Genomic DNA, 41,551 nt, shown 5'->3' on the forward strand with positions numbered 1-41,551 from the left:
GGCCGACCTTGACCGCGAGCGGGTTGTCCAGCAAGGCGCTATCCGCCGGGCCGCCGTCGCCGGTGTCGCCCGAGGTGCCGGCGCCGGAAGCGGGAGCGGCGCCGCAGACGCGGACGATCGTCCCCTTGTCGTACATGGCGACCGGGACCTCTTTGCGCTCGCCGGCGGAGAGCGTGATCCCATGGGTCCAGCCCCGCCCGAGGAGGGTTGCCGCGGTGTTGTCGAACTCGTCCACCTCGACGGCGATCTTCGTTCCCGGCGGGATTCCCGTGATCTCTCCCCTGCCCGCCGACCGGTCGAACCAGGCCTCGATGGGCACCGCGATGTGCGGCGCGAGGACCCGGATCAGGATGCGATTGCCGGGTAACTTCGAGTAGCGGGGCAGCACCGTCCCGGCCGGGGAATCGGCGGCGGGCGCCAACGCGGCGTTGTCCCCGGGAAAGGTCAGCCTGATCGAAAGGGTCCCGTCGCCGACGACCGAGCAGGCGGAAAGGAACAGGGGGAAAAGAAGCGTAAGGAGGAGCCGCGGACCTCGGACGGGCAAGGTCTTACCGCCCGGCGACGATCAGCGGAGCGAGGAAATCCAGCAGCTCGCCCCGGGCCGCCAGCAGCCGATAGCGTGCCTCGTGCAGGTCGTAGGCGGCGTTCTGCCGGTCGACCTTCGCGCGCGTCAGGAGCGTCTGCGCGTCCAGCACCTCGGTGGAGATCGCCAGCCCTTCCTTGTACCGGTCGTTCTGGATGCGCAGGTTCTCCTCGGCGCGGGCGACGGCCACCTCGGCCACCGCCTTTCTCTTTTCGGCTTCAGTAACGAACAGGTGGGATGCCTTGACCTCCAGGGCGATCTCGTCCTGCAGCTTGCCGAGCGTCTCTTTTCGCCGGTCGACGGTCAGCCGCGCCTGGCGGAGCGACGCCTCGTCGGCGAAGCCGGAGAAGAGGTTCACCTTCCCGCCGAGGAGGATCGAAAAGACGCTTTTATGCGGATTCAGCTCGTTCGTCTCGTAGGAATAGCCGCCCTGCCCGAAGAAGGTGGGGGCGAACTCCGTCCGGGCGGCGCTGACGGCGGCCTCCCCCTCCCGGATCACGGCGCCTTGCGCATGCAGCTCGTTGCGCTTCTCGAGGGCCGCGCGAAGGCTCTCGGAAAGCGGCGGCGCCCCTTCCGGCGGGACCGGGAAAGGGCCGGGGGCGGGCGTCAGGGACCGGTCGCCCGGATAGCCCATCCGCAGTGCCAGCCGGGAGCGGGAAAGCTCCACCTGGTTCTCGGCGATGATGAGGGCGGATTCGGCGTTGGCGACCTGGACGTCGGCGGCGAGCACGTCGTTCTTGGCCACGACCCCGAATTCGTACTGGTCCCCCGCCACCCGCCGGTGGTCCTTGGCCGTGGCGAGTGACTCCTCGGCGACCTGCCGGAGCTCATCGGCGCGCTTGGCGGAAAGAAAAGCCGAAATCACGTCGAGCGCCTGCCGCTCCCTTGCGAGCCCTTCCTGCCGCACCGCGTTGTCGGTCCGCGCTTCGGCCTGGTCCACGCGGGACCGGATCCTTCCGAAGTCGTAGATCGTCTGCTCGGCGGTGAGCCTCGCGCGCCAGATATTCTTGTCCGCGGTCTGTATCGCACTCCCCAGGATGAAAGCCGACGGAGGTTCCGACAGGGCGGTGTAATCGCCGCTCGCGTCCAGCCGGGGAAGCCGCCTCGCGGCGGCGACGGTCCTGCCCTCCGTCGTGATGCGGACGTCCTGCGCCGCCAGCCGCACTTCCCGCGCGTTCGAAAGCGCTGTCCGGACCGCCTCCTCGAAGGAAACCATCGGCGACGCGGCGGCGTTGTCCTGCCCCTGCGCGCCGGACAACGCAGGGAAAGAGAACACCAGAAGCATGACAACGCCAAACAGGGAAACAGGTCGGGAATACATGCGGAATAGGATATTCAGAACAGACAGAGAAGGAAAGGGGGAATGCTGGGCGGGGACACTCCTCGCGATATCAGGCGCAAAGATCAGGAATGTCCCCGGTGGGGGGCCCCAAAAGGGGCCCCGGCCGTTTCGTCCGCTGAGGAGGGAGGGGTGGAACTCAGCAGTCGAAGTAGAGGAAGAACTCGTGCGGCGTCGGCCGCATCTTGACGGGGTTGACCTCGGCGTCGATCTTGTACTCGATCCACTTCTCGATGACGTCCGACGTGAAGACGTCGCCCTTGAGCAGGAAGTCGTGATCGTTCTCCAGGGCCTTCAGCGACTCCTCCAGCGAGCCCGGCGTGGTCGGGACGTTGGCCAGCTCCTCGGGGGAGAGGGCGTAGATGTCCTTGTCGAGCGGCTCGCCCGGGTGGATCTTTTTCTGGATGCCGTCCAATCCCGCCATCAGCATCGCCGCGAATGCGATGTAGCCGTTGCAGGACGGGTCGGGGGTCCGGAACTCCGCCCGCTTCGCCTTCGGCGACGGCGAGTACATCGGGATCCGGATCGCCGCGGAGCGGTTCCGGCTCGAGTACGCCAGGTTCACCGGGGCCTCGAAGCCGGGGACCAGCCGCTTGTAGGAGTTCATCGTGGGATTGGAGAAGGCGCAGATCGCCGAGGCGTGCTTGAGGAGCCCGCCGATGTAGAAGAGCGCCATCTTGGAGAGCCCGCCGTACTCCTCGCCCGCGAAGAGCGGCTTGCCGCCCTTCCACAGCGACTGGTGAGTGTGCATCCCGCTTCCGTTGTCCGCGTAGAGCGGCTTCGGCATGAAGGTGACGGTCTTCCCGAACTTCCGGGCGACGTTCTTGCAGATGTACTTGTACCACTGCAGCGCGTCGGCGATCTTGACCAGCGTGTCGAACCGCAGGTCGATCTCCGCCTGCCCCGCCGTGGCGACTTCATGGTGCTGCGCCTCGATCTTCAGGCCTACCGACTCCATCACGCGGACCATCTCGTCGCGCAGGTCGTGCAGGGAGTCGGTGGGGGGAACGGGGAAATACCCTTCCTTGTGGCGCGGCTTGTAGCCGAGGTTCGGGTCCTCTTCCCGGCCCGAGTTCCAGATGCCCTCCTCGGAGTCGATGTAGAAGTAGCCGTAGTTGGACGCGGTGGCGTACCGGATGTCGTCGAAGATGAAGAACTCGGCCTCGGGCCCGAAGAACGCCTGGTCGGCGATGCCGGTGGACTTGAGATACGCCTCGGCCTTCCGGGCGATGTTCCGCGGGTCGCGGGTGTAGTTTTCCTTGGTGATCGGGTCGACGATATTGCAGATGAGGGACAGGGTCGGCCGCGTGATGAAGGGGTCGATCACGGCGGTTCCCGCCTCGGGGATGACCAGCATGTCCGACGCGTGGATCGGCTGCCAGCCGCGGATGCTCGAGCCGTCGAAACCGAACCCCTCCTCGAAGCTGTCGTCCTTCAGCTCGTAGATCGGCACGGCGAAGTGCTGCCAGGTGCCGATGAAGTCCATGAACTTCAGGTCGACCATCTCGATCTTCTTGCTCTTGATGAACTCCAGCACTTCCTTCGGGGTCATGTCTCCCTCCTTGGGGTTGTTCAGGGTGTTGCGAACCGGTTCAAATGGCGTCGTGCCCGCGCTCGCCCGTGCGGATCCGCACCACTTCCTCCACGCTGGTCACGAAGATCTTCCCGTCCCCGATCCGGCCCGTGCGGGCGGATTTCTCCACCGTCTCCACCACCTGGGGGACCAGGTCGTCGGGAACGATGATTTCCAGTTTGATCTTGGGGAGGAAGTCCACCACGTATTCGGCGCCCCGGTAGAGTTCGGTGTGCCCCTTCTGGCGTCCGAAGCCCTTGACCTCGGATACGGTCATGCCGTGGATCCCCATGTCGTTCAGGGACTCCTTGACCTCGTCGAGCTTGAACGGCTTGATGATGGCCTCGATCTTCTTCATGGGTCACCTCCTCGGTCGATGGATAGGAGCAACGGCCGTACCAAATCGGCCGCCACGTCGCATTTCTCCCGCCTGCGGCGGAAAACCCTCGTCGTTTCCGGATGATTCCCCGGAACGTCGCGGAGCAAGCGATGGCGTCCGGCCCGAGCCGGTGGTAGAATGTCTGCTCAATCGGTAATCAGTAGGTGCCTCTTTTTTGGGCAAAGGAGGAGACCGTGGCCGCCGGCCTTCTGGAGGAGTTCCGGGCGGAAGTGGAGAAGATCTTCCGGGAGGAGCTCGTTTCCCTCACCGTCTACGGCAGTCATGCGGCGGACGAGCCGGAAGGCCGGGGCGGCGACGTCTCGGTCCTGATCGTCGTCCGCGCGCTCCGCAGGGAGGCGCTTTCGGCCTACCGGAGCATCGCGCACCGGTACGCCCGCCGGGGGATCCCCGCCCCTCCGATTTTCACCGAAGCGTTCTTGAGGAATTCGTCCGACGTCTTCCCGCTGGAGTTCCTCGGGATGTCGGAGCGGCGCCGCGTGATCGCCGGGAAGGACATCGTGCCCGAACTGGACATCACCAAGGAAAACCTGCGGCACCAGGTGGAGTTCGAGCTGAAGGGGAAACTGCTCTCGATCCGACGGATGTACCTGGGGTCGTTCGGGAACAAGGAGCTGGTCGGCCTCCTGCGGGACACGGTGGGCCCGATCGTGTCCGTGGCGCGGGGGCTGCTCCTTCTTTCGGACCGGGAGGCGCCCCACGGAAAGACGGAAATCCTCGACGCGATCGAGAAGCATTTCGGCCTTGCCCTGCCCTCCGTCCGGGAAGCGCTCGCAGCCAGGCGCGGGGAGAAGATCCCGCTCACGCGGGCCGAGGAGCTCTTCTTCGCGTACCAGGATGAGGTGGAGCGGCTCTGCTCCCTGGCGGACTGCTACCGCGCGGAAGCCGCAAGGTAGATGTCCTCCCTCAAGTCACGCGCGGCATCGATCGCTCTCCTTCTGTTTCTTGCCGCGCCAGCAATCTGCGCCGCCCAGGAACCGGCGATCCCGAAGCCGGCCGGTTACGTCAGCGATACGGCCGGCATCATGGGCGAGTGGGCCGCGAAGACCGATAATCTGTGCCGGGAGATCGAGCGGCAGACGGCCTCCGAGGTGGCGGTGCTGACCGTGAAGAGCACGGCCCCGCTCGACGCGCAGCCGTACGCACAGCAGGTCTTCGACCGCTGGAAGATCGGGAAGAAGGGAAAGGACAACGGCATCCTGATCCTGGTGGCGGCCGACGACCGGAAGATGTGGATCACCACCGGGTACGGCGTGGAAAGCGTTCTGCCCGACGGCAAGGTCGGGGAGATCCGCGACCGGATCCTGCGTCCCCTGTTCCGGCAGGGGCGCTACGGCGAGGGGATCTATCTGGGCGTCAACGCCGTCGGCAGCGTCCTCGCCGGCGGAAAAATGGAAACGCCGAAGGGAGTTGCGCGGAAGAACAGCGGCATCCCGCTTCCGATCCTGCTCCTCCTCCTGCTTGTGGCGGTTCCGTTTCTCATCCTCCGCTCGATCCTGGCGGGCCCGTTCGGGGCCTACCGCCGGGGCGGAGGAGGGGGATGGTACGTCGGAGGCGGAGGATTCGGGGGCGGCGGTTTCGGCGGAGGTGGGTTCGGCGGTTTCGGCGGAGGCTTCTCGGGCGGGGGCGGCGCCGGCGGGGGCTGGTAGACTTCGGAAAATCAAGCGACGCGGAACGAATACGAACGGAGGGAAACGATGAGCAAGAAGATCTGGATCGTGGTGGCGGTCGTGGCCGCCCTCCTGGTGTTCCAGGGGGTCGGCGCCTACAACGGCATCGTCCGGAAGGACGTGGCGGTGAACGAGAAGTGGGGACAGGTCCAGAACGTGCTCCAGCGCCGGGGCGACCTCATTCCCAACCTCGTACAATCGGTGAAGGGGTACGCCGCGCACGAAAAGGAGGTTTTCGAGTACGTGGCGGCCGCCCGCGCGAAGCTGGCGGGGGCCAGGACCCCGGAGGACGTGATGAAGGCCAACGCGGAGGTCTCCTCCGCCCTCTCCCGCCTTCTGGTCGTGGTGGAAAACTACCCGCTGCTCAAGGCGGATCAGACGTTCATCCGCCTGATGGACGAGCTCGCGGGCACGGAGAACCGGATCTCCGTGGAGAGGATGCGGTACAACACGGCGGTCGGGGATTTCAATACCGACATCCGGGTCTTCCCGAACAGCGTGGTCGCCGGGGTGGCCGGGTTCCGGACGAAGCCGTTCTTCGAGGCGGAAGGCAAGGCGAAGGAAGTCCCGAAGGTCGATTTCGGCAAATAACTTACCTCGGGGACGTTCTTAAACTTTTTAATATTCCCGGCGGGGTTACTTCTCGATGGGGCACCTGATCGTGGACGGGTACAATCTCGTACGCTCCGGGGCACTTCCCTTGGAGGGGGAACCCGGAAGCGCCGAAGAGCGGGGCGCGCTCTGCTCGCTCCTCTCGGCGTACGCAAGGAAGAAAGGGCTCCGCCTGACGGTCGTCTTCGACGGGCGCGGATCCGGGAGCCCGAAACGGACCCGCCAGGCGTTCAAGGGAGGAACCGCCGTCTACTCCTCCCGCGACGAGACCGCGGACGAAGTCATCCGCGACCTTGCCCGGGGCGCCCCCGCGGGAACGATCGCAATCACTTCCGACCGCGGGCTTGCGGGGACCCTTCCTTCCCGGAACATCGTCGTCATCTCCTGCGAGGAATTCGCTGCACGCCTCTTCGACAATTGGGTGGCGGAGATCAAGGGAGACCCCGAGGACGAGCCCCCCTCCGAAGGCGCGGACCGAAAGAAGGGCGAGGGGCACCGGCCGAAAAAGCGGGAACGAAAGAGGGACCGCCTCCTGCGGAAGCTTTAAACAGGCGGAAGGCGCACCGCCTTCCAAGGGGGCAGGTTACGAGGCGGGCGGTTTCGGCTCGCCGAGCTTGTTCTCCTGACCGGCCAGCAGGCGGTGGATGTTCTCCCGGTGGTTGTAGATCACCAGAAAAGCGATCAGAAGGGAAAGGGTGACGCAGGAGCGGGAGGGAGGCCCCAGCAGCGCCATCAGGATCGGCAGCGCCACCGCCGCGCAGAGGGACCCCAGGGAGACGTAACGCGTGAAGTAGACGACCAGAGCGAACAGGACGACGAGGATGAACGTGGTGACGGAGGACAGGGACAGGATGACGCCCAGCGCCGTCGCCACTCCCTTCCCTCCCTTGAAGTGGAGGTAGATCGAGAAGACGTGCCCCAGGAATGCGGCCCCGCCGACGAGCGAGAGCCAGAAGTAATCCTCGCCGATGAGCATATACGTCAGCACCATCGGGAAGGCTCCCTTCCCCGCGTCCAGCGCAAGCGTGAGGATCCCGGCCGCCTTCCCCGCGGTGCGCGCCACGTTGGTCGCGCCGATGTTCCCGGAGCCGGTTTCCCGGAGGTCCACGTTCCGGTCGAAAAGCTGCGCCACCAGGACCCCGAAGGGAACGGATCCCAGGAAGTAGCCGAACAGGACGAGCGACCCGCCTCGAATCCAGGAACCGTCCATCCATCCTCCAAGGTGGCTGGAAGGGAAGCTAAGTGCTGCGCTTCATAATTACGGCGACGTATAGGATTTCGATACCGCACCGAGAGCGTCGATGCGCCGGCCCGGCAAGGCGCGCGACTGAGGCGTACTGTTCAGTACGGCGCAAGGAGCGCAACGCAGCCGGGGCGGATGCAGCGGCGCTCGAATGCAGGCGTAATTGTGAAACGCAGCACTAAGTTTCCTCGATCTCCTCGGACCGGGTACGCGCGACGCCCGACTCGAACGCCGCCCGCTCCACCGCCTCGGCCACCTTCGCGTGCATTTCCAGGTTGAGAATGGAGGGGACCAGCTCGCCCGTATCGGCAAACGAGCTGATGGCCTTGGCCGCGGCGATCTTCATCCGGTTGTTGATCTTGCGCGCCCTTGCGTTCAGCGCCCCCCGGAAAACGCCGGGGAACGCGAGGGCGTTGTTGGCGCCCCGGCCGTCGGCGGCGAACGAGGCCCCTGCGGCCCGCGCCTCTTCGGGGAAGATCTCGGGCCTGGGATTGGACAGCGCCAGGATCACCTGCCCCTTGCGGATCATCTCCTTCTTGATCAGCCCGGGGACCCCCGTGGTGGCGATGACGATGTCGGACGACTCCATGATCTCCGGCAGGGTCACCGGCTTCCCGCCGATCTTCGAGAAGATCTCCTTCGCCGTGGGATTGATGTCGGTCCCCAGCATCTTGCGGACGCCGAAGGCCATCAGCAGCTTGGAGATCCCCATCCCGGCGGCGCCCAGGCCGACCATCCCCACGGTGTCGTTCTTCACCTGCATGCCGACGTACTTGCTGGCGTTCAGAAGCGCGGCGAGCACGACCACGGCGGTCCCGTGCTGGTCGTCGTGCAGAACCGGGATGTCGAGCATGGCGTCCAGCCGGTCCTCGATCTCGAAGCACTCGGGCGCCTTGATGTCCTCCAGCTTGATGGCGCCGAACGTCGGTGCGATGGATGCGACCGTTCGGATGATCTCCTCGGTATCCTTCGACTGGATGAGGATCGGAATGCCGTTGATCCCCACGAGCACGTCGAACAGGACCGCCTTCCCCTCCATCACCGGCATGCCGGGCACGGCCCCGATGTCCCCCAGCCCCAGGATCGCCGTGCCGTTGGTCACGATCGCCACGGTGTTGCCGATGACGGTGTAATCGTAGGCGAGATCCGGCTTGCGGTGGATCAATTTGCAGACCTTGGCCACGCCGGGCGTGTAGATCTTCCGCATCACGGAGATGCTGTCGACCGCCATGCGGGCCTTTACGGAGATCTTGCCGCCCTTGTGGAGCTCCAGGACGGGATCGATGATGTCGGAGATGATAACGCCTTCGACCTTCCCCACCTCCTCCAGCACCGCCTGGAGGTGGGCGTCGTCGTCCACGAAGACCGTGAGGTCGCGGGTGTTGTACTCGAGCCCGTAGCCGACCAGCCGGATGTCGCCGATGTTCCCGCCGGCGGTGCCGATGGCGGAGGCGACCTTCCCGAGGAATCCGGGCTGGTCGAGGATCATCATCCGGATCGTCTTGACGCTCTTGTCGACGCCTTTTTCGATCTGCATCGCCCCATCTTATCTTCCGGGATTCTTCTTTGTCAAACCGGCGCGGGAAAAGGTAAAATGGCTCCGATGATTCTCACTTGCACCGCCTGTTCCGCGCAGAATTTCGTCTCCGACGAACGGAAGGCCGTGGCGGAGATACCCGCCTGCTGCTGGAAGTGCGGGGAGCCGCTGCCGCGGGCGGATGAAACCGGATCCGGGACGGTTGAATCCAACAAGGGCGCTCGTAAATCCAACTCATCGGGGAGCATGGAGAATGCCTAAGATACGCATCGCTGTGGCCGGCGTGGGAAACTGCGCCAGCGCCCTGCTGCAGGGGATCGAATATTACCGGAACATCGCCAGGATGGCCGCAGGCGCGTTCATCCCGGGCCTGATGAATCCCGATATCGGGGGATACCTTCCGGGGGACATCGAGGTCGTGGCGGCGTTCGACATCGACCGAAGGAAGGTGGGGCGTCCTGTCGGGGAGGCGATCTTCGCCCCCCCCAACTGCACCAAGAAGTTCGTCCCCGACATGCCCGGCGGCGGGCCGGTCGTCCGGATGGCCCCCGTGCTCGACGGCGTGGCGCCGCACATGCGCGACTACCCGGAGGACCAGACGTTTCTCCCCGCGGACGAGCCGCCGTGCGACGTGGAAAGCCTGCTGCGCGAATCCGGCGCGGAGATCCTCGTCAGCTATCTGCCGGTGGGCTCCGAGGAGGCCACCCGTTTCTACGCCGAGGCCTGCCTCGCCGCCGGCGTCTCCCTCGTGAACTGCATCCCCGTGTTCATCGCCTCCGACCCGGCGTGGTCGGAGCGGTTCCGGCAACGGGGGATCCCCATCATCGGGGACGACATCAAGTCGCAGCTGGGGGCCACGATCGTGCACCGGGCGCTCGCCCGCCTGTTCTCCGAACGGGGGATCCGGGTGCAGCGGACGTATCAGCTGAACACCGGGGGGAACACCGACTTCCTCAACATGCTGTCCCGCCAGCGGCTCCAGTCGAAGAAGATCTCGAAGACGGAGGCCGTGACCTCGGTGCTCACGCACAATATCGCGGACGAGGACATCCACATCGGGCCGTCGGACTACGTCCCCTGGCAAAAGGACAACAAGCTCTGCTTCCTGAGGATCGAGGGGGAGGGGTTCGGGGGGCTGCCGGTCGAGGTCGAGTTGCGCCTGTCGGTGACCGACTCGCCGAACAGCGCCGGGGTGGGGATCGACGCGATCCGGCTCTGCCGGCTCGGAAGGGACATGGGGCTTTCCGGTCCGATGCTCGCCCCCTCGGCCTACTTCATGAAGCACCCGCCCGTCCAGCTGCCGGACGACGAGGCGCGGCGGGAACTCGAGGAGTTCATCGCGGACTACCGGGCCTGGCGGCGCTCGACAGCAGCCTCGCCCACAACGAAGTGCACCTCTCCCACGTAAACCGCGCGGCGATCCGCTTCCCTTCCTCCGCAAGACGCGCCCGCAGGGTTTCCTCGAGACAAACGGCCCGCATCGCCCCGGCCAGCCCTGTTTTCGCCTTGGGTGCATAGGTCACGCCGCCGCCTTCCGAACGGATCGTCTCTCCCCAGAATCCCGCACGGGGGACGATCACCGGTTTCCCCGCGGCCATCGCTTCCAGGGGAACGAGCCCGAACGATTCGTAAGAGGACGGACAAAGAACCGCGTCCGCGGCGGAAAAGAGCGCGGGCATTTCCGCGTGGGGAACCGGCCCGGCGCAGGCGGCTCCTTCGGGCAACAGGGCTGCAGGAAGCTTCTGCCCCGCGACGAGGAGGCGCAGCCGGTTTCCTTCCTCCGCCCGGAGAGCCCGGAACGCCTCGATGGCGGAGACGACGTTTTTCCCCGGATCCTCGCGGGCGGCGAGCAGGAACAGGAAGGCGCCGGCGGGGATGCCGCGCTTTTGCCGCGCTCCCGCCCGCGGGGGAGGGTTCCGGAAGGCGTCGTCGACGCCCGGCGGGATGACCGTCCCCTTCCCCGCCACGGCGGGAAAGATCTCCCTCGTGCCTGCAAGGTCGTCTTCGGAGAAGCAGACCACGCGGGAAACCTCGCGGGCCAACCGTTTCTCGGCTTCCCTCCGGATGGCGGGGAGGGCCTGAGGGGGCGTGCCGGCGGAGCCTGCCTTGCGCGCTTCGATCGTGTGATACGCGAACGCCGCCGGGCGCAGCCCCGATTCGAGGGACGCGATTCCCGACATCCAGTAGTGGGCGGAGACGACGTCATAGGCCGTCCGGCCGGCGGCCAGAAGTTCCCTCGCCTTTCGGACGAATCGCGGGAGGGCATCCCACGCCGACTCGCGGGAAACCGGAACCCGCCAGCCGCATGGAAGGTGGACGATCCTGACGCCGGGAAACGGGCGGGTGATTTCGACCCCCGTCCCCTTCCCCCGCGTGAGCACGTCCGTCCGGAACCCGTGGGCCGCAAGCCCCGGAAGGAGGCTCCTCAGGAAGACGTTCATTCCGCCCGACAGGCCGACGCCGGGCTCCTCCATCGGGCACGTGTGGTAGGAGAAAAGAAGGTGGTTCACGGGAAAGAAAGGGTCGCGCGGTACACGATCCGGTCCTGGCCCCCCAGGTCGTACTTGTATCTCTCCCGTCCTCGGAGAAAATCGTACTCCTTGAGTCCCCTCCCGATCGCGTCCTCTACGCAGCGCGCCAGCAGGACCATGCCCGGGCTCATGCGGCCGCCGGCCTCGGGGTCGAACCCCGAATTGTAGAGGAGAAGGGCCCTGTCGGTCTCGATCTGGAACGCCGATGCGATGTCTCCCCCCGCGCCGCTCAGGAACGCCAGTCGCAGCCAGCCTGCGGAGAAGAACCCTTGCGCCACCTCGCGGAAGAACTCCGCCATCCGGTCGTCCATGAACCGCCGTTTCTCGGGATGGCTCCTGCGGTGCAGTTCCAGGAAGGATGGGAAGTCCCGCGAGAGCTCCTCCGCCGTCCCGGTCACGCGGAACGATAGCCGCGGCTCCGCCTCCCCGGCACGGCGGAGCTTGCGCCGCAGTTCGTGCCGCTCCTTCTTGTCAAGCTGCCCGAGGTAATCGTCGAAGCTCTCCGGGAGACGGAGGAAGGGGGAACGGTCCGCCTCCTCCGCGAAAAAAGCGATCCCCCGCTCGCCGCAGATCCCGGGGAGGAGGGAGAGGGAAGGCGACCCCTCGACCACGCTCGGCAGATGAAGCGGACCCTCCGCCAGCATTTCCGGCGGGGACCGCAGGAGTTCCGCCCAGAACTCCCCTTCCATCCCCGCAGCCACCACCGCGTCCAGGGAATCGGACACCCGATCGCTGCCGAGAAGCTCCCACCCTTCCGACTCCGCGCGCCGGCACAGGAACAGGAAGCCCTCGGCTCTCCCCCCCCGCTCCCACCTCGCGATGCGCAGGGGACGGCCGGCCGCGAACGTTTTTACCCAGGGAACCAGGAAGCGGCGGGAAAGAAAGGGGGAGGGGCGGACGGAGCGCGCAAGGACGTCGTCCCACTCTTCGAAGGAGATGTCCTCGATCCGATCCTTGACGAGAAGACCCATCCGTATTCTTTATTTCGGAGCGGAGACCACCCCCGCCTCCAGCAGGCGGCGCGCCGCTTCATCGGCGGCGGCGTTGGCCGCGCCGATGAGCGCCTGTCGGGCGCCCTCCGGGGTGGTGAAGAGATCCGTGAACCCGTAGGTGGAGGAGACCGTGCTGGCCCATCCCGCCGGTGCGGCCGGACCGGCCCCGTGGATCTTCAGGGTCGTGCCCGCCTCCGCCTCCACCTTGAGCGTGCCGACGCGCTTGAAGTTGACGCGAAATTCCTCCACGCTGCCCCACACCCTTGCGGGAACGCCGGAGGGGATTTCCGCCTCCCCGGCTACGCGGACCGCGGCGATCCCCTTTTCCGCAAGGGCGCCCGCGATCAGGTCGGCCATCGCCTTGCCGGGATTCCCCTTCCACACGATCGACCGGACATGGTCGAAATCACGCCCGATCTCATACGAGGGATCCCCCGACCAGGAAAAATCGGACACGGCGACCGCCGGGGCCCCCGCCGCGCCGGGGGGAGCCTGTGACGCCTTGCGCGAAAGTTCTCCCGGAACGGTTAGCACACTCCCCGTGACGCACCCGGACAGGGTCCCCCACAGGATCAGCGGAAAAATCCACGAGCGATGAATGCGTTTCACGTTTTCTCCCGTTCGAACAAGATTTGCCGGCAGGAACGCGGTGAACCTTCCCTAATTTATGCCATGCGCCGCGAGGTTTCAACGGAAACTCCGGCCCTTTCGCCTTGAAATCCGGTCTTCCGTTGACGTATCGTGAAGGGCACCGAAAGGAGGTTCGATGCCCGTATCCCCGGAAATCCGGGAGGCGATCCGTCAAGGGTCCTGGATCCGGAAGATGTTCGAGGAAGGCGCCTTTCTGAAGGCGAAAAAGGGGCTGGAAAACGTCTTCGATTTCTCCCTCGGGAACCCGTACGGCGATCCTCCGCCCCTGCTGGCGCTGGAACTTGCCCGGCTTGCCGCGAACCCGCCGCCGGACCTTCACAAGTACATGCCGAACGCCGGGTTCCCGGATGTCCGCCAGCGCGTGGCGGAAGACCTTCTGAAAACCACCGGGCTCGCCTACGCCCCGGGGCTGGTCGTGATGACCGTCGGGGCCGCGGGGGCGCTCAACGTGGCGCTGCGGGCGATCCTGTCTCCCGGCGACGAGGTGATCGTCATCGCCCCCTATTTCGTCGAATACCTTTTCTACGTCCGCAACGCGGGCGGGGTCCCGGTCGTTGCGCAATCCGCCGACGATTTCCAGCTCGACCTCGAGGCGATCCGCGCGGCGATCACCGGACGGACGAAAGCCCTCCTCCTCAACACCCCCAACAACCCGACCGGGGCGGTCTACCCGGCCGATTCGCTCCGGGGGCTCTCCCGCGTCCTCTCGGAGGGAGAGGTGCGCACGGGAGGGCCGATCTACGTCCTCTCCGACGAGCCGTACCGGAAAATCGTCTATCCCGAGGCGGTCTTTTCTCCGCCGGCCGCCTCGCTGCGCAATACGCTCGTGGCCTATTCCCACTCCAAGGACCTGAACCTCCCGGGGGAGAGGATCGGATACCTCGCCGTCAGCCCGCGCGCGGCGGACGCCGCCGAGCTGGCCGACGCCTGCGTGTTCTGCAACCGCGTGCTCGGGTTCGTCAACGCCCCTTCCCTCATGCAGCGGGTGGTTGCCGGGTTCCAGGGGATCGAGGCCGACCTGTCGGTCTATCGCCGGAACCGGGAAATGCTCCTCACGACCCTTCTGGGGTCGGGATTCTCCGTCGTTCCGCCCGGCGGCGCGTTCTACCTCTTTCCGCGGTCGCCCGTCGAGGACGAGATGAGGTTCCTCGCGGCGGCGCGGGAGGAAAACGTCCTGGCGGTGCCGGGGAGCGGCTTCGGCCGCAAGGGATATTTCCGGATCGCCTACTGCGTGGACCCGGAGACGGTCGAGCGTTCGCTGCCTGCGTGGAAAAGGCTGGGGAGCCGCTTCTTCGGGAGGAAGGGAGGGCGGGGTTGACCGCTGCGTTCCGGAAAAACATCGATCGCATGAAAGGATACCAGCCCGGCGAGCAGCCGCAGGAGGGCGGGTTCATCAAGCTCAACACGAACGAGAACCCCTATCCGCCCTCCCCGCGGGTCCGGCGGGCCATCCTGTCCGAGGCGAAGGACTCCCTTCGCCTGTATCCCGACCCCGGCGCGACGACGCTCCGCCGGAAGGCCGCGCTCGTTTACGGGTTCGACCTGTCGCAGGTGATCGCGGGAAACGGGTCGGACGACCTCCTGGCCATGATCGCCCGCGCCTTCATCGGGGAAAAGGACGCGCTCTGCTGCCCCGTCCCGACGTACACGCTCTACGACACCCTCGTGCGGATCCAGGGGGGGAAGATTCTCGGCATCCCCTATCCGGACGATTATTCCCTCCCGCGGGGCATCTTCCGCGCCCGGGCGAACGTCGCGATGGTGGCCAGCCCCAACTCCCCCTCGGGGACCACGGTCCCGCTCTCGGTTCTCTCCCGCCTCGCCGACTGCGTCCCCGGCGTGCTCGTCGTCGACGAAGCATACGCCGACTTCGCGGAGGAAAACGCCCTCTCGCTGGCCCGGGAACGGGAGAACGTGATCGTGCTGCGGACCTTTTCCAAGTCGTTTTCCCTGGCCGGGATGCGGATCGGACTGGGGTTTGCGCACCCCCGGATCATCGAGGGGCTTTTCAAGGTGAAGGACTCCTACAACCTGAACCGCCTGAGCATCGCCGCCGGAGAGGCGGCGCTTTCGGACATCGCCTGGATGGAGCGGAATGCGGCGAGGGTCCGGAAGACCAGGGAGCGGCTGGTTGCCGGCCTGCCGGCGGTCGGATTCGCGCCGTTCCCCTCGCAATCCAACTTCGTGCTTGCCCGAAGGGAGGGGGGGAAACCCGCGGGGCCGGTCTACGAGGCGCTAAAGGAGCGGAAGATCCTGGTGCGCCATTTCGACACTCCGCGGCTGGCCGACTGCCTGCGCATCACGGTCGGCACCGATGGCGAGATCGATGCGCTGCTGACGGCGTTGGCGGGCGGCTCTACAGCGTCACAATCCAGTTGCCGCCCTCGCGGTTCCGCCATGCGGCGGTGACGGATCCATCGGGACGACGCAGGATCACCTGGAAGCAGTACTCGACGATACTCCCCTCGGGTCCATAGACGAACGTCTCGAACGTCCGGGGAAGCGGATGCCGGCCGAACGCGTTCAATCGCGCACGAAGGAACGCCTCCCGGTCTCCCGCAAAAAAGTAGTCCGATGCCTTCCCCTCCCCCGAGGCGAACTTCTTGACCTCCATCACGGACAGGTTCTGGGCGTTCCAGGTGGAATCCCCCCAGAAGAGGCGCGCGAAGACCACCTCGCCATCGTTATCCTGGAGGGTGAGCCGGGCACAATTGATCTTGTCGGCGACCAGCTTGCCCTTCTCTCCGGCGACGTGGTACAGGAAAAAGGGCATCGGCCGGCTCTTGAGCACCGACAGCGCTTCCGGAACTTCGACAACGGGGACGCTTTCGCCCATGGCGAATCTCGCGCGGCAAAGGTCCGGGGACGGTTTTTTCCGCATCGCCCCGAAGCCGTATCGAACGGGTCCCGTCCGCGGTTCTCCGCTCCGCAGCGGAAGCCGGAGCCGAAACATGCCGAGCCCTGCGGCGGGAGCCAGGTTTCCCCCTCCTTCTTCCTCGACCGGGGCCAGGTCCCCCGAGACGTCCTCCCCGGGCACCGCCACTTCGTAGACGGGGGAGAACCATTCGGCGCCCCCTCCGACGGTGGAGAAGAAATAGCGCAACCGGAGGCGGCGGCCCGTCGGCGGAGAAGGAAGGAAGAGGCGCGTTTCCCTTCTTCCCGGTTCCGCGGACGGGGGCATGACCAGGGAGGCCCGGGCGATTTCCCGGTCCGGGGCGCTTTCCAGGGCAGCGGTGTAGTGGAGCAGAACCAATTCGGGGCGGTCGGCTCCGTCGATGAACACGCGGCGCAGTGCAAGCATCCCCCATCCCCTTTCTTCAGACACGGACGCAAGTTAGGCGCCGGACAACCGTGGGGCTTGCCGGTTTTGTATACTGTAAACCTAAAAAGGGAACGGGGGATGGAAAATCGTCGGGGAGCGCGTTTTTTTTACTCGTACCCGATCCGGCCGAGATCCTCTTCGTCCATCCCGAAATAGTGTCCGATCTCGTGGAGAAGGGTCACCCGGATCTGGCGGCGGAGTTCCACGGGATCGGGGAAATCCTCCACCAGGGGTCCCCGGTAGATCGAGATCTTGTCCGGGAGGTTGCCGGTAAGGGAGACCGAGCGCTCGGGCAGGGGGACTCCGTGGTAGAACCCGTACAGGGTTTCATCGGGGGGGATCTCGAGCTCGTCCAGCAGCCAGTCGGGGGGCCAATCCTCCACCACGACCGCCACGTTTTCCAGCGCCTGCCGGAAGAGTTCGGGCAGATCGTCCAGCGCCTGCCGCAGGATTTCCTGGAAGTCGGCCCGTGCCACGTCTTACCGGAGCCGGTTCCGGATTTCCCGCACGGCGTCCCTGACGATCTTTTCGGCGACTTTCTTCGATTCCACGCGGTACGTCCCGTTGTCCACAGCGGTCCGGAGATCTGCCACTTTTTTGACAGGGCAGGCTTCCCTCATGCCGTCGGGGGAGGAACCGGGCATTCTTTTCGCCCCTTTGACAGGTGTTTTCCCGACTCCTTTTCCCTTACGGTCCGAGGGTTTCACTCGATGCATGCCTCCAGACAATGGTGTCCCGCCTGTAAGGTGCATATCGACCGATTCCAGGCGAAACTTTATCCAAACAAGGGTAAAATGAGCCCATGGCGAAAACGCTGCTGATCGCAGACGACGAGGAGCTCACGATTTCCCTTCTGAGGGAGGTGTTCACCTCGCCGGACATCCGCCTCCATCTTGCGAGATCGGGCAGCGAGGCGATATCGATCATCGACCGGACCGACATCGACGTGGTGCTGACCGATTTCATGATGCCCGGCGTCGACGGTCTCGCGGTCCTCGCCCACGCGAAGAAAATCCTCCCGAAGTGCGAGGTCATCCTGATGACGGCGTTCGCGACGGTGGAAAACGCGGTACAGGCCATGAAGCTCGGCGCCTTCCACTATCTCACGAAGCCGTTCAAGGTGGTAGAGGTTTCCAACCTGGTCGGCCGGGCGCTGGAGCTTACCGCCATCCGGAAGGAGAACCTCCACCTCAAGACCCAGGCCATCCGGCATTACACGTTCGAGAACGTCATCGGGCTGAGCGAGCCGATCCGCCAGGTGCTGGACCTCGTCCGGAAGGTCGCCGCCACCGACTCCACCATCCTGATCCTCGGCGAGAGCGGGACCGGCAAGGAGCTGATCGCCCGGGCCGTCCACTACAACAGCAAGCGGGCCGACCGGGTCCTGGTGCCCGTCAACTGCTCCGCCATCCCGGCCGGCCTGCTGGAGAGCGAACTCTTCGGGCACGTCAAAGGGGCCTATACCGGCGCGCACGTCGAGCGAAGCGGCTGGTTCGAAACGGCCAACCGGGGGACGATCTTTCTCGACGAGATCGGCGAGATGAGCCCTCCTCTCCAGACCAAACTGCTGCGCGTCCTGCAGGACCAGTCGTTCATCCCGGTGGGCGGAACGAAGACCGTGAACGTGGACGTCCGTGTCATCGCCGCCACCAACAAGGACCTGGAGGTGGAGATCGCCGCGGGGCGATTCCGGCAGGATCTCTTTTTCCGGCTCAACGTGATCCCGATCCACCTCCCCTCCCTGCGCGAGCGCATCGACGACGTGCCGGTTCTCGCCGGGCATTTCCTTCGCAAGTGGGACCGCAAGACGGGGCGCCACCACCCCGGATTCCGGCCGGAAGCGATGGAAGCGCTCATGCGCTACTCCTGGCCGGGCAACGTCAGGGAGCTGGAAAACCTCGTGGAGCGGCTGGTCGTTTTGAAGAGCGAGGGGTGGTTCGAGAAGAGCGACCTCCCGCCGGCGATGCAGGAAGGGGGGGCGATCCGGATCACCGCCGGGGTCGATTTCGGCAGCGACGGAATCGATTTCCGGAAAGCGACGGGGGCGTTCCAGCTTCACCTCATCGCGCACGCGATGGCCCTGACCAAGGGGAACAAGAACAAGGCCGCCGCCCTGTTGGGACTCAAGCGGACGACTCTTCTGGAGATGCTGAAACGAGAGCCCCTGGACCGCCGAGAATTGTCAGAGGCCTGAGGAAGTGTCAATATATTGACACTTCCCGGAAGACCGCCACGGTCCCCCATTAGCATAACCCCATAATATTTCAATTAGATACAACCTGTTTCCCTCTTGGCATGCCTGTTGCTGCCTTTTCTCTCATCATGAACCCCTAAGTTCCTGTTTCAAGAGAGGAAGCGATATGGCCCCGAGAGAAGCCGTGACGGCCCGCGGACATTATGAAGCCCCTCCCCCTCTGGCGATCGACCGGAACGCGCTGGTGGATGAATTCATCCCCACGATCAAATACCACGCGTCCCGCATCAAGATGCGCGTCCCCCCCAACATCGAGATGGACGACCTCGTCAGCTCGGGCATCGTCGGCCTGCTCGATGCCATCGATCGATTCGACCCTTCGCGCGGGATCAAATTCAAGACCTACGCGGAGTTCCGTATCCGCGGAACGATGCTCGACTATCTCCGCGAGATGGACTGGTTCCCCCGATCCATCCGGCAGTCCTCCACGCGTCTGCAGAACGCATATTCGCGGCTCGAAGGACTGCTGGGCCGCCCCCCCGAGGAGGAAGAGGTCGCCGCCGACCTGGGGATCACCGTGGACGAGCTCCATAAAAAGCTGGCGATGCTCTCGGGGCTTACCGTCCTCTCCCACGACGAGTCCCAGGAGGACGGGGACGGCTCCGGCATCCAGTATTACCTGTCGGAGGTCGCGAAGGACGAAGCGCGGGAAGAGGAGCTGCTGCGGGATCTCAAGGAAGTGCTCGCGAAGGCGATCGACACGCTTCCGGAAAGGGAAAAACAGCTGATCGCCCTCTACTATTACGAGGACCTGACGATGCGGGAGATCAGCGAGATCTTCCGCCTGGGAGAGCCGCGGATCTGCCAGCTGCACGCCCAGGCGACCCTCCGTCTGCGGGGCAAGTTGCACACACAGCTCGACCGGTGACCCGGGGGGAAGGGCCGCCCCTCATCCCTCCGTCAGCTCCCCCTCCCCGCTTCTGAGCGAGCCGATCCGCGCCCGGAACCGCTCGACGTCCCTCACCGACTCCATGTACTTGGCCTGGGCGTTGTCCAGGTGCCTCCCGAAGAGCCGGAAGTTCTCCGCGAACCGCTCGAAATCCTTCCCCACGCGCTCCAGGAGGACCTGGATCTCTCTCGTCTTCTGCTCGATCTTGAACCCCCGGAAGGCGAACGCCAGCGCCTGCAGGTAGGCGTAGAAGCTGTTGGGGGACGTGGGGACCACCTGCAGCTTCAGGAGCTGTTCATGGAGGGCCCGGTTGCGCAGGACGAGGTAGTAGACGGACTCGGCAGGGACGAAGAGAAAGGCGAAATCCAGCGTCTTGGGAGGCCGGATGTATTTCGAGCGGATCGATTCGGCCTGGGTCAGCACGTCCCGGGCGAACGCTTTTTCGTACTCCCTCCGAGCCGCCTCGTCGATCTCCCCTTCCATCAGCGGCTGGGCGTTGGCCAACGGGAATTTCGCATCCACGCAGACAAACTGGCCCCGGTCCGGCCGGACGAAGATCGCGGCATCGGCCCGCTCCCCCCATTCCATCTGGTATTGGAGCTCGAACATCTCGGTGTGATCCCCGAAAAGGTCGGAGAGCATCTGGGAAAGGGTGAGCTCCCCGAAGGCCCCGCGCGCCTTGGGCTGGGTGAGAAGGACGTTCAGCTGGTTGATGTCCCGGGACAGGAGAACCACCTGCCCCGTAGCGGCGCTCAGCTCCTTGAGATGCCCCGCGACCTGGTCGAACCCTTTCAGATTGCGGTCGGCCGTCTCCGCGAGCTCGCGCGCGACCTCGCCGCGGATCTCCGTGAGCCGCTCCTCGATCCGGCGGGAAATGTCGTCGATCCCCTTGAGAAGATTCTCCGACACCTCCTGGCGGATCCGCGCAGAGGAGTCGGCCTGCGCGCGGGCCAGGTCGGATGCACTCGCCCGGAGCGCGTCGGTGAAATTCTTTTCCAGGAGATCCAGCCGGTCCCGGAGCGGCGGGGGGCGGCGCAACAGCAGGGTGAGGAACGTCGCAGCGGCGACGACCAGCGTCAGGATCGAAAGAATTTCCATGGTAGGATAACTATACCAAGAAACCCCGGAAAGGGGGATGCATGCAGGTTTCCAAGCAGCTGGCCATTTTCGGATTTCACTTCTGCACGACGATCTTCATCGGGCTTTCGCTCTATGGAGTCCTCCGGTACCTGAACGAAGGGCTCCAGCAGTCCGATTCTTTCGTCGCCGCCGGCTCTTACGCGGCGCTCATTCTCGCTTCCATCGCCGGGATCGCATTTTTCGGGAGAGAGGCGGACCGGCGCAGGGCGGAGGAAGTCCAAAAAAAGGATGCCGCCGCGGTGATCCCCGCGAAAAAACGGAAACGCTGAATCCTTGTTCGATCCCCCCGCCTCTTACCTGCATCAACGGGATCGACACCGGAAAGAGGCATCGGCATGGCAACCCTTACGGCGTTCGGGGCAGCGTCCCTTATGCTGATCCGGGGAATCTGGTACTTCGGCGAGATGCGGGACAGGCTCGCCGCACAGGAAGCGGCAGGCGGTTAACCCGGCGTTAAAGTCCGTTTCCGCAACATCTCCTGCACGGTCGCGGGAAGTGTTTCCCGGGCGTGAAGCGGAGGGCCCGGGATGGCCGGGTGCATCTCCTCGAACGTCGACCGAACCGAACGGTAGAGTACACCCAACGGGATCCTCTCCTCCCACTCCAGCGCCAGCGCGAATGCCTTCATCCGGTCCGTCGCGTCGTGCTCCGGCAAGATTTTGTACGCCATCCTCCCGTACCACTGGTAGGTGTTCTTCTTGTTGTAGGTGATGCACGGCTGGAGGATGTCGACCAGGGCAAACCCCTTGAATCGGATCGCCTGAAGCATCAGGTCCGCCGTGAATTCCACGTCGGCGGCGTACCCCCTCGCCACGAACCCGCAACCCAGGGCGATGGCGACCGCCAGCGGCGGGAACGGTCCGGAGATGACGCCCGTCCGGTTGAGCGAGCCGGCCCATCCCGCATCGCTGGTGGGGGACGGCTGCCCCTTGGTCAGGCCGTAGACCTGGTTGTCGTGGACGAACAGCGCGATGTCGACGTTGCGCCGGATGTTGTGGAGAAAGTGGTTCCCGCCTTCCCCGTAGATGTCGCCGTCCCCGCTCGTCACCACGACGGTCATCGCGGGGTTGGACATCTTGATCGCCGCGGCCGCCGGCAGCGCCCTGCCGTGCAGGCCGTCGAACACGTTCACGTCCACGTAATGGGGAAGCTTCGCGGCCTGGCCGATCCCGGAGACGAGCACGATCTCGTGCTTCTCCCTGCCGAGCTTCTCCATCGCCTTCTTTACCGCGTTCAGGATCCCGAAGTTTCCGCACCCTTGGCACCATGCGTTCTCGACATCCGTGTCGAAAGGGCTTCCCATATCCTTTTCCTCGCTTCCGGCGCCAGCGTTTCGGGAGTGAAGGGAAGGCCGTCGTAGCGGGAGACCGTTCCCGCGATCTCCGCCCCCGACTCCCGCCGGATCAGCCGGGCCAGCTGGCCGCTGATGTTGTTTTCGACCGTGAGCGCCGCGTCGTAGCGGGGCGCGATCTCCGCCATTTCCTTCGCCGGGAAGGGCCAGACCTGCCGCAGGTGCACCGCCGCCACGGCGATTCCCTCCCGGGCCAGGATCTGGCGGGTTTCCTCGATCACCTCTTTCGTCGAGCCGAATCCGATCAGCACGGCGTCCCCGTTGGGCGGCCCGGACACCAGCGGCGGGAGCGTCCGCTGCGCCAGCGCCTCCCCCTTCCGCCGCCGCTTCTCCACCATCCGGATCCGGGCGTCGTGATCCTCCGTGAGATGCCCGTCCTCGGTGTGCTCGTCGCTGCCGGCCACGACGGTGATCCCCGGCTCGCCCGGCACCGCCATCGGGGAGACGCCGTCCCCGGTGACCGCGTACCGGAGATACCTTCCGTTCGCCGCGCGGGGAACTTCCGTCCCCCGGACCAAATGCCGCCGCACGGGCCGGATGTCGAATTTCGCGGGGTCCATGTCGACGATCGTGTCCGCCAGGTACTGGTCGGTGAGAAGGAACGCCGGCACCTGGTACGCCTCCGCCAGGTCCATCGCATGCTGGGCCAGGTCGAACGCCTCCTCCGGGGAGCCGGGGGAGAGAACCAGCCGGGGGAACTCCCCGTGCCCCGCGGAGAGGACGAAGTCGAGGTCTCCCTGCTCCGTCCGCGTGGGCATCCCCGTGGCGGGACCCGGACGCATCCCGAGCGCGATGACGACCGGGGTCTCCAGCATCCCGGCCAGGGAGAGTGCCTCGACCATCAGCGCGAACCCGCCGCCGGAGGTGGCCACCATCGCGCGCGCACCCGCGTAGGATGCGCCGATCGCCATGTTCAGCGCCGCGATCTCGTCTTCCGCCTGCTCGAAAACCAGGCCCACGGCGGGACCGTTGTCCGCCAGCACGGACAGGATCCCCGTGCCCGGCGTCATCGGGTACCCTGCGGCGAACTTGCACCCTCCCGCGATCGCCCCCAGCGCGAGCGCCTCGTTGCCGGACATCACCACGCGGGGCGATGATGGCGCGCGGGAAAGGCGAAACGTATCCCCCAGGCGCCCCATTGCCCACTCCTCTCCCAGGGCAAGCGCCTTCCGGTTCTTTTCGAGAAAATCGCCCTTGAAGTCCGCGGCGAGCAGCGGGGCCAGGATATCGAGCGGAATCCCAAGGGCGCAGGCGAGGATGCCCGCTCCCGCCATGTTCGCCAGAATGGGACTGCCTGCGGAAACGGCCATCTGCTTGAGCGGCGACGACAGAACCTGCGGAGACGCGGAGGGGGTGTCCGCCAAAGCGAGCCCGCCCTTCGAAAGCCTCGGAAGAAAGTGCGGAAGATGACCGGGGGCAAGACAGAGCAGGATGTCCGCCTCGTCCCTTCCGGCGCGCACCGGGTCCGACCCGATGCGGACGGAATAGGAATTCCGCCCGCCCCGGATCCGGCTCATGTAGTCCTGGGTCGCGTGGAAATGATAGCCCCACAGGACCGCCATCCGGGAGATGATCGCTCCGAGGGTGTGTACCCCTTGCCCTGCGCCGCCGGTAATCCGGATATTGAGATCTGCCGCCATCCCGGCACCCCCTGTCTTATGGATGACGGCGCCGATGCCCAAGTTCCGTTTTGCAAACCCCTTCGGACGGCTTCCTGCCTCCCCGGGGAAATCAAAAAATGTTCTATTCTATCGATCTGTTATGAGAGTCGTCGTCCCTGTCCAGGCGGGGCTGGAGCTGGAGGACTTCCTTGACCATCCCCGGGATGCTTCCTGCCGGCTGCCACTTCTTTTCCCGGGTCCGCGCCGCTTCCCCGTCCTCTTCCAGCGTCCCCTTCACGAACTCCAGGTGGACGCGGGCCACGAGGTAGTCGCGCCGGGCCCGGGCCAGGTTCCCCTTCGCCTGCTTCAGGTTCAGCTCCGCATCCTCCGTATCGAGCCTCGTCTTGACCCCGTACTCGAATCCCTTCTCCGACAGGTCGAGTAGCCGCGTAGCCTGGGAAACCGTTCCCCCGAGCGCCATGACGATCTCCCCGGCTTCCCGAACGGCGTTGACCGCATCGCGCGTCTCCAGGGCGATGGAGTCCATGAGCTTCGCCTCGTCAATCCGCAGCGAGGCGACTTCGCTCCTGGCCTGGGCCACCTTCCCCCGGGTGCGCAGGCCGTCGAAGATCGGATAACTGAAAAACAGCCCGGCCGACCAGGTCTTTCCGTTCGCTTCGGCATCGCCCAGGTCGAGATCCCGCCAGCCGTACCCCGCCCTGAGGTCCAGGCGCGGCTTGTCGCCGGCATCGGCGACGGTCACCAGCTCCTTCGAGATCCCGATCCGGTGGCGCAGCTCGGAGAGCTCCGGCCGGTTTTTCCAGGCGCTCGCAAGCGCCTCCTCGTACCGCGGATACGGTTCGACGGCGGACACGAGGGTTCCGCTGACGTCCACCTCCCCCCCTTCCATGGCAAGCAGGAACGAAAGCCTCTCCCGTGCGCTCCGGATGAGATTCTCCGTCCGGATGACGTCGGGCCTGGCATTCTCCACCGCCACCCCGGCCGCCAGGACATCGTAATCGGTGGCCGTGCCGATGGCCTGCTTCCTGCGCGCCTCGTCCAGGTGGCGCAGTTTCTGCTCCAGGTTCTGCGCGGCGATGGCGTGGAGCTCCCGGGCGAGCAGGATGTCGTAAAAAGCGGCCGTCACGTTCCGCGTCGCCGTCTGCCGGAAGAAGCGCAGCTGGTCGTCGGCGGTCGCGAACCCGATCCTCGCCGCGCGGATCCCTGCCCCGATCTGCCCCCACGTGTAGAGCGGCTGGGAAAGGCTCGCCTCGGCCGAGCGGGTCTCCTGCTGGGGAGGGATGAAATCCCCGCCGAACGCTTTCTGGCTGTCGTCCCGGTTGCGGGAGATGCCCGAGGTGATCGTGACCTGGGGGAGTGCCGCCGCCCGCTCCTCCACGTAGCGCCCCTCCACCTGTCTCCGGAACTCGCTCGCCTTCCGGATATCCCGGTTCCTCTCGGACGCGATCCGGAGCGCCTCGTCCAGGGTCAGGAGCTTCACGGCGTTGTCCGCCCCGAAGGAGGCCGCCGGGATAAGGAAAACCGCAAAGAGAATGACAACGCACCGCCTGAATGGCGCGGCGACGGCCGTCCCGTTCATGCGCGCACCTCCTCGCTCGTCTTCGCTTCTTCCTTCTTTCCTTCCCAGCGGCGGCGGATCCAGTCGCCGAAATCGTCGAGAAGGGTGTACACGACCGGCACGACAAGGAGCGTGAGAAACGTCGACGTGATCAATCCCCCGATGACCGCGCGCGCCATCGGCGCCCGCATCTCCGCCCCCGCCCCGAGGGCCAGCGCCAGCGGCAGCATCCCGAAGATCATGGCGAGCGTCGTCATCAGGATCGGCCGCAATCGGGTGCGCCCCGCCGTGATCACCGCCTCGGCCCGGCCCATCCCCCGGGCGCGAAGGACCTTCGCGTAGTCCACGAGGAGGATCGCGTTCTTCGTGACCAGCCCCATCAGCATGATGAGGCCGATCAGGGACATGATGTTGATCGTGTCCCCCGTGAGGAAGAGCATCCCCGCCATCCCCACGATGGAAAGCGGCAGCGAGAGCATGATGGCGAAGGGGTCGATGAACGACTCGAACTGGGCCGCCAGGATGAGGTACACGAAGATGACGGCCAGGAGGAGGGCTTCCGCCATGTACCCGAACGACTCCACCATGTCCTCGCCCTCGCCGGAGAAGACGACCCGGTATCCCGGCGCCAGCTTCATGCGGGAGGCGATCGCCTTCACTTTGTTCATCGCCTCGCCAAGGGGCAACCCGTCGAGGTTGGCGGAGATCACCACTTGCCGCGTCAGGTCCTGCCGGTTGATCTCCGAGGGGGTGTTGCTCATGTTGGTGCTCACCATTTCGCTCAGCGGCACCAGGCTGACGCTCCCATCTCCCCGGTTGACCGCCAGCCGCAGCCGCTCCACCTGCGCCGGGTCCTGCCGGAGTTCGAGGGGGAGCCGGACCCGGACGTCCACCGCGTCGCCGTCCTCGTCCTCGTAGGTGGACACCGCCTGCCCTCCCACGAGCGATCCCAAGGTGCGGACGACGTCGTTCGTCGTCACTCCCAGGTCCGCAGCCCGCTCCCGGTCCATGGTGAGCCGGAACTCCGGGATGTCCTGCTCCAGGGTCACCTCCAGGTCGACGACGCCGGGGATCTTGTACATCTCCTTTTTCAGCTCCGCGCCGTACCGCTTGAGCCGGGCGATGTCCTCCCCTCGGATGTTGACAAGGAGCGGCTTTTCCCCGCTCATCCGCCCCACTTCCACGATGGACGGGACGATCCCCGGGATCTGCTGCATCCGCGCCCGAAGGGTCCGCTGGAGCTGGTCCTGGAGGCGCCTGCGCTCCTTCTTCTCGACCAGCTTGACGTACACCATCCCGTCCCGCACCGTCCCGGTGTCGCCGGCGCCGATGGTGGCGTAGGTGTGCTTCACCTCGGACATCTTCCGAAGTTCCGCCAGGAGGGCATCGACGCGGTTGCGCGTCTCGTCGATGGAGGCGTCCGGCGCGGTCTGGAAGTTCACCTGGAACTCGGCCCGGTCGTATTCGCTGAAGAACTCGGTCTTCAGGGAAAAGAAGGCCAGGAGCCCTCCGACGAATGCCGCCGCCGCCAGGGCCAGGACGGTCTTCCGGTGGGCGAGGGCCCACGCGATCACCCCGCGGTAGCGGTCGGCGGTCCGGTCGAACCCGTCGTTGAATCGGTCGAGGACGCGCGCGACGAGGTGCCGCCTCCCCGTCCGGTCGATGTCGGGGTCATGCCACCGTGAGGAAAGCATCGGGTCCAGGGTGAAGGAGACGAAGAGGGAGACCAGGACTGCGAACGTGACGGTGATCCCGAACTGGAAGAAGAACCGGCCGACGATCCCTTTCATGAACGCCACCGGGACGAAGACCGCCACGATGGAGAAGGTCGTGGCCAGGACGGCCAGCCCGATCTCGCTCGTCCCGATACGGGCCGCCTCGAAGTGGTCCTTCCCGTGCTCGAGGTGCCGCACGATGTTTTCCCGCACGACGATCGCGTCGTCGATGAGCAGTCCGATGGCCAGCGAGAGCGCCATCAGGGTCATGACATTCAGGGTCATCCCCATGAAGTTCATCACGATGAAGGAGGAGATGACCGAGATGGGCAGGGTGAGCCCCGTGATCACCGTGGATCGCCAGGAGTTCAGGAAGCAGAAGACGATGAAAATGGTGAGGATCCCGCCCAAGATCAGCGTTTCCTGCACGTCCTTGACCGACTCCTGGATCATGATGGAGGCGTCCCGCACCATCTCGATGGACGTGCCGGCGGGGAGCTCCGCCTGGAGGCGGGCGATCTCTTTCTTCACGGCCACGACCACGGCCACCGTGTTGGCCCCCGACTGTTTCTGGATGTCGATCGCCACGGCGGGAAGTCCGTTCACCAGCGCCAGTGAGCGCTGCTCCTCCGTGCCGTCCCGCACCTCCGCCACCTGGGAAAGCGTGACGGGCCGGCCGGTGCGCTGCGCGACCACCATCGTCTTGAACTTCTCCACGGCGTCCGGCTTACCCGACACGCGCAGCGGAAATTCGGAGCCGTTGCGGTTCAGCCGGCCCAGCGGCGTGTTGACGTTCTCCGACCGGATCCCGGCAATTACCTCGTCGATTCCCATCCCGAGGGCTTGCAGACGAAGCGGATCGATGTTGATGTTCACTTCGCGCTTTGCCGCGCCGACCAGGTCCACCTTCCCGACGCCCGAGAGGTTCTCGAACCGGCGCCGGATCCTCTTCTCAACGAGCGTGGTCAGGTCCCTCGGGGAGAGCGCATTGGACCGCACCGCCAGGGAGACGACCGGCATCGCGGAGAAATCGAGCTTCTGGATGATGGGGTCCTCGATCCCCTGCGGCAGCTCTCCGCGGATGGCGGCGATCTTGGCCCGCGCCTCCTGGGACGCCTCGTTGATCCGGATTTCCAGCTGGAACTGCACCACGACGGTGGAGACGCTTTCGCGGGATGTCGACATCACGTGCTTGACCCCGGCGATCGGATTGACGGCCTCCTCGATCCGCTTGCTCACCTCGCGCTCCACGCTCTCGGGCGAGGCCCCGGGAAACTTGGTGACGATGGTGATCACCGGGATTTCCACGTCGGGGAACATGTCGACCGCCAGCCGCTTGTAGGAAAAGGCGCCCAGCGTCACGAGCGCCAGCATCATCACCGACGCGAAGATCGGGCGCCGGATGGAGAGGTCGGAGAGAAACATTTACTGGCCCCCGTCGATCCGGGTGATGTTCACCCGGTCGCCGTCCTTGACGTTGAAGCCGCCGCGCGTAATGACCGTTTCCCCCTTGGCCAGTCCCGATGCGATCTCCACCAGGTCCCCCGATACGCTCCCGGTGCGGACCGTGCGGCGGTGCGCGAGGTCCTTCTCGACGACCAGCAGGTCCCCTTTTTTCGCAGCGACGTCCCACGTGAGAAGGGCCGTCCGCGGCGCCAGGAGGACGCCCGGCCGCTGCCCGGTGACGATCCGGCCCTTGACGAACATCCCCCCTTTGAGCTCCTCCGGCACGTTCCGGACCTCTGCGACCACTTTCACCGACCGGTCCGCCTCGCTGACCACGGGGTTGATGAACCGGACCTTCCCCGCGAAGACCTTGCCCGGGATCGCGTCCGTGGAGAAGGTGAGCGCCTGCCCCACGCGCACCGCTCCCATCTCGCCCGAGGGGACGCTCACGGTCAGGTCGAGCAGGCGGGGGTCGACGACCCGGAAGACGACCTTCTGCATCTCGCCGACGACCTCCCCCACGTTGACGAATCGTTCGGCCACGATGCCGTCGAAGGGGGCGCGGATGACGGCCTTCGAGATCCGGGTCTTCGCCTGCCGGACATCCTCGTCGGCGGCCGCGATCTGCGCCTTCGCCGCGGCGACCCGCGCGGCTGCGGCCTCGCGCTGCGTGAGGGCGTCGTCCAGGTTCTGCCGGGTGACGAGCCCCGCTTCCTTCAGTTTTTGCGCACGCTCGTACTCACGCTCGGCCCGGTTCGTGGCGGCCTGGGCCTCCAGCAGGCCGGCCTTCGCCATCTCCACGGAGGCCTCGGCCCTCTTCAGGATCGCCTCCGCCTCGCGGGTGTCCACCCTCGCAAGCGGATCGCCCTTTTTCACGCGGACCCACTCGGTGACGTAGACCTCGACGATGCTCCCGCCGATCTCGGACTTGGCGTCCGACTGGAACTTGGCCGCAAGCGACCCCACGACGCTGATCCCGTCGGTCAGGTCCGCCGTCGTCGCGCGGCTCGCTTCCACCGCCACGGGAGGCTTTCCGCCGTCCTTTTGGACCGGTTTGCCGTCGGCCGTCCCCTGCCCGGAGCATCCCGCCGATTGCCAAGCCAGAAGAAGAAACGCGGCCCCCCATGCCGATCCCCGTTTCATCGCCGCCCCCCTTTCCGCGTCCCCTTGCGGCCCTCCGCGGCGATCCCGGCGAAGATGACCTCCAGGACGCGGTCGAGCCCCTCCTTCCCCAGCCCGACTTCCGGATGGCAGAGCTGGATCTCCATCGCGACGTTGACCGCACCGACGATGGCCCAGGTCATGTCCATCGCATCCCGTTTCCGGAATTCCCCGCCCCGGATCCCTTCCTCGACCAGCCGGCGGATGGCATCCTGGAACTTGAAGTGGTAGGCGTCGAAATCGAAAAACGGCGCCCCCTGGGGAGGGCCGTAATAGATGGAGTACATCACCCTGGCGACCCCGATGCGGTCCAGGAAGAGGTCGAAGGATCTGGCGCAGAAGCGAAGGATCTTCTCCGCGGCGCTCCCCGGCTCCTCGAGCGACGCGCCGACCAGGGAGTCGAACCGGGAAAACCCTTCCCTCATCAGCTCGAGATAGATCCCTTCCTTGTTCCGGAAATAGTAGTAGAGGACCGGCTTGGTCACCCCCGCCGCGGCCACGATCTCCCGGACGGTGGTCCCCGCGTACCCCTTGCGGGTGAAGAGCTCCGTGGCGCTCTTGAGCAGCCGCTCCCGGACCGCAACGTCGGGCGTCCCGGCGCCCCTCCCCGAACGTGCCCCCGCCGCCTCCGTCTCGCCCATCCGCTCCACCTCCCGAACCGGAATGATCTTACCTACCGGTAAGTATAAATACCGAAAAACAGCTGTCAAGGAAATTATTACTTACCGGTAAGTAGGGATGCGTCCCGCGGAATGAAGGTTTCCGCGCCCGAGCGGCTCAGGGAGGGCCGAATCCTTGAATGGAAGGCCTTACGCTCCGCCGGCCTTCTTGGCGACGCGGGCGTTGAACTTGGCGAAGTCGACGGAGAACCGCTCGTGGGTTCCCTTGCCGATCCCCTCGACCTCGTCCTTCGCCTCGATCTCCCAGACGGTCCGTCGGCCGTCCACGCCGATGCACCGGACGTGCACGGTCACCTCCATGCCGGGGGGGGTGGCAGCCGTGTGGGTCACGTTGACGAGCGTCCCGACGCTCCCCTCCCCCGCGTCCATGTGGGGGGCCATCGCCTCGATGCAGGCCCATTCCACCAAGCCGACCATGAAGCCGGTGGCGAACACCTTCGGCATCTCCTGGAACGACTTCGCCTCCGGGTAGAGGTACGGCACGGTCTTGTTCTCCGGTACGCGGTACTTGTGCGTGTACGTCAGCCCGACCTTCAGCGTGTCTTTCATTGCGCTCTCCTGTCTTCACAAGGGATTCGGCGGCCTTTTCAAAGAGAACGATAGTCGATTTTCCAACGGAGGTACAATGGAAGAAACGGCAAAAAATCTCCCGGAAAGGAGGAGCCCGGCATGAAGCCGCTGGAAGGGAAAAAGGTGCTGTTCGTCATCTGTCAGGAGAACTTCCGGGACGAGGAGTTGGCCCACCCCCGCGAGGAGGTGGCGAATGCCGGCGCCAGCGTCGCGGTCGCGGCCCGCGAAAAGGCGCCAGCAAAGGGGATGCTGGGGGCCGTGGAGAGTCCCGACGTGAGGATCAGGGACGCCAGGGCGTCCGACTACGACGCCGTGGTGGCCGTCGGGGGACGGGGCACCCCGGAACACCTCTGGAACGACGAGGACCTCCATAAACTGCTTCGGGAAGCCAAGGCGGCGGGGAAAGTCGTCGGTGGAATCTGCCTCTCCGGTGCCACCCTTGCGATCGCGGGCGTGCTCAGGGGCGTGGAGGCCACCTGCTACGAGACCGAGGCCTCGAGGAAGGAGATGCAGAAGGGCGGGGCGGTGTTCGTCGGGAAGCCGGTGGTGGTTTCCGGGAAGATCGTGACCGCCAACGGTCCGCCCGCCGCGCGGGACTTCGGAAAAGCCCTCGTGTCGGCGCTCGTCAAGGGATAAGATAACGGCGGTCGTCCCGGTAGAATGCGCAGGCACCAGGAAGGGAGGAAGGCGTTGCCGCGTTCACCCTTTAGGCTATGCACGGTTTTATGCTCCGGCGCGGTTCTCCTTTTCTGCCTGGCGGTTCTATCCGGCTGCGGAAGCATCGACGCCGGGAACGCGGAATCGGCCGCCGCGCTTGCCGGAGCGGAGGGGGGACGGGGATTTTTCGACGGGACGGGGGCGCTCGTTCGTTTCTCATCCCCGTCGGGAGTGGCCGCCATCGGCACGAATCTTTTCGTCGCCGACACCGCCAACCACGTCATCCGCAAGGTCGACGCCGCGACGGGGGCCGTCACCACCCTTGCAGGGAGTTTCGGCATCTCCGGCTCGGCGGACGGGACGGGGGGGGCGGCGCGGTTCCACTCGCCGGCCGGGATCGCGGCCATCGGCATCACGCTCTACGTCTGCGACACCGGAAACCATACCCTCCGGAAAATCGTTTCCACGAGCGGCGTGGTCACCACGCTGGCAGGCTCGCCGGGAACGGCGGGTGCGGCCGATAACGTCGCCGGGCCGGGAAACGTCCTCTTCTCCTCGCCCAGGGGAATCGCCACGGACCTTCCCGGGACCACCCTCTTCGTAGCGGACACGGGAAACCACAAGATCCGGAAGGTGGTGGCCTCCAACGGTGCAACCACGACCTACGCGGGATCGGGCGTTCCCGGAGCCGACAACGGGGTGGGAACCGCTGCGAGCTTCTCTTCGCCCGAAGGGGTCGCCTCCCTCGGCTCCGACCTCTATGTCGCCGACACGGGGAACCACACCATCCGTAAAATCGCGCCGTCCGGCGCTGTCGGCGACGTGACCACGTTTGCCGGGGCGGCCGGCAACCCCGATTTCGTGGATAACACGACCGGATTGCTTGCCAGGTTCTTCTCCCCTTCCTCTCTCGCGGCCATCGGGACCGATCTCTACGTTGCCGACACCGGGAACCGGATACTTCGCAAGATCAACTCGACGGGATTCGTGACCACCTTGGCGGGGGGCGCGCGTGACGCCGGGTTTGCGGACGGCGCCGGGGCCGCAGCCCGGTTCAGCGATCCGAAAGGGATCGGGGCCGACGGCGCGTCGATTTTCGTCTCCGACACCCAGAACCACTCGATCCGAAAAACCACGATCGGTGGGGCGGTGACGACCGTGGCCGGCAACCCTCCGCAGGCGGGCACGATCGACGGGTCGGGATCGGCGGCCCGATTCCGCGCACCCAACGGCGCCGCGGTCATCGGGGACAACGTGTTCGTCGCCGACACGGGGAGCCACACGATCCGGAAGGTCACTTCCGCCGGTGCGGTCACGACTCTCGCGGGGAACCCCGGGGTTTCCGGAATCCAGGACGGATCGGGAACCGGCGCACGGTTTACGAATCCGCAGGGGATCGCTGCGGCGGGGACCAATCTTTACGTGGCGGACCCTGGGAATCACGCAATCCGCAAGGTAACCTCCGCCGGCGCAGTCACCACGTTCGCCGGGAGCACAACCGGGACGCGGGGCTTCGTCAACGGGACGGGGACGGCGGCGCAATTCAACACACCGAAGGGGATCGCCACCGACGGTTCCTCGCTTTTCGTCGCGGACGCGGGGAACCATGCGATCCGGAAGATCGACATCGCGACGGGGTCGGTCACTACCCTGGCCGGGACCGGCACGGCCGGCTCCGCCAACAGTCCTGCCCAGTTCAACTCTCCGGAAGGGATCGCGGTCATCGGCACCAGCGTCTACGTCGCCGACACGGGAAACCACGCCGTCCGGAAAGTCGCGAATCCTTCCGGTGCGACCAGCACGTTCGCAGGGACTGCCGGGAGTTCCGGTTTCGCCGACGGCTCCGGGACGTCGGCGCTGTTCTCCTCTCCCGGGGGAATCGCCGCGGTCGGATCGGTCCTCTACCTGGCCGACACCGGCAATCACGCCGTTCGGAAGATCACCACCGCGGCGACCGTCACCGTGTTCGTCGGAACCTCCGCATCGGCGACGACCCGGGACGGCGATGCTCTCCAGGCCCTGCTCAACGCGCCCGCAGGGATTACGGGAGTCCAGGGGACGATCTTTTTCACCGACGTCAACGAGAACATCGTGCGGAAGATTCTCTTCTGACAGGAGTCACTGCCGATTCCGGCGGGCCTGCCCGGCGGATCTCTACCGCCTTCACTCCTCCCTCACCCAATTCACCCGCAGCAGCTTGGAATCCTCGGACCACTTGTACTCGAGAGTTCCCCTGCAGGCCTTTCGCAGCTCGCGCCCGATCCGCTGGGCGAGTTTCTCGTCGGTCGTGGCGATCTCCATCTTCCCGCTCACTTCCGTGACGGAGATGATGCGCTCCATCGGGTTGACCCCCATGGCCCGCTTCTCCTCGTTCCGGACCAGCTTCAGGATCTCGTCCCGGTTCTCGCGGAGATAGCCGCCGCGCAGGAGGACCACCCCGGACGGGAAGCCGTCCGCGATCTTCCTGCACGCCGGGCAGCGCTCCAGGACGGCCGCGCCGCGCTTAAGCGCCAGTGCCGTGTACTCCTTCTCGTCCAGGTGCCACCGCTTGTTGCGTCGGATGGCGTGGCATTTCGGGCAGACGCCGACGGACGGCGCGCTCTTTCGGGGGATGTAGGAATCGGTCTCGCGATCGACGTTCTTCCTGCTGGCCGGGCTGAATCGGCTGAGAAGGGTTCTCATCTTTCCCACCTCCCGTGTGGACGTAACGGTTGGCTGCGGGAACCGCTCTACCTCTATGATACCCCTCGCGGGATAAAGGTTCCATGCCGGCGGCTACCGGGAACGGATCCGTGCCCGCCCAAAAAGAAAACGACGGCCCCGCGTGGAGGGTCGCGGGGTCGTCGTTTATGCCCGGAGGGAGGGGTCGCCCCGGGGATTTCCGGCCTTTCGGCCATCTGGTTTCGAGATTACCAGCAAATATCGCGCCATCCGAACCGGGAGATTAAACCCTTATATTCCATGGATATTGTTATTCGGGGAATTCCGGAAAAACCGGTTTTGTAATAAAGGTTACAAATATGTGATTTCTTTACGCCTAGACGCGGAACTCGGTGAGCGCCCGGAAGGCGTCCACCCGCAAGGCGATGTCGTCGGGGGAAAGATTCTGCAACCGCTCCGTGCTGAACGCCTCGACGGTAAAGGAGGCGATCGCGCTCCCGTACATGGTCGCGATCCGATAGTCCATGTCCGTGAGGTCCGACCCGTCCCGGGACGCGAGGTACCCCATGAACCCGCCGGCGAAGCTGTCGCCCGCGCCGGTCGGGTCGAAGATCGTCTCGAGCGGATAGGCGGGCGCCGCGAACATCGTCCCGTCCGACAGGTGAAGGACCCCGTATTCTCCCCGCTTGATCACGACGCGGCCCGGTCCCCAGCCCATCACGGTGCGCGCCGCCTTGACCAGGTTGTACTCCCCTGAGATCTCCCGGATCTCGCTCTCGTTGAAGATCACGATATCCGCCTTTCCGATCGCCTCGCGAAGCGGCTCCGGACGGTTCTCGATCCAGTAGTTCATGGTGTCCAGGGCGACCATCGCGGGCTTCCGCACCTGGGAGAGGATTTCCATCTGGAGGCGGGGATCGATGTTGCCGAGGAAAACGTACGTGCTGTCCCGGTACTCCTCCGGGAGGACGGGGGCGAAATCCCGGAACACGTTGAGCTCGGTCTTGACCGTATGGGCGGTGTTCAGGTCGTACTCGTAGTACCCCTTCCAGCGGAACGTCTCCCCGTCGGCGATCTTCAGGCCCTTCGTGTCGATGGATCGCGCGGAGAGCATGCGGATGATCTCCTGCGGGAAGTCCTTCCCCACGACGGACACCAGTCGGACCGGCGCGAGGTAGCTGGCCGCCAGGGAGAAGTAGGTGGCGGAACCTCCGACGACTCCCTCCACCTCCCCGAAGGGGGACTTGATGCTGTCGAACGCGATCGAACCGACGACCAGAAGGCTCATTCCGGGACTCTCCTTGGTGCGCAAGGATGATGGCCCATGATAACGCAACCCGTCTCCCGGGGCGAGGGGGGACGGCAGCGGCTGGAGGATTCGCGTTTATCGGGCGGCGTGCGCGGAGACGTCGATGATGACGGCGAGCAGAAGGCCCAGGATGTAAAGGATGGAGGCGCCGAATGCCCGGCCGAACCTGCGCGATGTCACGATGTTCCGGTAGCAGGAAAACAGGAAGAAGCCCCCCAGGGAAAGCACGGCCAAGGCATATCCCGTCGAGCAGTACCCGAGTCCCCACAGGCCCAGGGACAGCGGGAGCAGCGCCGCCGCATAGGCGAAGATGAGGATCTTGGTGTACGTCTCTCCCAGCGCGACGGGCATCACGGGGAAGCCGGCCGACCGGTAGTCCTCCTGGTATTTCAAGGCCAGTGCCCAGAAGTGGGGCGGCTGCCACAGAAGCATCAGAAGAAAAAGGAGAATGCCGTCCGCCCCGAGGCGCGGCTCGATGGCGGCGTATCCGATGAGGACGGGGAGCGCCCCGGGAATCCCCCCTGGGACCGTCCCGTAGGGGGAGCGCCGCTTCAGGTACAGCGTGTACAGAACCGTGTAGGAGGCAACCGCCCCGAGGAGAAGGAAGGTGGCCGTGGTGGAAAGGAAACGCCAGGACAGCAGCAGGGAGCCCGCAATCAGGACGAAAGAGAGCGCCAGCGCCTCCTTCCGCCCCACCTTCTCGAGGGCAGAAACCCTCGCATCGAGCCGCTGCATGCGCACATCCCGCCCGGCGTCCAGGAGGCCGTTCACGACGGCCGAGCCTGCTGCAGCCATGAGGATGGACGAGAGGCAGAGAAGGGCCGCGCCGGGCGCCGGCAGCCCCTTCCCCGCCAGGACCATCCCCGACAGCCCCGACAGGGTCACCCCCGCTGCGATTCCGGGCCTCGAAATCAGCAGGGCGGATGACAGAAGGCCGGCGGCGGAATTCGATTCCGCCTTCGGCCCGGTTTTTCCGGACAGGGTCAGGGGTTCGATAACTGCGCCTCCCCCCGCTTGACCTCCCGCGTCCAGAGATGGAAGAGGACGGTCAGCATCCCCAGCGCGACGGCAAGGTGCAGGCCCGTCGCAAGGAAGTACAGCTTCGACAGGACCACCGCTCCGCCGATCACGATCTGTCCCAATGCCAGAAACAGAAGGACCCGGGCAAGCCCCCTGCTTTCCTTGAGCCGCCGGTCGAGGGACATGGCCGCGTAAAGCGCCACGATGGTGAGGAACACGAGGGCCGCAAAGACCCGGTGGGAGAAGTGGATCAGGACATGCCCGGTGAAGTTTTTCGGAAGGATCCCGCCGAAGCAGGTCGGCCAGTCCGTGCAGGCCAGGCCGGCGTCGGCATGCCGCACGTAGGCTCCCAGGGCCGCCAGCAGGAACACCAGCGCGCCGACCCCGAAGAACAGCGCGGACCGCCCGGAGAGGGAAAATGCGGGCGGATCCCAGATCCCGTCAAAGGAGGCCATGTAGACCGCCAGCAGGAAAACGACCAGGCCGATCATGAAATGGACCGTCGTCAGCTGCACCGGCAGGTGAAGGAGCACCACCGCGCCCCCGAGCGCGATCTCCCCCGCCAGAAGGCCCGTGGCCAGAACGGGAACGGCCCTCGCCGCGCCCCGGTAATCCCGGTACCGCCTCCAGGAGAGGGCGACCAGGAAACCCGACGCCACGGCGGCGATCACCCGGTGGAGGAACTCCATGTAGATGTCGAGCCGGAACGGCGGGAGGACCTTCCCGTGGCACAGGGGCCAGTCCGGGCAGGCCAGACCGGCCTTCAGCCCCGCCACGAGGTTGCCCCAGACCAGGAGCAGGAAGAACAGGCCGACGGTCACTCTGCCCAGCATGGTTCCCTCCTCTAGCGGAACAGGGTATCCGAAAGCGTCCCCCCGATGATGAGCACCAGGAAGAAGATCGGGACCAGCGCGAACGTCCACACCAGCCTGTTCTCGAACTTGAGGTGCATGAAGAACAGCGCGACCAGCGACGCCTTCGCCGAGGCGATGAGGAGGGCCACCACGACGTTCATGAGCCCCAGGTCCAAGTAGGAAACGGCGACGGTCGCCGCCGTCAGGACCAGCAGGCCGGCCCAGACCGCCACGTAGATCCCGTAGCCCGTTCCGTGCGCCTTCTCCATGGCTCCCTACCCGATCAGGTAGAACAGCGGAAACAGGTAGATCCAGACCAGGTCCACGAAGTGCCAGTATAAACCGGAAATTTCCACCGGCGTGGAGTAATGCTCCGAGAATTTTCCCCTGCCCGCCAGCACCAGAACGCCTCCGAGGACCAGCATGCCCGCGAGGACGTGGAGTCCGTGCAGCCCCGTCATCACGAAATACAGCGAGAAGAAGACGTCGGTGTCGGGGAACAGCCCGTGGGCGAACTTCTCCGTCCACTCGACGTACTTGATCCCGAGGAACACCGCCGCGAGGAGGATCGTCAGGGAAAGGTACACCTTGAGGAGGTGCTGCTTCCCCTTCCGTATGGCGGCGATGCCGAGCGCCACGGTCAGGCTGCTGCAGATGAGGACGATCGTGTTGACCGCTCCCAGGATCCGGTTGAGGTGGAAATGATCCTCGTGGAACATCTGCGGAAACTTGAGGCGGAAGACGATGTACGCGGTGAACAGCCCCCCGAAGAGGAGAACCTCGGTGGCCAGGAAGGTCCAGATCCCCAGCTTGGCGGCTTCGTAGGCCTGCGCCGCGTCCATGTGGGCATGCGACGGATGGTCACTCATTGCTTTCCGGTTTCCTCTTCGCGTAGCCGTACGGCCAGTCGGTGATCACGGGGATTGCCTCGAAGTTCTCCGTCGACGGGGGCGACGCCGCCTGCCACTCGAGCGTCAACCCCTTCCAGGGGTTCGCCGGCGCGGGCTTCCCGGCATAGAGCCCCCGGACGAAATTGACGAACATGATGAGGATCCCCAGGGCCAGGATCCACGACCCCACCGTGGAGACGATGTTCAGGCCCTGGAACTGCGGCGGGTACTCGGCCCACCGCCGTGGCATCCCCCGGAACCCCAAAAAAAACTGGGTGAGGAAAGTGACGTTGAAACCGATGAACGTCAGGAGCCACCCCGCCCTCGCCAGCTTTTCGCTCAGCATCCGGCCGGTCATCTTGGGGAACCAGTAGTGCAGCCCGGCCAGAAATCCCACCACGGTCCCGCCCATCATCGTGTAATGGAAGTGGGCCACGATGAAGTAGGTGTCGTGAAGGTGGACGTTGGTCGCGAGCGCGCCCAGGAACATGCCCGTCAGCCCCCCGAAGGTGAACAGGAAGATGAACGTCAGCGCGTACAGCATCGGCGACTCGAAGGTGATCGATCCCTTGTACATCGTGGCGATCCAGTTGAAGACCTTGACCGCCGTGGGGACGGCAACGAAGAAGGTCAGAAAGGAAAAGATGATGTTTGCGGTCTTGGACATGCCGCTCACGAACATGTGGTGCCCCCAGACGAAGAACCCGATGAAGGCGATGGCCAGGGAGGAGTAGGCGATCGCCTTGTACCCGAAGATCGGTTTCCGGGAGAAAACGGGGACCACCTCCGAGATGATCCCCATGGCGGGCAGGATCATGACGTAGACCACGGGATGGGAGTAGAACCAGAAGAAATGCTGGAACAGCAGGGGGTCCCCCCCTTTGGACGGATCGAAGAACCCGATCCCGAAGAGACGCTCCATCGCGAGAAGCAGGAAGGTGATCCCTACCACGGGTGTGGCCACTACCTGGATGACGCTCGTGGAGTACATCCCCCAGATGAACAGCGGCAACCGGTGCCAGGTCATCCCCGGCGCGCGGAGCTTGTGGATCGTCACGAGGAAGTTCAGTCCGGTCAGGATCGACGACATGCCGACGAGAAAAATCCCGAAGGATAGGAGGGTGACATTGGCGGCCGTCTTTGCGGAGTACGGAGTGTAGAACGTCCACCCGGTGTCCATCGGGCGGACCAGCGACGCCACGATCACCCCGATCCCCGCCACGAAGATCCAGTAGCTCGCGAGGTTGATGCGAGGGAAGGCGACGTCCTTCGCCCCGATCAGCAGCGGAATGAAGAAGTTCCCCAGGCCGGACGGGATCGCCGGGATGATGAACAGGAAGATCATCACCGATCCGTGGAGGGTGAACAGGACGTTGTAGACGTGGTCGCTGAAGATCTGCTGCCCGGGAACCATCAGCTTGATCCGGATCAGGAGGCCGAAAACCCCTCCAACCAGAAAGAAAAGAAGCGTGGTAAGGAGGTACAGAACGCCGATCCGCTTGTGGTCCAGGGTCAAGGCCCAAGACAGGAAGCCTTTTTCTTCCAGGTACCCCAGGGATCGCCCGGCTTCCGTCATTCTTTATCTCCCGCCATTATTGCGTTTTTCACCGTATGCGATGACGCCATCCGGGATAAGGTTGCGTACCGGCCCTCGGCTATTTCAACGTCTTGATATAAGCGATGATCGCGGTGACGTCGTCTCCGGAGAGGCGCCCCTTGAAGGTCGGCATGATGTTGGGGAACCCCTTCACGACCTTCGCCCCCGGGTCGTAGATGGACTCCCGGATGTACTCCTCGTCCGCGGTAACCTTGCGGTCCCCTTCCAGGTGTACCTCCCTGCCGAAAATCCCCTTGAAGGAGGAACCCACCTTGATGGTCCCGTCGGTGGAGTGGCACCCCAGGCAGCCGGACTTCGCAAGCAGGTCCTTCCCTTTCTCGGGAAGCGACAGGGCGGCCCCGGCGACCTTCCCGACCGACGCCCATTTCGCGTATTCCTCGGCGGGCATCACGACCAGCTTCGCCCGCATCGTGGAATGTCCGACACCGCAGTATTGCGTGCAGAAGATGTCGTAGGTCCCTTCCTTGTCGGGCTGGAGGTACAGGTAGGTGTATCGCCCGGGAAGGATGTCCTGCTTGAGCCGGAAGTCCGGGAGGAAGAACCCGTGGATGACGTCCCGGGAGGTCATGATGAGCTTGACGGGCCTCCCCGCGGGCACCCGAAGTTCGTTGGCCTCCATCCGGCCGTCGGGGTACTTGAACTCGAAGAAGAACTGCTGGGCCGTGACGTTGATGTCGCTTGCGCCGGGTGCGGGCGTGTTGACGTCCCGGTAGACCACGTAGCCGTAGGCAAAAAAGGCGAGCACCACAAGGGAAGGGATCAGGACCCAGACGATCTCGAGAACGAGGTTGCTCGTCACGTCGGAGGTCGCCGCGTCCTCCGAGGCCTTCTTCCGGCGGTACCGGATGGCGAAATAGATGAGAAGCCCTTCGACCAGGAAAAAGAAAAAGAGCGATACGACGGTGATGAAGAGGAAGACGGCGTCGATCTGGACCGCCGAACGGGAAGCCGCCTCTTGGACCGCGTACGCATTCGTCATCGATCCACCGATTCACCGGGAGTGGCCGGCTTGCGCCGCTTCCATAAAGCTAAATACAAGACCCCCAGAAAGACAAGCGTCAAGATGCCGCCGCCCTTCATGATATTTCGCGCGTAGAGGGCGTACTTCCTCTCCACCGGGTCGTAGTGGAAGCAGAACAGGAGCACCCGGTTCATGGCGGTGGATTCCCCGATCCGCCCGCCCGCCGCTTCGATGAGGGCCAGCCGGAGATCCCTCGGGTCCTGCTCGATCCCGTACAGGTACCGGGAAATCTTTCCTTCGGGGGTGAGGACGACGACGACGTCGGGATGAGCGAACTCGTTTCCCAGCTTCCGGTACCGGAACCCGACGGCAGCCGTCAGCCTTCCGATTTCCTCTCCGCCGCCCAGAAGGAAGGGCCACCGCGCCCCCGGCTCCCCGACCCCCTTCATCATCGCGTGCATCTCGGCCCCCCGCGCGCGCGCCATCTCGAGTTTCTCTTCCGGGTCGATGCTGACCGTGACGATCCGGAAGTCGCGGTCGAGGGAGATTCCTCCCAGCTGGTTCGTCGATGAAAAAAGGTTCCTCAGGGTGATCGGACAAAGCATGGGGCAGGTGTAATAGTTGAGGGTGAGGATGACCGGTCCCGTCCCGAGGGCATCGCCCAGCCGTACGGTTCTCCCCTCCGCGTCCTTGAAAAGAAGCTCGAGGGGAATCTGCTCCCCGAGCTTCTCGTCCACACCGATCT

40 protein-coding genes and 1 pseudogene are annotated in these 41,551 nt (G+C 65.2%); 13 read left to right on the plus strand and 28 right to left on the minus strand.

Features of this window, described 5'->3' with window-relative positions; genetic code table 11:
* The 4 genes and pseudogenes from A2Z13_08390 to A2Z13_08405 all read right to left on the minus strand — a co-directional run bounded on the left by A2Z13_08390 (nucleotide 1) and on the right by A2Z13_08405 (nucleotide 3,853).
* A pseudogene (locus A2Z13_08390) lies at nucleotides 1-544 on the minus strand (hypothetical protein).
* A 4-nt stretch (nucleotides 545-548) separates the two neighbouring features.
* Nucleotides 549-1,904 carry a hypothetical protein gene (locus A2Z13_08395; GenBank protein OGP80736.1) on the minus strand — a complete coding sequence of 452 codons (1,356 nt, stop codon included), beginning with the start codon at nucleotides 1,902-1,904 and terminating at the stop codon, nucleotides 549-551.
* Between the two features lie 157 nt (nucleotides 1,905-2,061).
* Nucleotides 2,062-3,474: a type I glutamate--ammonia ligase gene (locus A2Z13_08400; GenBank protein ID OGP80737.1), complete on the minus strand. Its 1,413-nt coding sequence runs from the start codon at nucleotides 3,472-3,474 to the stop codon at nucleotides 2,062-2,064.
* A gap of 40 nt (nucleotides 3,475-3,514) precedes the next feature.
* Entirely contained in the window at nucleotides 3,515-3,853 is a 339-nt protein-coding gene (locus tag A2Z13_08405) for a transcriptional regulator (protein OGP80738.1), read from the minus strand.
* Nucleotides 3,854-4,068: 215 nt separating this feature from the next.
* On the opposite strand from A2Z13_08405, the gene A2Z13_08410 reads away from it, so the two are divergent.
* From A2Z13_08410 to A2Z13_08425, 4 genes are read left to right on the plus strand one after another with little or no spacing between them, the layout of a single operon-like run.
* Nucleotides 4,069-4,788, plus strand: a complete 720-nt coding sequence (locus tag A2Z13_08410; protein ID OGP80739.1) for a hypothetical protein — start codon at nucleotides 4,069-4,071, stop codon at nucleotides 4,786-4,788.
* On the plus strand, nucleotides 4,789-5,541 hold the full coding sequence (locus tag A2Z13_08415; GenBank protein OGP80740.1) for a hypothetical protein: 753 nt from the start codon (nucleotides 4,789-4,791) through the stop codon (nucleotides 5,539-5,541).
* Nucleotides 5,542-5,589: 48 nt separating this feature from the next.
* On the plus strand, nucleotides 5,590-6,153 hold the full coding sequence (locus A2Z13_08420) for a LemA family protein (GenBank protein ID OGP80741.1): 564 nt from the start codon (nucleotides 5,590-5,592) through the stop codon (nucleotides 6,151-6,153).
* Between the two features lie 55 nt (nucleotides 6,154-6,208).
* Nucleotides 6,209-6,721 carry a hypothetical protein gene (locus A2Z13_08425; GenBank protein ID OGP80742.1) on the plus strand — a complete coding sequence of 171 codons (513 nt, stop codon included), beginning with the start codon at nucleotides 6,209-6,211 and terminating at the stop codon, nucleotides 6,719-6,721.
* A 36-nt stretch (nucleotides 6,722-6,757) separates the two neighbouring features.
* Here the strand turns inward: A2Z13_08425 and A2Z13_08430 are convergent, their stop codons facing one another.
* Together A2Z13_08430 and A2Z13_08435 are read right to left on the minus strand one after the other, a co-directional pair.
* Nucleotides 6,758-7,384, minus strand: coding sequence for an acyl-phosphate glycerol 3-phosphate acyltransferase (locus A2Z13_08430; protein ID OGP80743.1), 627 nt, complete (start codon nucleotides 7,382-7,384; stop codon nucleotides 6,758-6,760).
* A gap of 211 nt (nucleotides 7,385-7,595) precedes the next feature.
* Nucleotides 7,596-8,954 carry an NAD-dependent malic enzyme 1 gene (locus tag A2Z13_08435; protein ID OGP80744.1) on the minus strand — a complete coding sequence of 453 codons (1,359 nt, stop codon included), beginning with the start codon at nucleotides 8,952-8,954 and terminating at the stop codon, nucleotides 7,596-7,598.
* 57 nt (nucleotides 8,955-9,011) lie between these two features.
* Between A2Z13_08435 and A2Z13_08440 the strand changes: the two genes are divergently transcribed.
* Nucleotides 9,012-9,215, plus strand: coding sequence for a hypothetical protein (locus A2Z13_08440; protein OGP80745.1), 204 nt, complete (start codon nucleotides 9,012-9,014; stop codon nucleotides 9,213-9,215).
* The gene (locus A2Z13_08445) at nucleotides 9,208-10,362 is read left to right on the plus strand and encodes an inositol-3-phosphate synthase (GenBank protein OGP80746.1); all 1,155 of its coding nucleotides are present in this window, start codon (nucleotides 9,208-9,210) and stop codon (nucleotides 10,360-10,362) included. The genes A2Z13_08440 and A2Z13_08445 overlap by 8 nt, the downstream gene beginning before the upstream one ends.
* Here A2Z13_08445 and A2Z13_08450 read toward each other — a convergent pair.
* From A2Z13_08450 to A2Z13_08460, 3 genes are read right to left on the minus strand one after another with little or no spacing between them, the layout of a single operon-like run.
* A complete protein-coding gene (locus A2Z13_08450) occupies nucleotides 10,289-11,464 on the minus strand; it encodes a hypothetical protein (protein OGP80747.1) in 1,176 nt (391 codons plus the stop codon). The genes A2Z13_08445 and A2Z13_08450 overlap by 74 nt on opposite strands.
* On the minus strand, nucleotides 11,461-12,456 hold the full coding sequence (locus A2Z13_08455) for a hypothetical protein (protein OGP80748.1): 996 nt from the start codon (nucleotides 12,454-12,456) through the stop codon (nucleotides 11,461-11,463). Before A2Z13_08455 ends, A2Z13_08450 begins: the two co-directional genes overlap by 4 nt.
* 9 nt (nucleotides 12,457-12,465) lie before the next feature.
* On the minus strand, nucleotides 12,466-13,086 hold the full coding sequence (locus tag A2Z13_08460; GenBank protein OGP80749.1) for a hypothetical protein: 621 nt from the start codon (nucleotides 13,084-13,086) through the stop codon (nucleotides 12,466-12,468).
* 157 nt (nucleotides 13,087-13,243) lie between these two features.
* Between A2Z13_08460 and A2Z13_08465 the strand changes: the two genes are divergently transcribed.
* Together A2Z13_08465 and A2Z13_08470 are read left to right on the plus strand one after the other, a co-directional pair.
* A complete protein-coding gene (locus A2Z13_08465) occupies nucleotides 13,244-14,446 on the plus strand; it encodes an aspartate aminotransferase (GenBank protein ID OGP80750.1) in 1,203 nt (400 codons plus the stop codon).
* A 29-nt stretch (nucleotides 14,447-14,475) separates the two neighbouring features.
* Entirely contained in the window at nucleotides 14,476-15,537 is a 1,062-nt protein-coding gene (locus A2Z13_08470) for a histidinol-phosphate transaminase (protein ID OGP80775.1), read from the plus strand.
* Here the strand turns inward: A2Z13_08470 and A2Z13_08475 are convergent.
* Complete coding sequence (locus A2Z13_08475; GenBank protein OGP80751.1) at nucleotides 15,485-16,429, minus strand: hypothetical protein; 945 nt, start codon at nucleotides 16,427-16,429, stop codon at nucleotides 15,485-15,487. The genes A2Z13_08470 and A2Z13_08475 overlap by 53 nt on opposite strands.
* A gap of 128 nt (nucleotides 16,430-16,557) precedes the next feature.
* Entirely contained in the window at nucleotides 16,558-16,926 is a 369-nt protein-coding gene (locus A2Z13_08480) for a hypothetical protein (protein ID OGP80752.1), read from the minus strand.
* Nucleotides 16,927-17,252: 326 nt separating this feature from the next.
* Between A2Z13_08480 and A2Z13_08485 the strand changes: the two genes are divergently transcribed.
* Together A2Z13_08485 and A2Z13_08490 are read left to right on the plus strand one after the other, a co-directional pair.
* Nucleotides 17,253-18,644: a hypothetical protein gene (locus A2Z13_08485; GenBank protein ID OGP80753.1), complete on the plus strand. Its 1,392-nt coding sequence runs from the start codon at nucleotides 17,253-17,255 to the stop codon at nucleotides 18,642-18,644.
* 166 nt (nucleotides 18,645-18,810) lie between these two features.
* On the plus strand, nucleotides 18,811-19,572 hold the full coding sequence (locus tag A2Z13_08490; protein ID OGP80754.1) for a hypothetical protein: 762 nt from the start codon (nucleotides 18,811-18,813) through the stop codon (nucleotides 19,570-19,572).
* A gap of 21 nt (nucleotides 19,573-19,593) precedes the next feature.
* On the opposite strand, the gene A2Z13_08495 is transcribed toward A2Z13_08490, so the two are convergent.
* On the minus strand, nucleotides 19,594-20,691 hold the full coding sequence (locus A2Z13_08495) for a hypothetical protein (protein ID OGP80755.1): 1,098 nt from the start codon (nucleotides 20,689-20,691) through the stop codon (nucleotides 19,594-19,596).
* A 41-nt stretch (nucleotides 20,692-20,732) separates the two neighbouring features.
* On the opposite strand from A2Z13_08495, the gene A2Z13_08500 reads away from it, so the two are divergent.
* Nucleotides 20,733-21,002, plus strand: a complete 270-nt coding sequence (locus A2Z13_08500) for a hypothetical protein (protein ID OGP80756.1) — start codon at nucleotides 20,733-20,735, stop codon at nucleotides 21,000-21,002.
* A gap of 173 nt (nucleotides 21,003-21,175) precedes the next feature.
* Here A2Z13_08500 and A2Z13_08505 read toward each other — a convergent pair whose 3' ends face one another.
* The 7 genes from A2Z13_08505 to A2Z13_08535 all read right to left on the minus strand — a co-directional run bounded on the left by A2Z13_08505 (nucleotide 21,176) and on the right by A2Z13_08535 (nucleotide 30,815).
* Nucleotides 21,176-22,036, minus strand: coding sequence for a 2-oxoacid ferredoxin oxidoreductase (locus tag A2Z13_08505; protein OGP80757.1), 861 nt, complete (start codon nucleotides 22,034-22,036; stop codon nucleotides 21,176-21,178).
* Complete coding sequence (locus A2Z13_08510) at nucleotides 21,967-23,766, minus strand: hypothetical protein (protein ID OGP80758.1); 1,800 nt, start codon at nucleotides 23,764-23,766, stop codon at nucleotides 21,967-21,969. Before A2Z13_08510 ends, A2Z13_08505 begins: the two co-directional genes overlap by 70 nt.
* Nucleotides 23,767-23,827: 61 nt before the next feature.
* Nucleotides 23,828-25,285, minus strand: coding sequence for a transporter (locus tag A2Z13_08515; GenBank protein OGP80759.1), 1,458 nt, complete (start codon nucleotides 25,283-25,285; stop codon nucleotides 23,828-23,830).
* Nucleotides 25,282-28,404, minus strand: coding sequence for an acriflavin resistance protein (locus A2Z13_08520; GenBank protein OGP80760.1), 3,123 nt, complete (start codon nucleotides 28,402-28,404; stop codon nucleotides 25,282-25,284). Before A2Z13_08520 ends, A2Z13_08515 begins: the two co-directional genes overlap by 4 nt.
* On the minus strand, nucleotides 28,405-29,568 hold the full coding sequence (locus A2Z13_08525; GenBank protein ID OGP80761.1) for an efflux transporter periplasmic adaptor subunit: 1,164 nt from the start codon (nucleotides 29,566-29,568) through the stop codon (nucleotides 28,405-28,407).
* A complete protein-coding gene (locus A2Z13_08530; GenBank protein ID OGP80762.1) occupies nucleotides 29,565-30,227 on the minus strand; it encodes a hypothetical protein in 663 nt (220 codons plus the stop codon). The genes A2Z13_08525 and A2Z13_08530 overlap by 4 nt, the downstream gene beginning before the upstream one ends.
* Nucleotides 30,228-30,395: 168 nt before the next feature.
* Nucleotides 30,396-30,815: a thioesterase gene (locus A2Z13_08535; GenBank protein OGP80763.1), complete on the minus strand. Its 420-nt coding sequence runs from the start codon at nucleotides 30,813-30,815 to the stop codon at nucleotides 30,396-30,398.
* A 120-nt stretch (nucleotides 30,816-30,935) separates the two neighbouring features.
* Between A2Z13_08535 and A2Z13_08540 the strand changes: the two genes are divergently transcribed.
* Nucleotides 30,936-31,472 carry a hypothetical protein gene (locus A2Z13_08540; protein OGP80764.1) on the plus strand — a complete coding sequence of 179 codons (537 nt, stop codon included), beginning with the start codon at nucleotides 30,936-30,938 and terminating at the stop codon, nucleotides 31,470-31,472.
* A 54-nt stretch (nucleotides 31,473-31,526) separates the two neighbouring features.
* Complete coding sequence (locus A2Z13_08545; GenBank protein ID OGP80765.1) at nucleotides 31,527-33,605, plus strand: hypothetical protein; 2,079 nt, start codon at nucleotides 31,527-31,529, stop codon at nucleotides 33,603-33,605.
* A 51-nt stretch (nucleotides 33,606-33,656) separates the two neighbouring features.
* Here the strand turns inward: A2Z13_08545 and A2Z13_08550 are convergent, their stop codons facing one another.
* The 9 genes from A2Z13_08550 to A2Z13_08590 all read right to left on the minus strand — a co-directional run bounded on the left by A2Z13_08550 (nucleotide 33,657) and on the right by A2Z13_08590 (nucleotide 41,543).
* On the minus strand, nucleotides 33,657-34,175 hold the full coding sequence (locus A2Z13_08550; GenBank protein OGP80766.1) for a hypothetical protein: 519 nt from the start codon (nucleotides 34,173-34,175) through the stop codon (nucleotides 33,657-33,659).
* 355 nt (nucleotides 34,176-34,530) lie between these two features.
* On the minus strand, nucleotides 34,531-35,442 hold the full coding sequence (locus A2Z13_08555) for a sugar kinase (GenBank protein ID OGP80767.1): 912 nt from the start codon (nucleotides 35,440-35,442) through the stop codon (nucleotides 34,531-34,533).
* A gap of 96 nt (nucleotides 35,443-35,538) precedes the next feature.
* Entirely contained in the window at nucleotides 35,539-36,348 is an 810-nt protein-coding gene (locus A2Z13_08560; GenBank protein OGP80768.1) for a hypothetical protein, read from the minus strand.
* 98 nt (nucleotides 36,349-36,446) lie between these two features.
* Complete coding sequence (locus A2Z13_08565) at nucleotides 36,447-37,316, minus strand: hypothetical protein (protein OGP80769.1); 870 nt, start codon at nucleotides 37,314-37,316, stop codon at nucleotides 36,447-36,449.
* 11 nt (nucleotides 37,317-37,327) lie between these two features.
* The gene (locus A2Z13_08570; protein OGP80770.1) at nucleotides 37,328-37,606 is read right to left on the minus strand and encodes a cytochrome-c oxidase; all 279 of its coding nucleotides are present in this window, start codon (nucleotides 37,604-37,606) and stop codon (nucleotides 37,328-37,330) included.
* Between the two features lie 6 nt (nucleotides 37,607-37,612).
* Nucleotides 37,613-38,206, minus strand: a complete 594-nt coding sequence (locus A2Z13_08575) for a cytochrome C oxidase subunit III (GenBank protein ID OGP80771.1) — start codon at nucleotides 38,204-38,206, stop codon at nucleotides 37,613-37,615.
* Nucleotides 38,199-39,803: a cytochrome c oxidase subunit I gene (locus A2Z13_08580; protein OGP80772.1), complete on the minus strand. Its 1,605-nt coding sequence runs from the start codon at nucleotides 39,801-39,803 to the stop codon at nucleotides 38,199-38,201. Before A2Z13_08580 ends, A2Z13_08575 begins: the two co-directional genes overlap by 8 nt.
* Nucleotides 39,804-39,882: 79 nt before the next feature.
* Entirely contained in the window at nucleotides 39,883-40,824 is a 942-nt protein-coding gene (locus A2Z13_08585) for a cytochrome c oxidase subunit II (protein ID OGP80773.1), read from the minus strand.
* The gene (locus A2Z13_08590; GenBank protein OGP80774.1) at nucleotides 40,821-41,543 is read right to left on the minus strand and encodes a hypothetical protein; all 723 of its coding nucleotides are present in this window, start codon (nucleotides 41,541-41,543) and stop codon (nucleotides 40,821-40,823) included. The genes A2Z13_08585 and A2Z13_08590 overlap by 4 nt, the downstream gene beginning before the upstream one ends.
* Between the last annotated feature and the right edge of the window lie 8 nt (nucleotides 41,544-41,551).

Source organism: Deltaproteobacteria bacterium RBG_16_64_85 (genome assembly GCA_001798885.1).
In the GTDB taxonomy this organism is placed as follows: Bacteria; Desulfobacterota; Deferrimicrobia; order Deferrimicrobiales; family Deferrimicrobiaceae; genus FEB-35.

Bases quoted from the DNA above. Each gene is read 5' to 3' on its own strand.
- A2Z13_08395 (OGP80736.1), bottom strand. From the start codon at position 1,904: ATGTATTCCCGACCTGTTTCCCTGTTTGGCGTTGTCATGCTTCTGGTG.
- A2Z13_08400 (OGP80737.1), bottom strand. From the start codon at position 3,474: ATGACCCCGAAGGAAGTGCTGGAGTTCATCAAGAGCAAGAAGATCGAG.
- A2Z13_08405 (OGP80738.1), bottom strand. From the start codon at position 3,853: ATGAAGAAGATCGAGGCCATCATCAAGCCGTTCAAGCTCGACGAGGTC.
- A2Z13_08415 (OGP80740.1), top strand. From the start codon at position 4,789: ATGTCCTCCCTCAAGTCACGCGCGGCATCGATCGCTCTCCTTCTGTTT.
- A2Z13_08420 (OGP80741.1), top strand. From the start codon at position 5,590: ATGAGCAAGAAGATCTGGATCGTGGTGGCGGTCGTGGCCGCCCTCCTG.
- A2Z13_08425 (OGP80742.1), top strand. From the start codon at position 6,209: ATGGGGCACCTGATCGTGGACGGGTACAATCTCGTACGCTCCGGGGCA.
- A2Z13_08430 (OGP80743.1), bottom strand. From the start codon at position 7,384: ATGGACGGTTCCTGGATTCGAGGCGGGTCGCTCGTCCTGTTCGGCTAC.
- A2Z13_08435 (OGP80744.1), bottom strand. From the start codon at position 8,954: ATGCAGATCGAAAAAGGCGTCGACAAGAGCGTCAAGACGATCCGGATG.
- A2Z13_08440 (OGP80745.1), top strand. From the start codon at position 9,012: ATGGCTCCGATGATTCTCACTTGCACCGCCTGTTCCGCGCAGAATTTC.
- A2Z13_08445 (OGP80746.1), top strand. From the start codon at position 9,208: ATGCCTAAGATACGCATCGCTGTGGCCGGCGTGGGAAACTGCGCCAGC.
- A2Z13_08455 (OGP80748.1), bottom strand. From the start codon at position 12,456: ATGGGTCTTCTCGTCAAGGATCGGATCGAGGACATCTCCTTCGAAGAG.
- A2Z13_08465 (OGP80750.1), top strand. From the start codon at position 13,244: ATGCCCGTATCCCCGGAAATCCGGGAGGCGATCCGTCAAGGGTCCTGG.
- A2Z13_08470 (OGP80775.1), top strand. From the start codon at position 14,476: ATGAAAGGATACCAGCCCGGCGAGCAGCCGCAGGAGGGCGGGTTCATC.
- A2Z13_08475 (OGP80751.1), bottom strand. From the start codon at position 16,429: ATGCTTGCACTGCGCCGCGTGTTCATCGACGGAGCCGACCGCCCCGAA.
- A2Z13_08485 (OGP80753.1), top strand. From the start codon at position 17,253: ATGGCGAAAACGCTGCTGATCGCAGACGACGAGGAGCTCACGATTTCC.
- A2Z13_08490 (OGP80754.1), top strand. From the start codon at position 18,811: ATGGCCCCGAGAGAAGCCGTGACGGCCCGCGGACATTATGAAGCCCCT.
- A2Z13_08495 (OGP80755.1), bottom strand. From the start codon at position 20,691: ATGGAAATTCTTTCGATCCTGACGCTGGTCGTCGCCGCTGCGACGTTC.
- A2Z13_08500 (OGP80756.1), top strand. From the start codon at position 20,733: ATGCAGGTTTCCAAGCAGCTGGCCATTTTCGGATTTCACTTCTGCACG.
- A2Z13_08505 (OGP80757.1), bottom strand. From the start codon at position 22,036: ATGGGAAGCCCTTTCGACACGGATGTCGAGAACGCATGGTGCCAAGGG.
- A2Z13_08515 (OGP80759.1), bottom strand. From the start codon at position 25,285: ATGAACGGGACGGCCGTCGCCGCGCCATTCAGGCGGTGCGTTGTCATT.
- A2Z13_08520 (OGP80760.1), bottom strand. From the start codon at position 28,404: ATGTTTCTCTCCGACCTCTCCATCCGGCGCCCGATCTTCGCGTCGGTG.
- A2Z13_08525 (OGP80761.1), bottom strand. From the start codon at position 29,568: ATGAAACGGGGATCGGCATGGGGGGCCGCGTTTCTTCTTCTGGCTTGG.
- A2Z13_08530 (OGP80762.1), bottom strand. From the start codon at position 30,227: ATGGGCGAGACGGAGGCGGCGGGGGCACGTTCGGGGAGGGGCGCCGGG.
- A2Z13_08535 (OGP80763.1), bottom strand. From the start codon at position 30,815: ATGAAAGACACGCTGAAGGTCGGGCTGACGTACACGCACAAGTACCGC.
- A2Z13_08540 (OGP80764.1), top strand. From the start codon at position 30,936: ATGAAGCCGCTGGAAGGGAAAAAGGTGCTGTTCGTCATCTGTCAGGAG.
- A2Z13_08550 (OGP80766.1), bottom strand. From the start codon at position 34,175: ATGAGAACCCTTCTCAGCCGATTCAGCCCGGCCAGCAGGAAGAACGTC.
- A2Z13_08555 (OGP80767.1), bottom strand. From the start codon at position 35,442: ATGAGCCTTCTGGTCGTCGGTTCGATCGCGTTCGACAGCATCAAGTCC.
- A2Z13_08565 (OGP80769.1), bottom strand. From the start codon at position 37,316: ATGCTGGGCAGAGTGACCGTCGGCCTGTTCTTCCTGCTCCTGGTCTGG.
- A2Z13_08570 (OGP80770.1), bottom strand. From the start codon at position 37,606: ATGGAGAAGGCGCACGGAACGGGCTACGGGATCTACGTGGCGGTCTGG.
- A2Z13_08575 (OGP80771.1), bottom strand. From the start codon at position 38,206: ATGAGTGACCATCCGTCGCATGCCCACATGGACGCGGCGCAGGCCTAC.
- A2Z13_08580 (OGP80772.1), bottom strand. From the start codon at position 39,803: ATGACGGAAGCCGGGCGATCCCTGGGGTACCTGGAAGAAAAAGGCTTC.
- A2Z13_08585 (OGP80773.1), bottom strand. From the start codon at position 40,824: ATGACGAATGCGTACGCGGTCCAAGAGGCGGCTTCCCGTTCGGCGGTC.